The organism is Fluviicoccus sp., assembly GCF_030646115.1.
Classification (GTDB): Bacteria; Pseudomonadota; Gammaproteobacteria; order Pseudomonadales; family Moraxellaceae; genus Fluviicoccus.
Genome location: NZ_JAUSMX010000009.1, coordinates 460,379 through 517,263, shown reverse-complemented (window position 1 = coordinate 517,263; position 56,885 = coordinate 460,379). Strand labels below are relative to the sequence as shown.

Here is a 56,885-nt window from a genome sequence, read left to right as displayed (position 1 = left end):
AATCTTCGCTCTCCCAACCGGTGTTGGGTGTCAGTATCCAGCCAGTCGAAGTGCGGTCCGGGCAGCACCTCCAGTTCAGGGCTGAAAAGATGGGTCAAACGAAAGCCGTTGATGTATTTCTGCGGAATGATAAGGTGACCGGAACGCGGCGCTTGCGGCAGGACGGCGATCGGCAGGAAGGTATCCCGTGCCAGCGGGGACATTCCAAGCCGGGTATCGGTGCTGCGTGAGCCCAGCACCATGGGTGTCTCGAAGCCGCCTTCCACCGCAACATAAACCGTACTGCCCGCCTTGGGTCGATCAATCTCGATATGCGCGCCGGCGGGAATCCAGCAGCGGGCGTAGGGTGGAACGGGTCGGCCGTTGCAGCGGAAATCGGCATCCGCACCGCTGAAGACGACATGCGCGCCATCCACCAGCAGCAGGCGCGCTGGCGGCTCGATCAACTCCAGCACGGCGGCGCTTTGCGGGTTACCGACTATGCAGTTAGCAAGCCACGCGGCCAGACTGTCGTTCGCGCCGCCGGGAGAAATGCCCAGATGCGCCTGCCCGAAACGACCCAAGTCCTGAATGCTGCTGTACAGCGCCGGTTTCTCCAGGATCAGCATGACGCACCCACCGGCACAAACACGACCTGATCACCGGGCTGCAAACGGCACGGTTCTTCCGACTTTGGATCAAAGAGGATTTCCGGGCAATGACCGATCAGGTTCCAGCCGCCGGGCGTGGCCTGGGGGTAAACCGCTGTCTGCGCACCGCCGATGGCGACGCTGCCGGCAGGAACCATCACACGCGGCATCTCAAGGCGCGGGGTGGCTAGCTCGGGAGCGAGGCCGCCCAGATAGGCGAATCCGGGGGAGAAGCCGAGGAAATAGACATCATAGATGCCCTCGCTGTGAAGGCGGATGACTTCGGCTTCGGTGAGTCCGGTATGGGCGCAGACATGGGCAAGATCGGGACCGTTGTAGCGCACCGACAGCTCTATGCGGCGCGGGTTGAAGTCACGGATGTCAAGTTCGGTCAGCGTGAGCCGCACCTGCTTTTCCAGCTCCGGCAACAAGACCGTGCCCCTCAGCACTGCCAGCGGGTCCAGCAGCACCGTCAGGGTGGCGTAAGCCGGAACCAGATTGGCCACACCGGGCAACGCGGCGCGATGCAGCGCCAGCCAGGCGGCGTGCACGCAGCGATTGATGGCGATATCAATGGTATCGCCGAAGGTGATTTGCAATGCGGTCTGGCCCAACGGCATGAGGGTATAAGCATTCATGGGAGCGAAGGGTAACGCGGCTTTGCTGCCCGGCTGAACAGATATTTGCAAAAGTTTGTCAGGACAATCTGAAACGGCGGAGCAGGAATGTCATTAATCACCGTCAATCCAGCGTCTTCCTGAATCGTTTCAACCCGATGGCCAGCACCACCGTCATGAATGCCAGCAACGGCCAGATGTTGGCCCACAATTCCGGCACCGTATTCCCCTTCAGCATCACCCCCCGGATCAACCGCAGGAAGTGCGTCAGCGGCAGCATCTCACCGATCACCTGCGCCCACCCCGGCATGCCCCGGAACGGGAACATGAACCCCGTCAGCAACATGCTGGGCAGGAAGAAAAAGAAGGTCATCTGCATCGCCTGCGTCTGGTTGCGAGCCACACTGGAAATGGTGATTCCCACGGTCAGGTTGGCCAGGATGAACAGGAAGATGCAGCCCAGCAGCACCGGCAGGCTGCCTACAAACGGCACCCCGAAAATGAAATGCGCCGCCAGCAGGATCACCGTCACCTGCACATAACCAATGACGATGTATGGCGTGATCTTGCCCAGCATCACCTCCAGCGGTCGCACCGGGGTCGCCAGCAGGTTTTCCATGGTTCCCCGCTCCACTTCACGGGTAATGCCCAACGCGGTCATCATGATCATCGTCATGGTGAGGATGACGCCCATCAGCCCCGGTACGATGTTGTACTGGGTGATGCCTTCCGGATTGTAGCGGCGGTGGATGCGCACCTCGAACGGCGCCGGGGTGGCGTTCAGAGCCAGCAGCGGACCGTTCAGGTCATGGCGCAGCGCGGTGAGGCCCAGTTGCTGGATGGCGGCGATGGCGTTGCCGGTGGCGGACGGGTCGGTGGCGTCGGCTTCCAGCAAAATGGCGGGGCGTTCGCCGCGCACCACTTGGCTTTCAAACCCGGCCGGGATGGTCAGCGCAAACTGCACCTCCCCTGCCGAGAGCATGCGCCCGGCCTCCTCGTCGCCCAGATCGGTGGCGAGAATGTCGAAGTAACTACTGCTTGCCAGCGCCGATACCAGCGAACGGGTGAACGGGCCCTGCTCGTGGGCCACCACCACCGTCGGCAGATGTTTGGGGTCGCCGTTGATCGCGAAGCCGAACAGTGTCAGCTGCATGATGGGAATACCGACCATCATGGCGAAAGTCAGGCGGTCGCGGCCAAGCTGGATGAACTCCTTGATGACCACAGCCCACAGCCGTTGCCAGCTGAAACGGTCAGGACTGGCCATAATTGTCCGCCGATTGCTGCATGAGGTGGATGAAGACATCTTCCAGTTGCGGCGCAGCGGGCAGCCAGCGCAGGTCCGGGTCGTGACGGAATGAGGCGATGGCGGTTTCCAACGCCACTGCATCGCGACCGCAGACATGCAGTGCATTGCCGAAGCGGGTCACCAGATCGACGCCGGGTTGAAGCTCCAGCGTGGCGGCCAGCAGGCTGACGTCGTCACCCGTGACCCGCCAGGTATGCAAACCGGATTGCTTCACCAGTTCGGCCGGCGTGCCGGTGGCCAGCAAGCGGCCATATGCAATGTAGCCAAGACGGTGGCAACGCTCCGCCTCGTCCATGTAGTGAGTGGACACCAGCACGGTAATGCCGTCGTGGGCCAGTTGGTGGATTTCGTCCCAGAAATCACGGCGTGCCTTAGGGTCCACCCCGGCGGTGGGTTCGTCCAGCAGCAGCAGTTTTGGTTCGTGCAACATGCAAGCGGCCAAGGCCAGCCGTTGTTTCCAACCGCCGGAGAGTGAACCGGCCAGCTGCTTCTGCCGGGACACCAGATCCAGCCGTTCCAGCGCCTTGTCCACGCGCTCACGGCGCTGCGGCGTGCCATAGACGCGGGCGATAAAATCGAGGTTCTCACGGATGCTGAGGTCTTCATACAGCCCGAAACGCTGGGTCATGTAACCGACTTCACGCTTGATCATGGCCGCTTCATGCAGCACGTCATAGCCCAGCGTATGGCCACTCCCGGCATCAGGCGTCAGCAGGCCGCACATCATGCGGATGGAGGTGGTCTTGCCGGAACCGTTGGGACCGAGGAACCCGTAAATCTCTCCCCGCCGCACCTTCATGCTGAGACGGTCGACCACGGTCTTGTCGCCATAGCGCTTGGTGAGGCCTTCGACGTCAATCACCCAGTCGGTGGAGCCGCCGTTCATGGCAACACCACCTCGACCGGCTGGCCGGGACGCAGGTTTTTCGCTTGCGCAGCCACCGGCTTCGCTTCCGCCATGAATACCAGCCGCACACGGTTTTCCTTATTGTAAATCACCGGCGGCGTGAACTCGGCTTCGCGGGCGACATACGTGACGGTGGCATCCAGCGGCTTGGCGCAACCGTCGCAACGCACTTTCACTGCCTGACCCTGTGGCAGCTTCGCCATCAACGGTTCGGGGATGTAGAAACGGATCTTCATCGCCTGCGGCCCCAGCAGGCTAAGCACCGGGCTGCCCGCCGACACCCATTCACCGGGACGGTAATAGACCTGCTCCACCGAACCTGAGACCGGTGCCAGCACAGTTTTCTGCTCCAGCAGCCAGTTGCGCTGGGCCTGCTGCTCCTTCGCCACGTCCACGGCGGCCACCGCCGCTTCGCGGGTCTGGTCACGACCGGCCAGTTGCGCCGAGGCCAGCTGTGCTTTCATCTGTTCCAGTTGGGCGGCGTCGGCGTCACGGCGGGCTTTCAGTACATCTATGGTGGAGGCGGAAACAAAACCCTGGGTGTGCATGTCTTGCTGACGGCGCAACTCGGTTTCGGATGCGCGCAGGGCGGCGGCGGCGGCGCGGACATTGGCTTCGTAAACCCCCAGCTCCACCGGACGCTTGCCGGATTGCAGGTCGCGGGCTTGCGCTTCGGCCTGGCGAATGCGGGCCTGCGCTTCGGCGACGGAGAGTTTTTCGTTGTCGGTATCAAGGTGAAAGGCGATGTCTCCTGCCTTCAACGACTGACCGAGATCGGCATTGAGGCTGAGCAGACGCCCCGCTACCGACGAGGCCAGTCGCACCGGCTCGGTTTCAACATAGCCGTCGAGATGATCCTGCTGCGGCTTGGTGCAACCGACAAGCAAACCCACGGATAAAGCCACCATAATCACTGAGACTGTTTTCAAGACTGGACCTCATATCGGCCTGTATACAGGCACATGGTACAGCCTCCGGGCTAAGAACGCTTTCCACGCTTGACCTGAATATCACTCAGACCCGGTCAGACCCGCCAATGCCGGTGAACGGCGGAGCTGCGTAGAATGAATAACTGTTCACTCACTTCGGAAGTCCGGCCATGCGGAATATCTTGCGTCACACTTTAATGATGCCTTTGCTGGCCTTGCTGCCGGCGCTTTCCTTGGCCAGTGACACACTGCCGGACCGCAGCTACCAAAGCCAGCAAACCTGGCAGAAGATTCAACAATACTTGCCGCCCGGCTATCGTTTGACCGCTTCCACGCAGCCCGTGGAGAGCCGCTGGGACTGGAAGGGACATCATGTGCATATTGACCGTTTTGCCAACCCGCAAGCGGTGGCCAAGATTATCCTGCTGCACGGTGTCGGCACCAATGGCCGGCAGATGTCTTTGATTGCCGGCGGCCCGTTGTCGAAACTGGGTTATGAAGTCATTGCCCCGGACATGCCCGGATATGGCCTGACGACCGTGGCGCCCGGAGTGACCGTTCGCTATGACGACTGGGTGGCTCTGGTCGATGACCTGATCAAGGCGGAAATGGCAACGGACAACCGCCCCGTTTTCCTTTACGGGCTTAGTGCCGGAGGAATGCTGGCATGGCATGCAGCAGCACGCAACGGTCAGGTGAAGGGCATTGTCGGTATGACATTCCTGGATCAACGACGGCCTGAAGTGCGCGACGAGACGGCCCGCAACCTTTTCATGAGCCGGGTGGGCGGCCCCATGACACATTGGGTGGCAAACACTTTTATCGGCAAGATGCCCTTCCCGATGACGCTGGCCTCGAAGATGAGCACGCTGGTGAATAACCCGGATGCCCTGGCCGTCTTTCTGGACGACCCGACTTCCGCTGGTAACAAGGTTCCCCTGCGTTTTCTGGATACCTATATGAACTACCAACCGGTGATGGAACCGGAGAGTTTCACGGTATGCCCGGTGCTGCTGACCCAACCGGAAAAGGACCGCTGGACACCTCTGGCGCTGAGTGAACCGTTCCTGAATCGGCTGACCAAGGTGCCACATGAGGTGGTGATGTTGCAGAATGCCGGGCATTACCCCCTGGAGCAGCCCGGTCTGGACCAGATGGTGACTGCAATTGACCGCTTCGTAAAAGGCATTATGGCCAGAACGGTTTCCACGGACACGAAATAGAGTCGCTAAATCCTTACCGTCTAACGGTCTGCCCTCGGGAAATCGTACCTTTACATTCAATCAAGGCAAGTATTTGAAGGATATGGCTCAATTCTTGCGCGATACCGGTTTCGACCGCTAGTTTTTTGGGCGGAAAGTGTTGACAAGAGGGCCTTAGAAAAAGAAAATGTGCGCCTCTCTTGTAGAGCTCGTCGGCTATGTAGCTCAGTTGGTTAGAGCACAGCACTCATAATGCTGGGGTCACAGGTTCGAGTCCCGTCATAGCCACCAGATTCATCAAAAAAGGTCAGCATAATTGCTGGCCTTTTTTGTTTTTGGGATTCAAGTCAGTTCTTTTTCCATATAAACAGCCCTGCCCCCAAAACTGGCCAATTTTTGCCGCAACTCTTCCTCCACATTCGCCTTTTGCATAAACCCCGACTTCGCCCAATACCCCTCCGCCCCCTGCACCGCCACCAACGCCAGACCGCGCAGCCCCTTCTCCCATACCACCCGCTCCGCTTCCCCCATGAACCGCTTGCCCAATCCCAACGACCGGGCCTCCGGCAAAATGGCCATGTCATGCACATAGAGCCATTCCGCCGCCTCGGATTTTGCCACTTGCGGGGCATTCAGCGGCGGTAGTTGTCCTGCCGCTACCGGCAAAGCCACCAGATATCCCAGCGCCTGCCCGTCGCGGCGGCACAACCAATGCGTATCCGGGCTGGCTTCCAGCTTGGCGCGGAAAGCCTGAGCCGATTCATGGAAACCGTCGCCGTAGCAAACCGACTGGATGGCCAGCAACTCGGGAAGATCATTCAGGGTCAGCGGATGGATAAGTGGCATGACGTACAGATACAGAGGACAGGAAAGTGCATTTTACCTTCGACCCCAGGTAACGTCACCGGCTTGCACATATACCCAAGGGGGTATAGTATTAACCTCATCAACCCAACACGAGAGACATCATCATGATGACCATCAATGCAGGCCTGCGTATCGTTGCCGGATTTTTCGTCATGCTCAGCGTGGCGCTGGGCTACTATGTCAATCCGGCTTGGTTCCTGTTCACCGCCTTTGTCGGCGCCAACCTGTTCCAGTCCGGTTTTACCGGCTGGTGCCCCATGGTGTGGATGCTGGGCAAGCTGGGATTCAAGAAGGAATGCCCGGTTAATTAAGGAGATGACCATGAAACACCTGTCCCTCGCCCTGCTCACCCTGCCGCTGCTGGCGCAGGCCGCTCCGATCGCCACCGCCCCGGTTGAATACCGCAACGTCGAAGCCACCTGGAGCAGCCTGGGCGTGGCCGAAGCCGAGCGCCAGTCCACGATCAGCGCCCAGACCTCGGGCCGCATTGTCGCGATCAACTTCCGCGCCGGTGACCGCGTGCAGCAGGGACAGGTGATCATGCGCATCGACCCCGCCACCGCCAATCAGGATGTGGCCGGGATGCAGGCGCGCCTGAACGAGGCGCAGGTGCAGATGGACAACGCCCGCAAGCAATACGAACGCGTGCGTGACCTGCTGGCGCAGAAATACGTCAGCCAGGCACAGGTTGATAAAGCCGAAGCCGACTACAAGTCCGCGCAGGCGCAGGTCAACACCATCAAGGCCACCCTCGGCCAAAGCACCACCGCCCGCAGTTTCACCAATGTCGTAGCCCCCTATTCCGGCGTCATGTCGGCGCTGCATGTGGAGCTGGGGGAAATGGCTTCGCCCGGTAACCCGCTGGCCACCGGCTATGACCCTTCACAGCTGCGGGTCACCGCCCAGATTCCGCAAACCCAGATTGATGCCGTGCGGCGCGGCGCGAAAGCCTATGTGGAAATTCCCGGCCGACCGCAGTGGCAAGCCGCTCGCGGGGTGGTTGTGCTGCCCTCCGCTGACCCACGCAGCCACACCTCCGAAGTGAGGGTACTGCTGCCCGCTGATGTCCCCAACCTGTTGCCCGGCCAGTTCGCCCGCACCCACTTCGTCACCGGTTCCGCCCGGCGTCTGGTAGTGCCTGCCAGCGCCGTGTTGCACCGCTCCGAACTCACCGCCGTCTATGTGGTGCCGCAAGGCAAGGCCCCGCAACTGCGCCAGATCCGTGCCGGTCAAAGCCTGCCCAGCGGCCTGATGGAAGTGCTGGCCGGGGTGAAGGAAGGCGAGCAGGTCGCCCTGGACCCCATCGCAGCCACCCTGAAGCCCTGAGGAGAACCGTCCATGGGTATTTCCGGTCGCATCGCCCGCCAGTTCCTGACATCGCACCTCACCCCGCTGCTGGCGCTGATTGCCATCCTGCTCGGGGCATTTGCCGTGATGGTGACCCCGCGTGAGGAAGAGCCGCAGATCAACGTCACCATGGCGAACGTGATGATCCCCTTCCCCGGCGCCACCTCCAAGGATGTGGAAACGCTGGTAGCCACGCCCGCCGAGCAAGTGCTGTCGCAAATCCAGGGGCTGGAGCATGTCTATTCGGTGTCGCGCCCCGGCATGGCGGTGCTGACGCTGCAATTCAAGGTTGGCGTTCCCCGCACCGAGGCGCTGGTGCGCCTGCACGACACCCTGCAAGCCAACCGCGATTGGCTGAAGCCGGAACTGGGCGTGGGCGAACCGCTGGTGAAGCCCAAGGGCATTGATGACGTGCCCATCGTCAGCCTGACCTTGTGGAGCCAGGACACGGCGCTGGCCGGTTATGAACTGGAACGCATTGCCCATGCCGCCGAAGCCGAACTGAAGCGCGTGCCCGGCACCCGTGAAGTGACGACGATTGGCGGTCCCGGCCGTGAGCTGCGCATTGAACTGGACCCGGAACGCCTGCGCGCCGCCAATCTCAGCGCGCTGGAAGTGGCCGACCTGCTGCGCCGCAGCCAGGTTGCCCTGCCCGGCGGCCAACTGGTCAACGACAACAAGTTGACGGTGGTGCAGGCCAACGATTTCCTGCGCACCCGCGAAGATGTGGAAAGCCTGATCGTCGGTGTCACCGACGGCAAGCCGGTGTTCCTCTCCGAAGTGGCGACCCTGACCGACGGCCCCGCCCTGCCCAACCGCTATGTCTGGCTGGGCACAGGCAAGGCCGCCGCCACGACCGGCATCCAGGCAACCGGCGAGTTCCCGGCGGTCACTCTGGCCATCACCAAGAAATCCGGTGAAAACGCCGTCGATGTCGCCGAGCGCGTCATGCAGCGCGTCGATGAGCTGAAGAACACCGTCATTCCCGCCAACGTGCAGGTCACCATCAGCCGGAATTACGGTGAAACCGCCAACGACAAGGCGCAGAAGCTGATCCAGAAACTGATCTTCGCCACCTTCTCGGTGGTAGTGCTGGTGTTCCTGGCGCTGGGTCGACGCGAAGCCATCATCGTCGGCACGGCGGTGTTGCTGACGCTGGCCGCGACATTGTTCGCCTCGTGGGCCTGGGGCTTCACCCTCAACCGGGTGTCGCTGTTCGCCCTGATCTTCTCCATCGGCATCCTGGTTGACGACGCCATTGTCGTGGTGGAAAACATCCACCGCCGCATGGTGCTGGACAACAAGCCGATGCTTGACGTGATTCCCGAAGCCGTGGATGAAGTGGGCGGCCCCACCATCCTCGCCACCCTGACCGTGATTGCCGCGCTGCTGCCGATGGCTTTCGTCAGCGGCCTGATGGGCCCGTACATGAGCCCGATACCCATCAATGCCTCCATGGGCATGGTGCTGTCGCTGGCGATTGCCTTTGTGATTACGCCGTGGCTGTCGTTGAAGCTGCTGAAGCGCGGCCATCATTCTGCGGGTGTTCATGGTGAAGCCGCCCCGACCAAACTGGACACCTTCTTCCACAAGGTCATGTCCCCCTTCCTGCAACCGGCGACCGGCAAACGCAACCGTCACCGCCTGTATTGGGGCGTGGTGGGGCTGATCGTGCTGTCGGTGTCGCTGGCGGTGGTGAAGCTGGTGGTGCTGAAAATGCTGCCCTTCGACAACAAGTCCGAGTTCCAGGTGATGGTGGACATGCCCGCCGGTACGCCGCTGGAACAGACCGCCGCCGTCCTGCACGACATGGGCGCGTACTTGGCCACCGTACCTGAAGTGACGAACTATCAGGCCTATGCCGGAACTGCGGCGCCGATCAACTTCAACGGGCTGGTGCGCCAGTACTACCTGCGCGCCGATGCCGAACAGGGCGACCTGCAAGTCAATCTGGTGGACAAGCATCATCGTGACCGCAAAAGCCACGAGATTGCAGGTTCCGTGCGCCCTGAACTGGAAAAGATTGCCGCCGCCCACGGCGCAAAACTGAAAGTGGTGGAAGTGCCTCCCGGACCGCCGGTGATGTCGCCGCTGGTAGCCGAAATCTACGGCCCGGATGACGCGACCCGCGCCCAGGCTGCGCAAGCCGTGCGCGCCATCTTCAACAAGACCCCGGACATCGTGGCGCGTGACGATTCCCGCCGTGAAGCCGCGCCGCAACTGCGCGCGGTCATCGACCAGAACAAGGCCGTGGTGCTGGGCATCAGCCCGCAAACCGTCGCTGCCACGCTCAGTCTGGGCCTGCAAGGGCTGGACACCGCTCCCCTGCTGGCGACCGGTGCCAAGTACGAAGTTCCGATGCGCCTGACCCTGCCCGACAACCAGAAGGCCCGCCTCGACGACGTGCTGAAACTGGCGGTGAAGTCCGGCAACGGCACGCTAGTGCTGCTGTCCGACCTGGTGCAAGTCCATACGGAAACCGTCGATCAGATCCTGTACCACAAGGATTTGCTGCCGGTGGTGTACGTGGTGGGCGACATGGCGGGCGAACTGGATTCCCCGCTGTACGGCCTGTTCGCCATGCGCAACCCGCTGTCGCAGATCAAATTGCCCAATGGCGCACCGGTGAAGGAATACTTCATAAGCCAGCCGTCCGATCCTTACCGCGAAGTGGCGGTGAAGTGGGACGGCGAATGGCAGATCACCTACGAAACCTTCCGCGACATGGGCATTGCCTACGGAGTCGGCCTGATCATGATCTACCTGCTGGTGGTGGCGCAGTTCCGCTCGTACAGCGTGCCTGCCATCATCATGATGCCCATTCCGCTGACCATCATCGGCGTGATGCCGGGCCATGCCCTGCTGGGCGCGCAGTTCACCGCCACCTCGATGATCGGCATGATTGCGCTGGCGGGGATCATTGTCCGCAACTCGATCCTGCTGGTGGACTTCATCAACCTGCGGCTGGCCGATGGCGTTGCGCTGGAAAAGGCAGTGGTGGAAGCAGCGGCGACCCGCGCCAAACCGATTGTGCTGACCGGCGTGGCGGCGATGCTGGGCGCGTTCTTCATCCTGGATGATCCGATCTTCAACGGGCTGGCGATTTCGCTGATCTTCGGGATTCTGGTGTCCACGGTGCTGACGCTAGTGGTGATTCCGGTACTGTTTTATGCGCTGAAGCGGAGGCAGGAGGTTAAGGCTTGAATGGGATGACGGGGCCGATGTGGCCCTGTCGCTCTTTGCTCTGAAACCCGCTACCATTCAGGCAAAACCGGAGTCGGAGTATCCGCTGTGTCCACCGCCAAGCAAAGCCGCTTTATCAGTGAGGAAGACTATCCGGCAGGCAAACATATCCATCAAACACGTTCAAACCCGAAAGATTATTTCCACGTCTTTTACCATTCTGCGTAGAATAGTTCGCGTTTCAAAACCTCTCGATCGGGCACTTAACGCCTGTCCGGAAAACTCATAATCTGAAAAGGACTACAGCATGAAACTCCAATTTTCCTCCGCAGGGTTGACCCTGATCACCCTTTCACTGGCCGCTTGCGGCGGTGGAGGCGGTGGTGGCGGTGGATCTAGCGCCTCTTATCAAATGACAGATGGCTCTCAACAGCCTGTCGCTGTTGAAGTCAACAGCAATGTCATCAACTTCACCGGGACTCTGAATGACGTTAACGACGCCTTGGCTACGGCCATTGAACCGGCGGCAAGCTCTTCGGAAAGCGCACCCTCCTTCAGCCTCCGCGAATTGATCGGGACATTGCATCAGGACTGGCGGGCTGCCGCGCATCCCATGTCTGCACAAGCCATCAGTGTCATGGTTAGCGATACTTCCCCCTGCCCGTCCGGCGGCTCAATTTCGTCTTCCTTTGATGACCGGAATTCTAATGGTGATTGGGATGTCACGGAAGTGGGAACTGTCCAGTTCACCAACTGCACAACGCCGGATGGAGCGATTGTCAACGGCAAGCTTCAAGACGCTTTCAATGCCGAAACCGCCACCACCACCACGGATACACTGACATTTACCAATTTCAAGATCAGCAAAGGCGTTTACAGCAGTGAAGTCGTTAGTGGCTCAGCTGTCTGGACCAGCACGGAAAGCGGCTTTCCCCAGAACAACACAGCATACTCATCCGATAACTACCGCATCAATAACATGACGGTGAAATCAACCGCACCGGTGAATAACGTCAACGTGACCCGGCAATTTACTCTGAATGAAGACCTGACTCTGGTCCAGCAGTCGCCGGACTTAAGCAAAGTCACCATTACCGGCAGCGGCAGCATTGTCAGCAATAATGCCAACATCAACGGCAGTGTCACTTTCAATATCACCACTCCCATTATCAAATCTGTCAGCCAGCCACTTGCATATGGTGGTGCAATGACCGTTTCCGGTAGCGGTGGCACCGTGCTTTACATCAGTTATGCCGTTCCTGATACGGGCTCAGCAACACTGCTACTGAATCGCGACGGCCAGAATGTCGGCACGCCGAAAATCGTATCCGTTTCAACCTTACTCGGTTTTTAAGCCAAAGCCTTTGCAAGGTACTGAAGGCCGTCAATCCCTGGCGGCCTTTTTTATCCCGGTCGCAGCCATCAAACCGTTTCGACCATTCTGTCCACCTTCCCCTCTCTCACTATCCGGCTATACTCCCCCTGCATTCCACAGCACCACAACCCGGAGCCTCCCCATGTCCCAGCACCACCTCATCGTCTTCGGCGCCACCAGCTTTGTCGGCCAGATACTCACCCATTACCTCTGGCAACGTCACGGCATCGGCGGCGACGTCAGCTGGGCGCTGGCCGGCCGCTCCCTCAGCAAGCTGGAACAGGTGCGCGCCAGCCTCGGCCCGCAGGCCGCCGCCCTGCCGCTGATCGTCGCCGACGCCGCCAACGAATCCGAACTGCGCAGCCTGTGCGCGCAAACCCGCGTCATTGTCTCCACTGTCGGCCCCTATGCCCTTTACGGCTCGCCGTTGGTCAAGGTCTGCGCCGAAACCGGCACTGACTACTGCGACCTCACCGGCGAAGTGCAATGGATCGCCCGCATGATCCGCGAGCATGAAACCACCGCCCAAAAGAGCGGCGCGCGCATCGTCCATTGCTGCGGCTTCGACTCCATCCCCTCCGACCTGGGCGTGCATTTCCTGCAACAGCATGCCACGCAGCAGTTTGGCCAGCCCTGCTCCACCATCAAGCTGCGCATCAAGAACATGCGCGGCGGTGCGTCCGGCGGCACCGTCGCCAGCATGCTGAACGTGGTGCAGGAAAGCGTGAAGGACCCATCGGTGCGCAAGCTGATGTCCAACCCCTACGCGCTGTGCCCCGGCGTCCAGGGTGTGCGTCAACCCAACGTCACGCTGGCGGAATACGATGAAGACGCGCGCAGCTGGCTGGCCCCGTTCGTCATGGCGGGCATCAACACCCGCGTGGTGCATCGCTCCAATCTGGTGGGCGGCAACTACGGCGCGGATTTCCGTTACGATGAAGCCATGATGACCGGCTCCGGCTTCAAGGGCCGCGCCATCGCCACCGGCATTGGCGCTGGCCTGGCGGGCTTCCTGGCCGCCGCCGCACTGCCTCCCACCCGCTTCCTGCTGGAAAAAGTAGTGCCGCAGCCGGGTGAAGGCCCGACACCGGAAGAACAGGTAAAAGGCGGCTACGACTTCCGCTTCTTCGGCCGCACCGCTGCCGGGCAGAAGATGGTGGTCAAGGTGACCGGCGACCGCGACCCCGGTTATGGCTCCACCGCCAAGATGCTGGGCGAAGCGACAGTTTGTCTGGCGCTGGAAACCGACAAGGCGGCCGTCGGCGGTGGTTTCTGGACCCCGGCCACCGCTTTCGGCGACAAGCTGGTGAAGCGGCTGGTGGATCACGCCGGGCTGACCTTCGAGGTGCTGTAACAACCGCTGTGCCTGAATCTGGTTCCGGCTGGATTCAGGCGTGTTTCCTTCCCGCCAACATCCCATCCCCAAATCCACGAAAGCCGTTCCCGCCATTCCGCGCTATGCTGGGTGAAACCTGAAGAGAAGCACCATCATGGCCCTGCAATCCACTCTCGAATTCCTGCCGCATGAAGACCGCCCTGAAAGCCTGTTCATTGTGCTGCATGGTTTTGGCGATACGGCGGAAGGCATGCTGGGGCTGGCCGGAGCCTTGTCCGAGGCCTTTCCCAAGGCCGCCGTGCTGATTCCGCAAGGCTTCCAGCCGTCGTCCTATCCCGGTGGCCGCCAGTGGTTTCCGTTGGAAGGCATCAATGACGATACCCGGCCCGAGCGCGTGGCGGAAGTTATGCCGCTACTGGCCGACTATATCCGCGAACAGCAGGACCGCTTCGGCATTCCCAACCTGGATACGGCGCTGGTGGGCTTCTCGCAGGGAGGCATCATGGCGCTGGAATTAAGCGTGGCTCATGACGGGCTGGTGGGACGCGTGGTGGCCTTCGCCGCTCGCTTTGCTCAGCTGCCGCAACGAGCGCCGGCGCTGACCACCATTCATCTGCTGCACGGCGACGACGACGATGTGATGCCGGTGTCCCACGCCTGGGTGGCGTTCGAACAGCTGACAAAACTGAAGGGGGATGCGACGCTGGATACTGCGTCAGGGGTGGAGCATTTCCTGCATCCGGCCGTGGTGCAATGCGCCATTGACCGCCTGCAAACCACCATTCCGTTACGTACTTGGCAGCGGGCGCTGGGCTGACAATAAGGGAAGTCTCCCGCGTATTCCGAACTCAGGTTATGCTACAGGGCAACCTGTGCCAAATCATGACTCCGTTGTCAAAAGTACAGCGCCAGAGCTCCGGAAACACACCATCCCATGAACACACCAGGCAAACTCTGCCGCAAATGCGGCTATCAGCGGACCGGTCAGGAAGACGTGCCCGAAATTTTTTGCCCGCAATGCGGCCGGGTCTATGCCAAGGTCGAAGCCTCGCTCCAACCGCCTGAAATCAAACCGGCCTCACCCGAGCACACCCGCTTTCACCTCAACCGGGAACAACTTAAACGTGAAGTCCCCGCCAAGGTCAAATGGGGAATGCGTGCCGTGATTTACCCGTTCGTGATTTTGGTCGCCTTTGTGCTGATGGCGGTTGCCAGCCTTTTCAATGCCACAACCGCTGCCACAGAATGTGAAAACACTATCCGTCGGGACCATAAAGACCCTCTGGCAGACATGATGTATGCCAAAAACCGTTCTGCCTGCATGGCCGAAAAGGCAGGATTCCTGTCCCGACACCTGATGCTTCCCAACCGCGGGCTGCTTGAAGCCATGCCAAACGCCCCATGCCAATATGTCGGAGTCTGGAAGTCACAGCGTGAGAACAGCACTTATACGCTGACGCTCAAGGCGGACAGTCGCTTCTTCGCCGTACCGGTGAATGATCCGGACGGTCAGGCGGAATATATTGAAGGGGCATGGGGGGAATACGACGGAAAACTGGTGTGGTTCTATCGGGATGTCATCGAAGCTAATCCCATTGAAAATGAGAATGCCGACCGCTTCGACCTGCTTGAACAAAACGGCAGCAGAACCAACTTCAGCTACGTTGCCCCCACCGAGGGCTCTTGCTCCCGATAGCGGGCCTTGGGCGGTAACTACCCGCCCACCTCCCACTTGAAACGTTTCTGCACCCGGCCCGCTTTCTTGCCGGTGGCTTGAAGGGTCACTTCAATACTTTGCGGCACAAAACCTCCCGGCAAGGCCAGCTCGCCGGAAACCGCCTGAAAATACTGGAAACGGAATGGCTGGCTGACCCCCACCGGCTGGCCGCCCGCTCCCAGCACCCGCACCAACACTGTGCCGCCAATCTCGGTGGTATTCTGCGAAACTTGGGTCAGCAGCAAGCGAAAGCCGTATTTCCCCGACCCACGATTTGACAACCGGATATTCTCCACCGCCAGGCCGCCATTGGCTCCCTTGCCACCCAGCATCCGCTGATAGGTGACCATCTGCTCACGCAGGGCCGACAATTCATCCATCTGTCCTTTGCTGTCCTCCTGCATTTTGCGTGCGGTTTCCACCGCCAAGTCACGCTCCTGCTGCGCCAGCGACAGAGCCCGCTGCAGCTCGGCCACCGACCGCTGCCGTTGCTGGTTGTCCACCCGCATCAACTGCACTTCCGCCGGGCTGGCGCCCACGCTGTTCAGTGCCTGGTCGTGCCCCAGGTAATACCCCAGCGCGCCGCTCATCACCAACCCAAGCACAATGGCCAGCGCCCACAACGAGCGCGTGGCCGTCAGGAAACCGGCGGACGGCCGCCAGCTGGGTCGGGGGAAGCGTTGCCACATCGCCATAGCGGCGGCTCCGGGTCAGGGCAGCAGCGCAATCTGGCCAAGACCGGCGTCTTCCGCCAGACCGAACATCAGGTTCATGTTCTGGATGGCCTGACCCGCCGCGCCCTTCACCAGGTTGTCAATCACGGACAACACCACCACGGTGTCCCCGCCCTGCGGACGGTACACGGCCATACGGCAGGTGTTCGCGCCTTTCACCGAGCGGGTTTCCGGCAGCGAACCGGCAGGCATCACATCCACAAAGGGCTCCCCGGCATAGGTCTGTTCGAACAGCGCCTGCAGGTCACCGGGCTCTTTCGTCAGGCGTCCGTACAAGGTGGCGTGGATGCCGCGAATCATCGGCAGCAAGTGCGGCACAAAGGTCAGGCCGACGTGGCCGCCGGTCATGCCGTTCAGTCCCTGGGTGATTTCCGGCAGGTGACGATGCCCGGAAACGCCGTACGCGCGGAACGACTCCCCGGCTTCCGAATACAGCGTATGCACTTCCGCCTTGCGCCCGGCGCCGGAAACACCGGACTTGGCATCAGCCACCAGATGATCCACATCAATCAATCCGGCCTTCAGCAGCGGCATGAAACCCAGCTGCACGGCGGTCGGATAGCAACCGGGATTACCAATCACGCGCGCCGTGCGGATGGCGTCCCGATTCACTTCCGGCAGGCCGTACACAGCTTCTTCAAGGATGTCGGGGCAGCTGTGCGGCATGCCGTACCACTTCTCGAACTGGGCCAGATCCTTCAGGCGAAAGTCCGCGCCCAGATCAATGACTTTCACGCCGCGCTCCAGCAACTCCGGCGTTTGCTTCATGGCAACTCCGTGCGGGGTGGCGAAAAAAACCACATCACACGCGCCCAGGGTGTCCAGGCTGGGTTCGCTGAAAGCCAGGTTGACCCGTCCGCGCAGGTTGGGGAACATCTTCGACACCGGCATGCCGGACTCGCTGCGGGAAGTGATGGCCGTCAGTTCAACCCCCGGATGTTGCGCCAGCAAACGCAGCAGTTCGACCCCGGTGTAACCCGTTCCACCCACAATACCGACTTTGATCATGTCTATTCTCCAGTAACTTAAGGGAATTATCCGGCATGTTCAGGCAATGGGAAAGGCAAGGTTTTGTTAAACTAGCGGAAAGTTCAGGAAATCCTCCCCATGCTCTGGTTGAAAGCGTTGCACATCGTGGCGGTCATCTGCTGGTTTGCCGGCCTTTTTTACTTGCCCCGGCTGTTTGTCTATCACGCCATGAGCCACGACAGCATCAGCACCGACCGTTTCAAGATCATGGAACGGAAACTCTATCGCGGCATCATGTGGCCGTCGTTGGTCATGACGGTTGGTTTCGGCATCTGGATGATGGTGCTGGTGCCGGAATACCTGAAGAACGGCTGGATGCATGCCAAACTGGGGCTGGTGTTGCTGCTGGTGATTTATCACCTGGCCTGCGGCCGCTTCCTGCGCCAGTTCAAGGAGGACCGGAACACGCACAGCCACAAGTTCTACCGTGTATTCAACGAACTGCCGGTGCTGCTACTGGTGGCCATTGTGATTCTGGTAGTCGTGAAGCCTTTCTAGGGAAATATGATGAGACCTGTTGTCCTTTGTTTCAGCGGACTGGACCCTTCCGGCGGCGCGGGCCTGCAAGCCGACATTGAAGCCATTGGCGCACAAGGCGCGCATGCGGCGGTAGTCTGCACGGCGCTGACCATTCAGGACACTCGCCGGGTTTATGGCTTCCAGGCCATTGATCCCGCCTTCCTGCGTCAGCAAGCCGACAAGGTGCTGGCAGATTTGCCGGTCGCGGTGATCAAGTGCGGCATGCTGGCCAACCCGGAAGTGGTGGCCATGGTGCGCGAGGTCTGTGTGGCGCACCCGCATATTACACTGGTGCTGGACCCGGTGTTGGCCGCCAACAGCGGCGGCTCACTGGCCGACCCGCGCATGGTGACCGAACTGGCCTCCCTGTTTCCTCACGCCGCCCTGATCACACCCAATTCGCTGGAAACCCGCTGGTTGGCCGCGCGGGAAGACCTGGACGCCGCTCTGACGCACCTGCATGACCTCGGCGCAAAAGCCATTCTGCTGAAAGGCGGTCACGAACCGGGCAACATGATCCGTAACTTACTCTCGGTGGACGGCAAGACCGTGCAAACCAGCCAATGGCCGCGCCTGCCGCACGAATTCCATGGCTCCGGTTGCACACTGGCCTCCGCTATTGCCGGCGCACTGGCGCACGGGCTGGCCTTGCCGGTGGCGGTGACCCGGGCGGAAGTCTGGTTGCAATCGACGCTGACCGACGCCGACCTGCCTCATCCCGACGGCCAGGCGATTCCGAAGCGGGTGCGGAGCGATTTTGCATGAGGCTGGATCGCGGTCTTTATGTGATTACCGACAATGCGTTGGGAGAGCAGTTGCTGCCAGCCGTGGAACAGGCGCTGCTTGGCGGCGCGGTGATTGTGCAGTATCGCGACAAATCCGCTGACCCTGCCCGCCGCCTGCAGGAAGCCCGCGATTTGCTGGCGCTGTGCCGCCGCTATCAGCGGCCGATGCTGATCAATGATGATCTCGCCTTGGCGCTGGCCGTGGGTGCGGACGGCGTACATCTGGGCCGCAGCGACGGTTCGCTGGTCGCCGCCCGGCAGCAGCTTGGCGACGGGGCCATTATCGGCGCCACCTGCCACGACTCGCTGGCCTTCGCCGCTGAAGCTGCCGACGCCGGAGCCGATTATCTCGCCTTCGGCGCGATGTATCCGTCCGGCACCAAACCCAATGCCCGGCGCGCCAACCCGTCCTTGCTGGGCGAAGCCAAAAGCCGCTTCGGGTTGCCGGTAGTGGCCATTGGCGGCATTAACACCGATAATGCCCCCGAACTGATTGCCGCCGGGGCCGACAACCTCGCGGTTATAAACGATATTTTCGGACGTCCGTTTGACGAAATCCGGACTCGGGCGGCCATGTATCACGGCCTCTTTGCCTGACCCTGTATGTCGGGCTTCAGCCCGACAACAGACACCGAATTGAAACCGTTTTCGGGCTGAAGCCCGACCTGCATTGTTTGAAACAGAGAGCACACCATGAGCCGTAACCAGGAACTTTTCACCGCCGCCTGCAAACACATTCCCGGCGGCGTCAATTCCCCCGTCCGCGCCTTCAAGGGCGTCGGCGGCACCCCCATTTTCTTCGCCAAGGGCAAAGGGGCTTACCTCTGGGATGCCGACGGCAAGAAGTACATTGATTATGTCGGCTCCTGGGGCCCCATGATTCTGGGTCACGCCCACCCCGACATCATCAAGGCGGTGCAGGTGGCGGCGGAAGACGGCCTCAGCTTCGGTGCGCCCACCGAGCTGGAAATCGCCATGGCCGACAAGGTCTGCGAAATCCTGCCCTCCATGGACATGGTGCGCATGGTCAGTTCCGGCACCGAAGCCACCATGAGCGCCATCCGCCTGGCGCGTGGTTTTACCGGCCGCGACAAGCTGGTCAAGTTTGAAGGTTGCTACCACGGCCATGCCGACTCGCTGCTGGTCAAGGCCGGTTCCGGCATGCTGACACTGGGCGTTCCCACCTCGCCGGGTGTGCCCGCCGACCTTGCCAAGCACACGCTGACCCTGCCCTATAACGATCCCGATGCGCTGATGAAGCTCTTTGCCGAACTGGGTGAGGAAATTGCCTGCATCATCGTGGAGCCGGTGGCGGGCAACATGAACCTGATTGCCCCCACCCGCGAATTCCTCAACGCCATGCGCGACCTCTGCACCCGTTATGGCGCGGTGCTGATTTTTGATGAAGTGATGACGGGTTTCCGCGTCGCCTTGGGCGGCGCCCAGGCTTATTACGGCATCAAGCCCGATCTGACCACGCTGGGCAAGATCATCGGCGCGGGTTTGCCGGTGGGTGCATTCGGCGGCAAGCGTGAAATCATGGAATGCATTGCGCCGCTGGGTCCGGTGTATCAGGCCGGAACCCTGTCCGGCAACCCGCTGGCCATGAGCGCTGGTCTCACCATGCTCAACTTGATCAGCCAGCCCGGTTTCTATGAAAACCTAACTAGCCAGCTGGCTACCCTGCTCAGCGGCCTGCAGGCCCGCGCCGATGCCGCCGGGGTGCCGTTCACTACCGCTCAGGTCGGTGCCATGTTCGGCCTGTTCTTTACCGACAAGAAAGTGGTAACCAGCTACGCCGAAGCCACCACCTGCAACATCGAACACTTCAAGCAATTCTTCCATGCCATGCTGGACGAAGGCATTTACCTGGCTCCGTCCGCGTTCGAGGCCGGATTCATATCCAGCACCCACAGCGACGCCGATATCCAGGCCACGCTGGACGCCGCCGAACGGGCATTCGCCCGTGTCGCGGCTGCCTGAACGGCGCACCCAACGTGAGTTTTGCCTGGTTCAAGCGCCACACCCTGGGGACAGCCCTCCTGCTGTCCCTGCTGGTGCATCTGTCCATGATGTGGGACGGCGATCTGGCTGCGCTCACGGAAATGCTGGAACCGGACGACCCTGACCAGGTGTTGGAAAAGAAGAAGGCGAAATCAGTCCCCAAGGTCAAGCTGAACGTCAAATCCGGGGCTCGCCCGACAGGTGTTGCCGGAGCGACTCGGGTGACCTTGACGTTTGTGGAACCGCCGAAACCCGTGGCCGTTCCTCCGGTTGTGAAGCCTTTACCTACGCCGAAACCGGCTGCTCGGAAACCCGTCGCGGCTTCCAACAGCGCTCCAGGCACACCGGTATTGACGGCTGAAAACGGCCCTGCTGTTGCGCCACCGCCACCGCCACCTCCAGTCATAGCGGAAGAAACACCGGTGGTTGCCCAAGTGGACACGCCACCGGCGCCACCGGCCCCCAAGGTGGAACCGCCACCGGCCTTCCCGGCGGAATTACAGGCCAATTTCCGCGCCGCCGTCGAGGGCATCAAGGCCAATGTGCTTCAGGTTTGGCGCATGGAGGGTTACCAGTACAGCATTGAAAACAGCAGCTCATTTGTCGGCTTTAAGTTCCGCATGACCACAGAAGGGGAAATAACACCGGACGGGACTTTGAAGCCCTGGAAATACCGGTTGATGATGAACAAGAAGATTTTGCGTTTCGCTGACTTTGATTATCAAAACAATGTCTTGTCCTATGGCAAGCCGGATCGTCCGCGCTCCGTCCGTATCACCGAAAATATCTACGACCATCTCAGCATGGCCTATCAACTGGCGGTGAGTTTTACCGGCGAGCCGATGACACTTTATTTCACCACCGGCGCCAGTTTTTCGATTGTGGATTTGACACTGGCCGGAGAAGAAACCCTCAAGTTACCCGGCGGCATTCTTAAAACCCTGCATATCCAGGGCAAAAGTCGCGAAGGCACCCCTTTTGAGGTGGACATCTGGCTGGCCCCGGAGCATCGGAATTTTCCCGCCAAGATTCTGATCAAGCGCAAGGCGGAAACGCTGGAAATGAGCCTGAAAGACTTGTCGTTTGAAGGACAGATGCGCTATGGCAAGAAGGTAAAAGGAAGTCAGGAAGAAGACGAAGACAGCTCTGTCCCGGCGGAATGGATGGATCGTCCAGACTTCAAGCAGTATCAGCAGGAACAGAAAGGGTCGGGCTTGCCGGGAGAAGATGCACCCTGAGGAGCACATCTCCCGCTGCTAGCCGCTGACTCCCGCGAAGGCGGGAATCTACGGTGCGTAAAGCTAATTGTGTTTGTCGGAGGTGGATACCCGCCTTCGCGGGCATGATGAATCCGGGTATCAACTCGCCTTGCGCACAATCACGCTGCCAATCGAATACCCGGCCCCAAAGGAACAGATCACGCCCACATCGCCGCCCGCCAGATTATCGCGATGCAGGTGGAAGGCAATGATGGAACCCGCCGAACTGGTATTGGCATAACGGTCCAGAATAATCGGCGCTTCCTCAATTGTCGGGTCACGATCCAGCACACGGCGGGCAATCAGCGCATTCATGCTGCTGTTGGCCTGGTGCAGCCACATCCGCTTCAGTTGCGCCGCTTCCAGATTCAACTCACCCAGATGCCGGGTAATCTGTTCGGCCACCATCGGGCACACTTCCTTGAACACCTTGCGGCCTTCCTGGCGGAACAGCTTGTCGCGCTGGCCGACACCGCTTTCATCACAACGGTTCAGGAAACCGAAATTGTTGCGGATATTGTTGCTGAACTGGGTTTGCAGCTTGGTGCCGACAATTTCCCAAGCTTCGGGATTGGTGCAGGTATCGGCGGTTTCCAGGATCACGGCGGTGCAGACATCACCGAAAATGAAGTGACAGTCGCGGTCGCGCCATTCCAGATGGCCGGAGCAGATTTCCGGATTCACCATCAGCACGCACTTCGCCGAACCGCTGCGAATGGCATCGGCCGCCGTTTGCAGGCCGAAAGTGGCGGACGAACAAGCCACATTCATGTCAAAGGCAAAACCCTTGGCGCCAATGGCGTTCTGGATTTCGATAGACATGGCGGGATACGGACGCTGCATGTTGGAGCAGGCCACGATAATCATGTCGATATCGGCAGCGGTTTTGCCGGACTGTTCCAGCGCACCGGCAATCGCCTTGACCGCCATTTCGCATTGCATGGACGGCTCGTCATCACCGCGTTCGGCAATGAAGGGGTACATGCGCTCGGGGTCCAGGATACCGGACTTGTTGAGGACAAACCGGGACTGGATGCCCGACGCCTTTTCAATGAACTCCGGTGTCGAGCCCTTCAGGGCCTGCACTTCGCCGCGCTCAATGGCCTCGGCGTTGCGGGCATTGAACAGTTCGACATAGGCATTCAGCGATTCCACCAGCTCTTCGTTGCTGATGCTTTCACTGGGGGTGAACAATCCGGTTCCACTGATCAGGACCTTCTTCATCCATCAACTCCTCGCGGGTGGCGATTTTGGGCGGCGCCGGCGGATAAACAACCGTCCGCAGTCAGGCAGGACAGACAGCCGTGGTACGGCCGTCCGCAAAAGTGTAACAATTTGCCTCAAAGATGTCAGGCAGGCAAGGGTTTTGTCGGACAAACGGCGTGTCTAATCTCAGAGTTCCGACCACAGCTTGTCCAGGCGCTGCGCAGAAACCGGCACCGCGGTCTTCATCGGCTGGGAAAACAGGGAAATCCGGTATTCCTCCAGCAGCCAGCGATACTCCTCCACCGGCTCCAGCGTCAGACCACGCGCAATCCGGTCGGTCTTTTTCTGCTGCAAGGCCTTCCAGCGTTTCTGCATGTCCTGCGTTCCTTGGGTATCCCGCAACATATTGTTGGGCAGCCGTTGAAGACGCAAATGCACCGCCTTCAGGTAGCGGGCATATTCCTTCCAGCGAGCATTGGGCACTTCTGCCGCAAACGTGGTCGGATGCAAAGCCTCCAATTGCGCCTTGATATCCTCCACCGCCGGGGCAAAAACCGCCTGCCGCATACCCTGCAACTCCTTCTGCACTTCCCGCCATTGATGGTAGATATCGCCCAACTGCTGCACCAGCCGCGCCGCTTCAGACAACAGCTTCGGCCGCACCTTGCCCAGCCAGGCGTCATAGGCGGCGCGGGTATATGCATTTTCGGGCAGGCAGACGGTGCGAAACACCGCGTTGACCGCCTGTTCTTCCAATTGCTGCTTGTTGCCGAAGGCCGCGTAATCCAGTGTCAGGGCCGGAGTAATGTATTTCTTGATCTGTTTCAGTTCCGCAGCGCACTGGTGTTTGCACAGCCAGACCATGCCGTGATAATGCTCACGCTGCGCCTCGGCCTCGCTGCTCAGGTATTGCAGGCTGACGCCTTTCTCCCCCGCCACCAGCGCCGCATAACTGCGCGACGGCAAGCCGGCCACCTTCTTCTCCATCAGCGGAGGGATGGCTTCGGGGAACGTAATCATCAATTCGTCCGTTGCCGGCTGCACCACAACTTTCTGCCCGGCGAATTTGATCCGCAGTTCTTCCAGATCCCGGCCCGTCGCCAGTGTCTTGCCCTTTTCATCCACCACGCGCAGGTTGAAACGGCAGTAAACGGGCAGTTGCTGAAGGGCGTCCTGCCAGTCCTCGGGCGTCACGCGGATACTTTTCTGCATCAGTATCTGGCTGAGCATAGTTTCCAACGACGCCGAATGCGCCTTCCCTTCCAGCCTCTCCACCACGAACTTCACCGTGTCCGGCACCGGCACCAGTTGCCGCCGCAAGGCTTTCGGCAAGGCTTTCAACAGGGCTTCCACCTTGTCATCCAGCAATCCCGGCACCAGCCATGACAAGGTCGCCGCCGAAATCTGCGACAACACCGTATAGGGAACGCTGACCGTCACACCATCGTCCTCGGCGCTGGGGTCGAAGTGATAGCTGAGCGGCAGGCGCAGGCCGCTGATATCCAGATGGTCGGGATACTCGTCGATGGCAGGCAGGCTGTCGCCGGTCAGCAGGTCCTCCGGCTTCAGGAACAGTATTTGCGGATTCTTGCGTTCTTCATCATGCCGCCAGCCGTCAAAGGCGCGGGCGTTGGCGATAGTGGGCGGAATCAGCTTGTCGTAGAAGGCATACAGCACTTCGTCATCCACCAGCAGGTCGCGACGTCGCACCTTGTCTTCCACGCGGGTAATGTCCTCCACCAATTGCCGGTTGTGCTTGAGGAAGGCCGCCTTGAGGTTGATGTCGCCTTCCACCAGCGCGCTGCGGATGAAAATCTCCCGCGCCTCCACCGGATTGACCTTCTCGTAGCTCAGCTTGCGCTTGGGGTTGACGATCAGCCCGAACAGCGACAACTGCTCAAAAGCCATCACCCGGCCCTGTCCCTTTTCCCAGTGCGGCTCGAAGACATGGTGCTTCAGCAGGTGCTTGCCTTCCTGCTCAATCCACTCCGGTTCCACCTTGGCGACGGTGCGCAGGTAGACCTGGCTGGTTTCCACGACTTCAGAGGCCATCACCCACGGAGGCGACTTCTTGTGCAGAATGGAACCGGGGAAAATCTTCGCTTTCTGGTTGCGGGCGGCTATGAACTCGCGGTCGTCGCCCTTGTGCGCAATTTGCGCCAGCAACCCGGACAGCAGGGCGCGGTGAATGGTTTCGTAATTTGCCGGTTCGCTGTTGCGGGCCAGGTTGAACTCCTTGCAGACGATCAGCAACTGATGGTGCGTTTCCTTCCACTCGCGCATGCGCAGGTAAGAAATGAAGTGCGTCTTCGCCCATTGCCGCCGCTGGTTTTCACTCAGGTCGCCGCGCACTTCCTCGAAGGTGCGCCAGAGTTTCACATAGAACAGGAAATCGGAGTCCGGCTCACGGAACAGGGCATGCTTCTGGTCGGCCTGGGTTTGCTTCTCGGGCGGCCGCTCGCGCGGGTCCTGCACACTGATGGCGCTGACGATCATCAGCATCTCATCCAGGCAACCGTTGTGCGCCCCGGCAATGATCATCCGCGCCAGACGCGGGTCCAGCGGGAAGCGGCTGAGCTGGCGGCCGAGATTGGTCAGCTTGTGGTCGTCATCCAGCGCACCCAGTTCTTCCAGCACCCGCACGCCGTCATTGATGAAGCGGCTGTCCGGCGGTTCCACAAAGGGAAAGTTGCTGATATCACCCAGACCCAGCGCATGCATTTGCAGGATGACCGACGCAAGGTGGGTGCGGCGGATTTCCGGCTCGGTGAACTCCGGGCGACCCAGGAAGTCTTCTTCACTGTAAAGACGGATACAGATACCGGGCGCAATTCGGCCGCAACGGCCTTTACGCTGATTGGCTGCCGCCTGCGACACCGCTTCAATCGGCAGCCGTTGCACCCGTGAACGGTAGGAATAGCGGCTGATACGGGCGAAACCGGGATCAATCACGTAGTAGATGTTCGGCACCGTCAGCGAGGTTTCCGCAACATTGGTGGCGATGACAATACGGCGACCCTTGCCGCTGGGGTGGAAAATTTTCTGCTGCTCGGCCAGCGACAAGCGGGCGTACAACGGCAAAATCTCCGTGTGTTGCGGACCGTACTTGCGCAGGGTTTCCGCCAGCTCGCGGATTTCGCGCTCGGTGCTGGCGAAAATCAGGATATCGCCCTGCCCCGGCCTCCCGGAACGACGGCCATGTTCCACGCACTCATCTACCGCCGCCAGCACGGCGCGCGGCAAGGCATCTTCCAGTTGCTCGAAGCTTTCGTCCTCATCGGAGGCCACGGCTTCAGTGGTTATGGGGCGGTACAGCAATTCCACCGGAAAGGTGCGGCCTTCGACATTGATGATCGGTGCGTTGTTGAAGTGGCGGCTGAAACGTTCCACGTCAAGCGTCGCGGAGGTAATCACCACTTTCAGGTCGGGACGCTTGTCCATCAGTTGCCGCAGGTAGCCCAGCAGGAAGTCGATATTGAGGCTGCGCTCGTGCGCTTCGTCGATGATCAGGGTGTCATAGGCATTGAGGTAGCTGTCGCCTGTCAGTTCGGCCAGCAGGATGCCGTCGGTCATCAGCTTGACGTAGCCGTTGGCGTTGATGGCCTCGCTGAAACGCACCTTGAAACCGACCACTTCACCCAGCGGGCTGCCCAGTTCTTCGGCTATACGTGCAGCCACGCTGCGGGCGGCCAGGCGGCGCGGTTGGGTATGGCCGATGTAACCGGTGCGGCCGCGTCCGGCCAGCAGGCAGAGCTTGGGCAGCTGCGTGGTTTTACCGGAACCGGTTTCACCGGCGACCACCACTACCTGATGGTTGCGGATGGCCTCGATGATGTCGGCGGCGCGGCTACTGACCGGGAGGTCGTCGTTGAGACGGATTTCCGGCAGGCTGGCGATGCGTTTGGCGACGTGGGCCTGGGATTGTTCGATCTGGCTTTGCAGCTGGGCGGCGGCTTCGTCGCGCTTTTCAGGGGCGATGCCGCGCAGGCGCTGCCAACGGGCGATCAGGCGCGGGCGGTCGGCAACGAGGCAGGTGTCGATGGCGGCGAAGAAGGCGGCCTTGTGCATGGGGTCGGGTCGGGGCTGGAAATTTGGTGGGGTAGTTTAGCGGAAAAAACAGCTTCTGCCCCACGTCCTGCAACCACGCCACCCTCAGATGAAATAATAGACAACCACATCACCGCGCTCGGCGGCCTTCATGAAAAATTCTCGCATTTCAAGATAGGCAGCCGCTACTTCTTCAAATTCATGAGAATGACGATAAATGTCACCCTTGGAGACGGCTTCTTTATAACAATCGGAATCAAACCGCTTTCTCAAATGCTCTACGGTAAAAGTCTTCAAAACGGCTGCGGCATAACCCACGCTATCTGCATCCAGTAGCTGACAAAAATCCGGGCCATTCTCCAAAGGTTCCCCCTCTAACACACAATCGGGGTTGTCGCAGATTTCGCCTTCTTCATCCAATATCTGAAATTCATCATCGTCAAAATGGGTCTCACCCATCGCATCCAACAGAAAAAACAGGATATTCCACGCATACTCCGGGCAAAAATTACCGGTTTGAATTTCGTCTATCAAATCATGGAAGTCATCCAGATCCACCTCTTCCAACTGCTCAACGGTGCTTTCAGGGCAAGCATAGAACTGCATTGATTGTCCCATCTCCATCTCCTTGTAGTTTTATAACAATGACGGGGCTTTCGTTGCCCCTGTGCATATCTAGGCGCGGCTCAATCATCTTACATGCCGCATGGCTATTCAATCTCTGGTCTTCACATCCAGCAACTCAATTTCAAACACCAGATCCGAGTTTGGCTTGATCAAAGGCCCCATCTGCCGCGCTCCGTACGCCAGATGCGACGGCACCATCAGCTTGCGCTTGCCGCCCACCTTCATCCCCATCATGCCCTGATCCCAACCCTGAATCACCCGCCCGGTGCCGATCACGCACTGGAACGGCTGCCCGCGATCCACCGAGGAATCGAACTTCGTCCCGTCCAGCAGCCAGCCGGTGTAATGCGCCGTGATCAACGCGCCCTTCACGCATTCCTTGCCTTCACCCACCACAATATCGGTTACACCCAGTTCATTGCTCATGTTGCGTATTCCCATCATCAATTTGGCGACGCCCGAATTTACCCGGATAACTTCCGTTACTGATCCCGGATTGTTATCTTACCCGAGGTTTTCTCCTTCTTTCCCGAGCCATCATGAACTTTCAGTCCCTTTCCGACGCCGACATCCTCACCATCGCCAACCCGATCATGGACAACCTGATGGAGGCCTCAACCCGCATCGACCACGCCGCCCATGTCCGCGATTTCACCGATCGCATCAAAGCCATCGTCACGCCAGAACACCTGGATTATGTCTGCCGCCAATATCAGGCCGAAAAAGGCTTTTTTGCCGGACGCGAGCCGGTCGCCGTGTTCAAGCGCCCCGACTCCGCCGCGATTGTCTGGCGGCAAAGCTTCACCAAAGCCCAAGGTGATTTTGTGGCGGAAATGGTGCTGGTCTGTCGTGACGGGCGGTATCAGGTTGATCATGTGATGGTGTTCTAAACTGTCATACCCGTTTATTTTTCAGGGCTATTATTGTACCCTTCCGCCCCTCTTTCCCCCATTTCTCAGGCGCACACCATGTCCGACCTCCCCCATTGCCCCAAATGCAACTCCGAATATACCTATGAAGACGGCGGCATGGTCATCTGCTCGGAATGCGCCCATGAATGGACTAAGGGTGCGGCGGCTGAAGCCGGTGACGATGCCCGCATCATCAAGGATGCCAACGGCAACCTGTTGCAGGACGGTGATTCCGTCACCGTGATCAAGGACCTCAAGGTCAAGGGCACCTCGCTGGTGGTCAAGGTGGGCACCAAGGTCAAGAATATCCGTCTGGTGGATGGCGACCACGACATCGATTGCAAGATTGACGGCATTGGTCCCATGAAATTGAAGTCCGAGTTCGTCAAGAAGGCCTGAGTCCTGCCTCCCGGCCGCGCATCCCTGCGGCCGGGATCATTTATTCCCCCAACAGTTCCCCCACCGGCTTCAACCCCTCCACATGATCACAAATCACCTTGATTGACATCAGGATCGGCAAGCCCAGCAACAGCCCCCAGAAGCCCCATAACCATCCCCAGCCGAGCATCCCCACAAAAACAGCCACCGGATTCATGCGGCTGGCGCGACTGGTCAGCCATGGAAACAGGATGTATCCCTCAATCCCGTGAATCAGCAGTGATACTCCGCCCACCAGCAAGGCCATGTTCAGCGAGTCAAATTGCAGGAACCCCAACAACGCCGAGCCCACCGTCACCACCAGCATGCCAATGTACGGCACGAAGTCCAGAATCCCGGCAATCAGTCCCAGAACCGCCGCATGCTCAAGCCCGATCCAGCGAAATGCCAGCCAGGTCGCGACTCCCACCATGACACTGGTCAGTACCTGCACCACCAGATACCGTTGGATCTGCCTCGTAATTTCATCCAGAACCTGCACCGTGATTTTACGCCGGCTGAACGTGGGGCCAGCAATTTTCACGATTTTACGCCGGAACCTGTCTCCGGAGGTCAACAGGAAATAGGTCGTGAAGCAGACTATCAATGCCTGCCCGACCATGGCGAAGAGGCTGAGGGTGCCACTCCAGAAATAGTTGCTGATATTGAATTTGGCATGTTCTATCTGGACCCTAGTCACGCCTTTTCCTGCGGGAATGGAAGTCCCGGCTTCTTCGGTCGCCTGCTCAATCTGTTTGGCGGCCTTTTGCAGCATCTCCATGGGTCCGACGCTGCTGTCGCGATCACGCTGCAAGGAAACCCGCACTTTCTGAGCCGCCGCCGGTAACGCGCCGATCAAGTCAGCGGCATCATCACTCAGGGAATAAACCGTCATGCCAGTACCGCCAATCAGCCCCAAAAGCACCAGGGCTGAGGCCAGGGCGCGGGGGATTCGCCAATGAACCATCCGGTCCACCAACGGCGACAAAGTGTAACTGCACATCAGCGCCAGAAAAACCGGGATCAGGAATTCCCCGGCCCAGTGGAGGGCATACAAGACTGCCAGCACTGCCAACACCGCCAGCGAGACACTGCGGATACCTACGGGTACATCCATGACCACCGGAGGAGTTTCCAACGATGCCTCCGGTTCAATGATGTCCTGCCCATCAAGGGATGTGTTCATGACGACGGCCTTTGTAAGTGAACCGTCATCATAGAGTCTGCGGGGATTGGCCGGGAGAATGACTTGAGAGCTTATTGTTGCTTGAACTCCGTCAGCATACAGCCATCCTTAAAGATCACCCTCATCATCGGCCGGTTTGGCCTGACCTTGTTGTGACTGCTGTTGCCGGCGCTGCATCATAATGCCCTGTGCCCGCTGCTTTCCCTCCGAAACCTTGGTCTGGCACTCCGGTGACAGCTCGCTCTTGTGCTGCACCAGACAGGCGCGCATGCGACCCTGACCAGGTTGTGTGCCGGTGCAGAATTTCTGGATATCCGCCTTGCATGGCCCGTTCTTCACCGATTGCGCCGCTGCAGTTATCGTTTCACGGCATTGCGGAGAAACCTTGGCGCGGTTCATGGCCAGACAGGTTGCCATGCGTCCCTGACCCGGCAACACACCGGGGCACAGCTTCACGATATCTTCCCGGCAAGGCCCCTTGCCATAAGCCGGTGAGTCCGGGGTGGCTGCCTCTTCGGCTGCGGCTCCGCCGGACAACAACACAACCAGTAATCCCATAACAATCTTGTTCATGACGACCCTCTTGCTTATGTTTTTGTGTCAACCGAGTTTCCATCGCCATCAGGCGACAATCAACCCTTAACCACAAAATTAACAGGGATTAACGTTGGAATCTCTGCAGGGGCTGAATTTGCTGCAAGGGTCGCAGCCGCTGCTTCTGGATTTCCTGACGCAAGGCGCGTAAACGCTCCACCCGCTCCATGAGCCTGGCCTTCAACTCGGGCTTGATGGCTTCGAGCTTTTCATCCAGACGCGGACGGTTTTCCAGAAAACGGGGAATGGCGGCCAGCAATCTGGGCCGATCGCGAAAAGGGGCAAACCCGGCAAACCCCGGCTTCACTTCCACCGTCTCACCTTCCGCCTCAATCATCGTCCCGCCCTCATGCACCCGGTCATACGTCCCGGCCGGTGTTTCTTCAGTGGCTTCGGCCTCCGGCACGAATACGGGCTCATGATCCGTACCGCGAATACCAATGGAAGCGGTCGGAGTTTTCACCTTGTAATGCGCGGGATTGGTCTGGCCAATCCACCCGGTTACCGCCCGGAATGACCCCTGCAACAGACTGAACACGCTGCTGTCATCGTCCTTGTTCGCCGCGCGGTAGGTATCAATCACCAGACGGGTATTGGCGCGAACGGCCAGATAGGCATCGTCCACCATCCTGATATGCACCTGCCCGGTTTTACCGGTGACCAGCGTTTCGCCTTCGCTGACCTTGTCCCCCATACGCAGGGCATGACCGCTACCGGTGCTGTCCAGCACGGACACTTCACCTTCAATCTGGGTCACCGTCCCTGCCTTCAGACCGGCCCAAACACCGCCAGACCCCAAACCACACACCAGCATCAACGCATATGCCGCTGTTCTCATGTCCTGCACTCCCCAAAGAAAAAGCCTGTCCGGAGACAGGCTTCATTTCAAACCTTAACCACGCTGCAATCAACCCTTGTCGCGCAATTCGCGACGCAGGATCTTGCCCACCGGGGTCTTCGGCAAATCGGTCTTGAAGACGATGGACCGCGGCACCTTGTAACCGGTCAGGTTGTTCTTCAGGTGAATCATCAGCTCTTCCTCACTGAGGGAGGCATCCTTCTTCACCACAAACAAACGCACCGACTCGCCGGACTTGGAGTCAGGCACGCCCACGCAGGCGCACTCCAGAACCCCGGCATGCTGCACGGCGACTTCTTCAATCTCGTTGGGATAGACGTTGAAGCCGGACACCAGAATCATGTCCTTCTTGCGGTCGACGATACGGATATAGCCGTCAGGCTGCACCAATGCCACGTCACCGGTCTTCAACCAGCCGTCCGAAGTAACCGTTTCGGCGGTGGCTTCCGGACGCTGCCAGTAACCCTTCATCACCTGCGGACCACGGGCCCACAGCTCACCGGCCTCACCCAACGGCATGTCTTCGCCGTCGTCATTGACGATACGCACTTCGGTATTGGGCACCGGTACGCCAATGGTGCCGATCTGGATGGCGGTCGGCGGGTTAATGGTGATCACCGGCGAAGACTCGGTCATGCCATAGCCTTCGCAAACCTTGCTGCCGGTCAGCTTTTCCCAGTCATTGGCCACCGCCGTCTGCATGGCCATGCCGCCGGCAATGGTCACCTTCAGCTTGCTGAAGTTCAGCTTGCGGAATTCCGGGTTGTTCATCAAGGCCACGAACAAGGTGTTCAGACCCATCATGGCAGTGAAGTCCCAGGATTGCAGCTCTTTCACGAAGCCGGGAATGTCACGCGGATTGGTGATCAGCACGGTATGCATGCCCAGCACCATGCCAATGCAAGAAACCCCGAAGGCAAAGATGTGGTACAGCGGCAGCGGGCAGATCATCACTTCACGGCCCGGCTGCAAGGCCGTACTGAGGAAAGCGTGGGTCTGCATCATGTTCGAGGTAATGGTGCGATGCGTCAGCATGGCTCCCTTGGAAACACCGGTGGTGCCGCCGGTATATTGCAGGCAGGCAATATCATCGGGCTTGGCGGTGTATTCCTTCAGCTTGTGAGGATTGGCGCGAATCAGGCGGGTGAAGGGGATGGCGGTGGGCAGGTCATAGTCCGGCACCATTTTCTTCACATACTTCACGACATTATTGACAATCAGTCGCTTCAACGGCGGCATCATGTCGCCCACTTCGGTCATGATCAGGTAGCGAATGCCGGTTTGCGGCAGCACTTCTTCCACCATGTGGCCGAAGTTGGCCAGCGCAACCAGCGCCTTGCAACCGGCGTCCTTGAACTGGTGCTGCATTTCGCGGGCGGTGTACAGCGGGTTGGTGTTCACCACCACCAGCCCGGCACGCAAAATACCAAAAACCACTACCGGATACTGGAGCACATTAGGCATCTGCACCGCCACGCGGTCGCCCGGTTGCAGGTCGGTATTCTGCTGGAACCAGGTCGCCACGGCGGCGCTGTACTTGTCCAGTTCGGCAAACGTCAGGGTGCGGCCCATGTTCGAGAACGCCGGTTTGTTGGCGTACTTGCGGCATGCATCCTTGAACAGATGCATGATCGTGGGATACACCTCGGTGTTGATCTCACGGGCGAGGCCTTGGGGGTACTTGTCTTTCCAGAAATCCGGTTGTTCCATCAGGAGGCTCCTGTTTCAGTTATTGGTCCAGAATCCACTGCTCGGCCCGCTGCCGCAACCCGGGGTCGGACGGCAAGGCCAGCGCACAATTCTCAAAGGGAGCGGCCTGCAGATGAACCTCAAATGGCAACAGTTCATCGCGGCGGAATGCGTGGATGCAAAGATTACCACCTACCGGATAGCTGGCAATCACTTTTTCCAATTGAGAACTAACTTTCAGGCCGTCCACGGCAATAATCAGGTCACCGGCCGAAAGACCGGCGGCATCGGCGGCTCCGCCCCGCCAAACATTCTGCAGCAGGAAGCCGCCTTCGGAGGCCTGCCCCCGCACTCCCAAACTGGCATATACCTGACCATTGGCGCCGGAATCCGCTCTCAGGTTCAAGCTGATACCCTGCTTTTCCAGTAACGATTTCAAGGGTAGCTCAGCAGTTCCGTGCAGCCAGTCCGTCCACTCGGAGCTCCAGACCCGGCCGGAAAGTCTCTCCACCAGCCGCTGCACCGTGTCCGGCTCTACCCCTATGCCGGGCTTGCCGTGCTCCTGCCACAAAAGCCGCATCACATCATCCAGGCGCAACGTATTGTTGGAATCTTGGCGCAGGGTCAGATCAATGCACAAGGCTACCAGCGAACCTTTGATGTAATAGCTGACCACGCTGTTCGGGGTGTTTTCGTCCGGCTTGTAGTATTTGGTCCAGGCGTCAAAACTGGATTCCGTCACCGACTGCACGTGACGACCGGGCGTCTTCAGGTAACGGCTGATCTGTTGTCCCAGCATATCGAGATAATCCTGGGAGGAAATTACCCCGGAGCGCGCCAGGATCAAGTCGTCATAATAGGAAGTGAAGCCCTCAAACACCCACAGTAACGGCGTGTAGTTCTCCCGTTCCAGATCTGGCTGCATCAATACCGCCGGCTTGATGCGTTTCACCAGCCAGGCATGAAAATATTCATGGCTGCAGAGGCCCAGGAATGTCCGGTATTTGTCCGAGGGGCGCTCGGGCTCGGTGGATAACGGCAAATCATCCCGCGAGCACATCAGGCTGGTTGAATTGCCATGCTCCAGACCTCCGTAGCCATTGCCTGTGACCATGACCTGGAACAGGTAGCCGGCAAACGGCGCCGGGTCATGCCAGAAACGGATACAGGTTTCGCAGATCTTCGCCAAATCCCGGGCCAGCCGGGCTTTGTCGGCGCGTTGGCGGCCGGTCAGCACCATGCGGTGCGGCATGGCGTCTGCGGCAAACTCCAGTTCATCAAAGGTTCCCATTTCCACCGGTGCGTCCAGCAGGGACGCGTAATCGGGGGCTTCGTACTCTCCAAAACCACTGGCAAGCGTCGCGCGCGGCGTCAGGCCCGTCGCTACTTTCCAGCCTTCCACGCCTTCGGGGCATTGAATATCCAGCGTTACAGGCATCTGTTCCTGCCCGGCAACCGCCAAAAACAGGCAGGGGCCGTTGAAATAACCGTGAAATTGGTCCAGATGCGCCCCGCGCACGGACAAATCCCAGGCATAAACTTCATACTCAACCCGGATATCACCGGCGTGCGGCTCAACCATCCATTGATTTTTCCCGACCTTGTTGACATCTAATAACAAGCCTTGCGCGGTCCGGGCGCTTAAACTCACAATATGCCGCGCGAAATCGCGAATCATATAGCTGCCGACGATCCAGTTCGGTAACCACAACAGTTGCCCCTGCGGGTGCGGATGGTGTACATGCAGGGTTATCTGAAAGAAATGACTGGCCGGGTGTCGGGCCATGACCGTGTAATGGCAGGCTGCATGCATGGTGGGCTTATCCGCTTGAAGAAAATATCCAGGATCACAGACTAATGAAAAACCCCCATCTTAGCCAAGAGCCCGCCCTGCTTTATCTTCCGGCGCCTGACGGACACCGCATTCCCCTGCGCCACTGGCCAGTGTCCAGCCCGCGCGCCATCATCCACATTGTACATGGCATGGCGGAACACAGCGGCCTCTATGAAGATATGGCACAATTGCTGAACCGGAACGGCTTTACCGTCATTGCCCACGACCATCGCTGCCATGCGCTGTCCGTTGCAGACAACAAACTCCAGGGCAATGTCGACCGCCTGCAAAACTGGCCCAATGTGTTGCAGGACATGTTGCTGATCAATAACTGGGTGCGCGCCACCTACAGCAGTGTCCCCTACGCCATTCTGGCCCACAGCATGGGGTCCTTTGTCAGTCAGTGGTTTGCCCAGAACCACCCTGACCGGGTGGCAGCACTGATGCTGTCCGGTTCTGATTACGTGGCCCCATGGTTTTCCGGTATCGCTGCCCGCATCGCCTGTATCGAAACATTGAGAGGCGGAAAGAATGGCCGTAGCAACCTGATTCATAATCTGGCCTTCGGCAAATTCGGCAAAGCGTTCAAGAACGCCCGCACCGATTTCGACTGGTTGTCGCGCGATCCCGTCTACGTAGATCAGTATGTTGCTGATGACCAATGCGGTTACCGCATGGCAAACTCCTACTGGCGTGACCTGCTCAACACCCTTTCCGATATCTACACTAACGCTAACATGAAGCGTGTTGCCAAGGGGCTGCCTCTTTATATTTTCTCCGGCGACAAGGACCCCGTCGGCCAGATGGGCAAGGGTGTCAAACAGTTGGCGGACCGCCATATCAAGGCCGGTCGGGCGCAGGTCACTTTCAAGCTGTATCCCGATGCGCGTCATTGTTCACTCTATGAAACCAACGCCTCTGAAGTGCGCCAGGACCTGCTCGCGTGGCTGACGGCGCGCTTTCCCGCCTGATTCCCCCTCTCACCGTCGCTTTCCTGTACAAAGCAGTACTCAGGAAAGCTGCGGATGCAGTATTATGTCGGCCTCTTTCAAACCGGCCTGTGGCCCTCAAGGTAATATCATGCAAATTGCCCAGAACAGCGTAGTCGCGATCGCCTACACCCTGACCGACGACAACGGTACCGTCATTGACACTTCCGCCGGTGGCGAGCCTCTGGTTTACCTGCATGGCGCGCGCAACATCATCCCCGGCCTGGAAAATGCTTTGGCCGGCAAGGCCATTGGCGACAAGCTGCAAGTGACCATTGCCCCGGTTGACGGCTATGGCGAATACGATGCCCAGATGGTGCAATCCGTTCCCCGCCAGATGTTTGCCGGTGTGGACAACATTGAAGTTGGCATGCAGTTCCAGGCCCAAACCGACCATGGCATCCAGGTGGTGACCATTGCTGCGGTTGAAGGTGATGAAGTGACGGTTGACGGCAACCACCCGCTGGCCGGCGTGCAACTGAACTTTGACGTGGAAGTGATGTCGATCCGCGCCGCCACCGAAGAAGAACTGGCCCATGGCCATGTGCACGGTCCGGACGGTCATCATCATCACTGATTGATGAAAAAGTCCCAATAAAAAGGGCGACCATGTGGTCGCCCTTTTTATTGCCTATTGACGGATCAATAGTGGTAAGCGGCGCTCAGGCCGACAACCAGAGGATCCACTTTCAGCGTACCAATTTTGTTACCATCCAACTTCAGATCGCTGCTAATCTTAATGTATCGAACATCAAGAGCAACCCCCCACGGACTGTTAGGCAAACGGTATTCTAGACCGGCGGTTGCAGCCAAACCAATACTGTCGCTACCAGTCAACTTGTTGCTTGCTGTCGCCGCTTTACCAGTCGCCGTCAACTCCTCACCGAACACCAAAGTGTAATTCAAGCCAATGCCAACATAAGGTGAAAAGGTAGCCTCTGGACTGAACAGATATTTCGCTGTAAACGTCGGAGGCAGATGTTTGAATGAAGCAACTTTACCTGCACCCGGCACTTCGACATCGTGCTCGAACGGGATTGCAAGCAGTACCTCACCAACCAAATTGGGGGAGAACTTATATTCAATCGAAGGAGTGAGCCCCAGTTCCTTGCTGACATTCATATCAAACCCGGCGATAACGTCGCTATTCTTTGGCTTGATCTGACTCGCACCAACCTTGACCGTCCAAGGAGACTCACCGGCTGCAGCTACACCGGAAAAACCAGCAACCAAACCCATAGCCAACATCAAAGGTAATGCACGCATGAACATCTCCGACTTCTAGTAAAAACTGTAACTTCTGGTTTCAATATATGCCTAAATGATGCTTATTACCATACTTTTTGTAAGCATATGAAGCGTAAGTGTATAAAAAACGATCATATCTTGGTGTTTTCTGGAAACCGATGAACTTATCTGACTCACTCAGCCTTGCCTGTCATCAAATTTGCACAATTATAGTGCAAAAAAAACGGGCCTGATAAATCGGCCCGTTTTGTGGTTTACGTCTGGAGCGAAATTACTTCCAGCCGGTCACCTCGGCAATCGCCTTGCCCAGCTCAGCCGGGTTGCGCACCGTCTTCACGCCCGCCTCTTCCAGCGCCGCAAACTTCTCGGCTGCCGTACCCTTGCCGCCTGAGATGATCGCGCCCGCATGGCCCATGCGCTTGCCCGCCGGAGCAGTCACACCGGCGATGTAGGACACCACCGGCTTCGTCACATTGGCCTTGATGAAAGCCGCCGCTTCTTCTTCAGCCGAACCGCCGATTTCACCCACCATGATGATGGCTTCGGTTTGCGGGTCGTTCTGGAACAGCGCCAGCGCGTCAATGAAGGTCATACCGGGAATCGGGTCACCGCCGATACCGATACAGGTCGACTGACCAAAGCCCAGGTCGGTGGTCTGCTTGACCGCTTCATAAGTCAGCGTGCCGGAACGGGACACGATGCCCACTTTACCGGGCAGGTGGATGTGACCAGGCATAATGCCGATCTTGCACTGACCGGGTGTAATGACGCCGGGGCAGTTAGGACCAACCATGCGCACACCGCCCTTGCGGACGATGTATTCCTTCACGTAAAGCATGTCGATGGTCGGCACGCCTTCGGTAATGCAGACCACCAGCTTGATGCCGGCATCGACGGCTTCAAGAATGGCGTCCTTGCACAGCGAGGCCGGAACATAAATCACGGTCGCTTCTGCGCCGGTCTTTTCCACAGCTTCACGCACGGTGTCGAACACCGGCAGGCCGAGGTGGGTAGTGCCGCCCTTACCGGGGGTCACGCCGCCAACCATCTGGGTGCCGTAGGCAATGGCCTGTTCGGTATGCAGGGTGCCCTGGGAGCCGGTGATGCCCTGGCAGATCACCTTGGTGTTTTTGTCAATCAATACGCTCATGGAATCGCCCCTTAAACCTGTTTGACCACCAGCTCGCCCGCTTCATTCAGCGAGGCGGCCGGGATGATGTTCAGACCGCTGTCGCGCAGCTTCTGCGCGCCCAGTTCGGCATTGTTGCCTTCCAGACGGACCACGACCGGCACCTTCACACCCACTTCCTGAACCGCGCCGATGATGCCTTCGGCAATCATGTCGCAGCGCACGATGCCGCCGAAGATGTTGACCAGAACGGCCTGCACGGCGGAGTCGGAAAGGATGATCTTGAAGGCTTCAGTGACGCGTTCTTTCGTTGCGCCGCCGCCGACATCGAGGAAGTTGGCCGGTTGGCCGCCCTTCAGCTTGATGATGTCCATGGTGGCCATCGCCAGACCGGCACCGTTCACCATGCAGCCGATGTTGCCTTCGAGGGCGACATAGTTCAGGTCCCACTCGACAGCACGACGTTCACGGTCGTCAATCTGGCTGGGATCATCCATGGCCTTCAGCTTGGGTTGGCGGTACAAAGCGTTGGAGTCCACAACCAGCTTGGCATCGAGGCAGTGCAGGTTGCCTTCCTTGGTGATGACCAGCGGGTTGACTTCGATCATCGCCAAGTCGCACTCAACGAACATCTTCGCCAGACCGAGGTAAATCTTGACGAACTGCTTGATCTGAGTGGCATTCAGGCCAAGCTTGCCGCCGATTTCACGGCCTTGGTAGGCTTGTGCACCGATCAGCGGGTCAACAGTGACCTTGAAAATCTTCTCGGGGGTTTCGTGGGCAACGGTTTCAATTTCAACGCCGCCTTCAGTGGATGCCATGAAAACGATGCTGCGTGTAGCGCGATCCACCACCGCACCCAGGTACAGTTCCTTGGCGATGTCGGTGCAGGTTTCCACCAGAATCTTGGTGACGGGTTGACCACGGCTGTCCGTTTGATACGTCACCAGACGGGTGCCCAGCTTGTCGCGGGCGAATTGTTCCACTTCATCCAGAGTCTTGACCAGCTTCACGCCGCCAGCCTTGCCACGACCACCGGCATGCACCTGGGCCTTGACCACCCAGACATCACCGCCAATCTGGGCAGCGGCCTGGCGGGCCTCTTCGGGGGTCGAAGCGGCAAAACCGCGGGACACGGGGAGTCCGTATTCAGCAAACAGTTGCTTCCCCTGATACTCATGTAGATTCATTTTTCACCTTCTGAAGAAGTGTTTCGAGCCGGTACGCTCGTGTCACCAACAAAAAGCGCGGGTTCACCGCGCTTCGTTATTTACTTGCGTTTACGCTGGATGGCGTGAATGGCGCGCCCGTCCACCGACAACGCGGCTTCATGCACCACCTCCGACAAGGTCGGGTGGGCGAATGTCATCAGTTGCAGATCTTCGATACTGGAGGCGAACTCCAGCGCAATCATGCCCTGATGGATGATATCCCCGGCGTTGGGGCCGATCACGGTCATGCCCAGCAGGCGGTCGGACTTGTTGTCAGCGACAAACTTGACCAGCCCCTGGGTGTCATTGGCAGCCAGCGCGCGGCCGTTCACCTGGAAGGGGAACATGCCGGTCTTGACGTCAATTTCTTCCGCCTTGGCCGTGTCTTCCGACTTGCCGACCCAAGCGATTTCCGGATGCGTGTAGATCACACCGATAATGGTGTCATAGTTGATTTGGGCGTAATGGCCGGCGATCAGTTCCGCCACCATCATGCCCTCCTCCATGGCCTTGTGCGCCAGCATCGGACCGCGCACCAGATCACCAATGGCCCAAACGCCTTCGACAGAGGTCCGGCATTGGTTGTCCACCACCACGAAGCCGCGCGGGTCGACCTCGACACCGGTTCCATCCGCCAGCAGGTTGCGGCTGACCGGACGACGGCCGACAGCCACAATCAGCTTGTCGAACTCGGCTGTCTTGTCGCCGTCCTTGTCTTGATAGGAGACCGTCACCACACCGTTCGCCACGCTGGAACCGGTCACCTTGGCGCCAAGCTTGATGTTCAGGCCCTGCTTGGTCAAAATCTTGAACGCTTCCTTGCTGCAGATCTTGTCCAGCATCGGCAGGAAGGTATCCAGCGCTTCAAGCACAGTCACTTCGGCACCCAGACGTCCCCAAACGGAGCCTAGTTCCAGACCGATAACCCCCGCGCCAATAACCCCCAGACGCTTCGGTACAGAGTTGAAGGCCAGCGCACCGGTGGAGTCGACAACAATGTCGTCCAACAGCGGCGCAACGGGGATATTGATCGGTTCGGAACCCGCCGCCAGGATGACCGCCTTGGTCGCCTGGACAACCTCAATAGCGCCATCAAACGCCACAAATTCGACCTGCTTGCCCGGCAGCAGCTTGCCCGTGCCTTGCAGCCAGTCAATGCCATTGCCCTTGAGCAATTGCGCCACGCCACCGGTCAACTGGTTGACCACCTGGTCCTTGCGGGCCTGCATGGTGCCGATGTCAATGGTGACGTCGCCGGTGCTGATGCCGTGAACCGCCAGGCTGTGCTTGGTGTCATGGTAACGGTGCGAGGAGTCCAGCAATGCCTTGGAGGGAATGCAACCCACATTCAGGCAGGTGCCGCCCAGCGAGGGCTTGCCGTTATGAATACGCTTTTCGATACAGGCCACTTTCAGGCCCAGTTGCGCGGCGCGGATGGCGGACTCATAGCCGCCGGGGCCGCCGCCAATGACGACTACATCATATTGACGTGACATATAACTTAATCCCGTTCATAAACCTTCACCCCCCTTGAAAAGGGGGGCCAGGGGGGTTTTACAAATCCAGCAATAACAGTGCCGGATCTTCCACCAGTTCCTTGATCGTCACCAGGAAGCTGACCGCTTCCTTACCGTCGATCAGGCGGTGGTCATAGGACAGCGCCAGATACATCATCGGCAGGATCACCACCTGACCGTTGACGGCCATCGGGCGCTCCTGGATCTTGTGCATACCCAGAATAGCCGTTTGTGGCGGGTTCAGCAGCGGCGTCGAGAGCAGCGATCCGAATACACCACCATTCGAAATGGTGAAGGTGCCGCCGGTGATGTCTTCCAGACTCAGCTTGCCTTCTTTAGCCTTCTTGCCGTAATCGATAATGTTCTTTTCAATTTCAGCCAGATTCATGCGCTCGGCGTCACGAACCACGGGAACCACCAGACCGCGATCGGAGGACACCGCCACGCCAATATCATGATAGCCGTGATAAACGATATCACCACCATCAATGGAAGCGTTGACGGCCGGGAAACGCTTCAGCGCTTCAACCGCCGCCTTCACGAAGAAGGACATGAAGCCCAGACGGATACCGTGACGCTTCTCGAAACGCTCGCCGTAGCCCTTGCGCATTTCCATGATCGGCTTCATGTTGACTTCGTTGAACGTAGTCAGCATGGCGGTCTGCTGGCTGGCTTGCAGCAGGCGCTCGGCAACCTTGGCGCGCAGGCGGGTCATCGGCACGCGCTTTTCGATGCGCTCGCCGACAGCCGTGCTGATCGCGATCGACGGAGCGGCGGCCGGAGCCGGCACGGGCGTGGAAGCGGCGGCGGACAAATGCGCCAGCACATCTTCCTTGGTGATACGCCCGCCACGACCGGAGCCGCTGACCTGGGACGGATCCACCTGATTCTCGGCTACCGCCTTGCGCACAGCCGGAGCCAGGTCCGCCGGAACCGGAGCGGCAACCGCTGCGGAAGAAGCAACCGACTCCGTGGGGGCCGCGACACTGGTCGGTGTCGAAGCGGCGGCACTACCCGCGCTGGTGTCAAATAAGGCCAGTGTTTCCTGGCTGAGCACGGTGTCACCTTCAGCCTTGGTGATGCTGGTGAGCACGCCATCAGCAGGCGCGACCACTTCCAGCACCACTTTGTCGGTTTCGATATCAACCAGAACTTCATCGCGGGTTACAGGCTCACCCACTTTCTTGTGCCAGGTCGCCACAGTACCGTCAGCCACGGATTCCGGGAAAACGGGCGCCTTGATTTCAATTGCCATGTTCGTTATTCCTTGTTCTTACAAGTGGGTGTTGAGATTGAAGGCATCGTGCAACAGCGCGGTTTGCTGGGCCGAATGCAGATAGGCGGACCCGCAGGCGGGCGCGGCGGAAGCCGGACGTCCCACATAGCGAATCTCCAGTTCCGGCCTCCAGGCCGCCGAAACACGTTGGAAGCGGTGGCGCGTGCTGTACCAGGCTCCCTGGTTCATCGGCTCTTCCTGGCACCAGACCACATGGTCAATATTGGTATAGGGGCTCAGGACTTCAATCAGCTTCTTTTCCGGGAAAGGATACAGCTGCTCAATGCGGATGATCGCCACATCGTAGCGACCGGTTTCGCGACGCTTCTCCAGCAAGTCGTAGTAGACCTTGCCGCCGCACAATATGATTCGGGTAACGTTGACCGGATCCAGGGCTTCCACTTCGGGAATCACGGTCTGGAAACCGCCTGTAGACAAATCCGCGAGGCTGGAAACCGCCATCTTGTGACGCAACAGGCTCTTCGGCGTCATCACGATCAGAGGCTTGCGCAACGGGCGCACCGCCTGACGGCGCAACAGATGGAAAATCTGCGCCGGGGTGGTGGGCGTGCAGACCTGCATGTTGTGCTCGGCGCACAGTTGCAGGAAACGCTCCAGTCGTGCCGACGAATGTTCCGGGCCCTGCCCCTCAAAACCGTGAGGCAGCAACATGGTCAGACCGCAGATACGCTCCCACTTGGTTTCACCCGAACAGATGAACTGGTCGATCACGACCTGGGCGCCGTTGGCGAAGTCACCAAACTGCGCTTCCCAGATCACCAGCGACTTGGGAATCGTGGTGGCATAGCCGTACTCAAATGCCAGCACAGCCTCTTCCGACAACAACGAATCGAAAATGGCAAAGCGCTGCTGGGTCGGGCTCAGATGCTGCAGAGGCGCGTAAGTGCTGTCGTCCTTCTGGTTGTGCAGGATGGCATGACGATGCGAGAAAGTGCCGCGTCCGACATCCTGACCGGTCAGGCGGACCACGAAATCATCTTCCAGCAACGAGGCGTAAGCCAGAACTTCGGCGGCGCCCCAGTTCAGGTCGCTTGCACCCTGAAACATCTGGGCACGATCTTCCATTACCTTCTGTACCTGCCGCTGCAGCACAAATCCTTCCGGTATCTGTAACTGCTTCATACCCAGCTCGGTAAGTCGGGACAGGGGCAATCCGGTTTCCCAGTCATCAATCACCTGATGCCCCAGATAAGGACGCCAGTCGACGAACAATTCGGTATTCGGCTGGCGCACCAGCGCCCTGGCGACATGCCGCCCCTCTTCCAGAGCTGAACGGTAGTCTTCGACCATTTCATCAGCTTCGGCGCGGGTCATGACGCCTGCCAAGACCAGTTGATCCGAGTACAGGGAGCGCGTGGTAGGCAGCTTGCCGATCACTTGATACATGAGGGGTTGGGTGCCGGACGGCTCATCAGCTTCGTTGTGACCGCGACGTCGATAGCAGATCAGGTCAATGACCACATCCTTCTTGAACTGCATCCGGTAATCCAGCGCCACCTGCGTAATGAAGAATACGGCTTCGGGATCATCGCCATTGACGTGGAAAATGGGCGCTTGCACCATCTTGGCAATGTCGGTGCAATATTCGGTCGAACGGGCGTCATCACGGAAACTGGTTGTAAAACCGACCTGGTTGTTGATGATGATGTGCATGGTGCCGCCCGTCTTGTAACCGCGGGTCTGCGACATCTGGAAGGTTTCCATTACCACACCCTGACCGGCAAAGGCGGCATCGCCGTGCACGATCACCGGCAACACCAGCTTGCCTTCGGTATCCTTGCGGCGCATCTGGCGGGCGCGGACCGAGCCCTCGACCACCGGTGAAACGATTTCCAAGTGAGATGGATTAAACGCCAGCGCCAGGTGCAGTTCACCGGCGGGCGTCATCACATTCGAGGAGTATCCCTGATGGTATTTGACATCACCGGAACCCTGCTTGTTGAAGGTCTTGCCCTCAAACTCGTCAAACAGGTCACCGGGGTTCTTGCCCAGGATGTTGACCAGTAGATTGAGACGGCCGCGATGGGCCATGCCAATGACGATTTCCTTGGCGCCCTTGCCGCCGGAACGCTGGATGATCTCATCGACCAGAGGAATGAAGCTTTCACCACCCTCCAGACCAAAGCGCTTGGCGCCAACATATTTATTGCCAAGAAATTTTTCGAGGCCTTCGGCGGCAGTCAGGCGTTCCAGAATATGCTTGCGGGTTTCGATCGTGAATTTGGGATTACCGCGCACGCTTTCCAGCCGTTGCTGAATCCAGCGCTTTTCGGCGGTATCGACAATGTGCATGTATTCTGTGCCAATGGAGCCGCAATAGGTGGCCTCCATGGCCGCGACCATCTCACCCAGCGTGGCTTCGGTCTTGTTGATGGCTAGATTGCCGGTCTGGAAGACCGTATTGAAATCAGAACGGGACAAGCCGTGCGCAGAAAGTTCAAGATCGGGAACCGCCTCGCGCTGCATCAGGCCCAGAGGGTCCAGTTTCGCTTTCTGGTGACCGCGGTTACGGTAAGCCGCAATCAGTTGCAGCACCCCGACCTGACGTTTTTCATGTTCGGTCGAAACACTGCTGACCTGCATCGGCTGGACACGGGAACTGTTTCGTCCCAATAACAGGAATTGTTCACGCACATTCTTGTGCGGCATGTCCTGTTCAAGGCCGTTAACACGGGGAAGCTTCTCGAAATAAGCGAGCCAATCATCCGGGACAGACTGGGGAGAGAGCAAATACTGCTCGTAAAGATCTTCTACATAGGCTGCATTTTCAGCCGAGAGCTGGGACAGCCCCCACTGCTGCAGCATGTTTCCATTTTGCATGGTTTCAAATCCTCGCTTTCCGTTCGGAAGCGACCTATGAATGACACGCAGGCAACTGGGTAAGCTGCCTGCAACCATCGTCACCGCCGGTGTATTGCGGCAAACTGACTGTTTGTGCGGGGCTTGGTTGACCTGGTTAAGGCAAACAGCCGCCATGCAGCCATTGAACACGTCTTCGCATTCTGTCTGCTACCAGCATTGGGAGAGACTAAGCAAAAAAGCCGGGGAAATAAAGCGGTAAATGTGGGCTATTTCCCTAGGAAATAGCACTGCCGTCGTTGGCAGGAAAGAGGATGTAACCTTGATAATTATAATGAATTTAACGGAACGAAACCAGCCATTTACGGCCAAAGCACTTAATCCGGCCTCGTGAAGCCGCCGGGATGCATCCCTGCTCCCGGCATATTCCGCACATTTAACGCTTTTTCTTGTCCTGCTCCTTGGCCTCCAGGCGAATGGCCAGTATCTTCGGCTGCCCTTGACGCAGGATCACCATCGGCACAGCCTTGTCGACAGGCAGCTTCCGCGCCAGGGCGATGAACTCCTTGGAGTCCTTGACTGATTGCCCGTTCAGCTTCTGGATAATGTCACCGGGACGTACACCGGCATCAGCCGCCACACCGTCAGCAACCTGAATCACGGCCACTCCGCCTTCCAGTTTCAACTGAGCCTTTTCCTGCTCGGTCAGGCTGCGAATATTGATTTGCAGGCTGGAAATATCCGGTTCGGAACCTGAGGACTCAGTCTCTTCATCCGTGGGCAGGCTGGCCACCTCAAAGGTCAGGGTTTGCACCTTGCCATCCCTCAGCACGGTCAGCGGTGTTTTCTTGCCGACTTTGGCACGACCGATCATCTGCGGCAACTCGGAAGACAGGCCTATATCATGGCCATCAAAGGCGGTAATGACATCCCCTTCCTTCAACCCGGCTTTTTCGGCAGGAGTCTCAGGTATCACCTTGGCCACCAGCGCACCTGCAGGCTTGGGCAAGCCAAAGGCCTCGGCCAGATTACGGTCGATATCCTGCACCACGACCCCCAGATACCCACGAGACACCTTGCCACCGGCCTTCAATTGATCCGCGACTTCCATGGCCACATCAATGGGAATGGCGAAGGCCAGCCCCATGTAACCACCCGACCGGCTGTAGATTTGTGAATTGATCCCGATCACCTCGCCATCGGCATTGAATAACGGTCCACCGGAGTTGCCCGGGTTGATGGCGACATCGGTCTGGATGAAGGGAACATAAGACTCGTTCGGCAACGCCCGGGATTTGGCGCTGACAATACCGGCGGTCGCTGAGTAGTCAAAACCGAAAGGCGAGCCGATGGCCAGCACCGGTTGACCGACTTTCAATTTGTCCGGATTGCCGATCTTCACCCAAGGCAAGTCATCGGCCTTGATCTTGAGCAAGGCGACATCGGTGCGCTCATCGGTGCCGATCACTTCGGCCTCCAGCTCCCGCCGGTCATTCAGGCGGATCACGACCTTGTCCGAGTCGGCCACGACATGATTATTCGTCAGGACATAACCGTCTTTTGAAATAATGAATCCCGAGCCGAAGGACTGGCGATCCCGCTGTTGCGGCATGCCGAACTCGTCTCCGAAGAACTTCTTGAAGATATCGGGGACTTGCTGTTGCTGGGTCCGGTTCTTGCCGGAGTTGCTCTTGGCGGTGGCGCTGATGTTGACCACGGTCTTGGCGTTCTGCTCAACCAGTTCGGAAAAGTCGACCACGGCGGTCGCGGCCCAGGAGGCCTGGACTCCGATAGCGCAGACAACCCCGACCAACCAGCGACGCGTGACGGAATGCATGCTTGGCATGTGAAAAACTCTCCCCTTGTAAAGAAAAAACGCCAGTCATACTGCCCCGAGGGCTACTGGTCGTAATCAAAAAATGACGTGTCAACGGTATTCAGTCCGGCCTTGCTTCGCCATGGCGCTTTTGTTACGACACGCCTTTTTTGATAACAATCGGTAAATATTTGTCGGGAGGCTGTTTATGCGACCAGGCATATGCCAGTAATAATCCGCTGACCAGACCCGCCATTGCTCCTATCACGGCCCCCAGTTCCCCGCCCAGGATTTGCCCCGCCATGCCGCAGACAGCCAGCAAAAGCAGCGGCATGCCATATAAAAGAAGCATTCCCTGCCACAGCACGCCGGACGGCACACCCACAACAACCGAGTCGCCTGCCTTCAGCTCCAGCCCGTTACTGGCGGCCAGAATGACCGCAGACCGGCGGGCTGAGGTGGCCAGGACGCCGCTGCCACAGGACTGTTCACCCTGGCATCCGCCGCAGGCGCTCTGGCGCACCGTGGCCACCCGAACCCGTCCGGCCGACTCCAGTGACACAACCCTAGCCGTTTCTTCAAGCATGGCATTGACCCCGATAATGTCGATTATTGTAAGGACATTGTCCCGCTGTGCGCTATGACCAAGCATCTGCTTGCCCTATACTCAGCGCACGTCAACTTCATGACACGACACTGACAAGTCCATGAACCCATTCGAATACGATGTACTGATCGTCGGCAGTGGCGCCGCCGGTCTGACGCTGGCCCTGAAACTGCCTGACTCCCTGCGGGTTGCCGTGCTGTCCAAGGCCGCGCTGACCGAGGCCAGCACCTATTATGCCCAAGGCGGCGTGGCTGCCGTCCTCGATGAAACCGACTCCACCGACAGCCATGTGCAGGATACCCTGATTGCCGGAGCGGGTCTGTGTCATCCGGATGCGGTGGCGTTCACGGTCGAGAACGGCCCGGACGCCATCCGCTGGCTGGTCGACCAAGGCGTCCGTTTTACGCTGGATGAGGCCGACCAGTTGCACCTGACCCGCGAAGGCGGCCACTCCCACCGGCGCATCATCCATGCCGCCGATGCAACCGGCTACGCCATTTCAACAACACTGGTGAGCCGGGTCAAGGAATCGCGTCATGTCGCCCTGCTGGAAAACCGGGTCGCCGTCGATGTCATCACCACCGCCAAACTGGGTCAGACCGGCCCGAACCGGGTGGTGGGGGCTTATGTTCTGAACAAGACCAGCGGGCGAGTCGAAACCCTGCGCGCCCGGTTTGTGATACTGGCCTGTGGCGGCGCCAGCAAAGCCTATCTTTATACCAGCAACCCTGATATCGCCACCGGCGACGGCATTGCCATGGCCTGGCGCGCCGGTTGCCGGGTGGGTAATCTGGAGTTCAACCAGTTTCACCCCACCTGCCTGTTTCACCCTGAGGCCCGTTCCTTCCTGATTACGGAAGCCATGCGCGGTGAAGGCGCCTACCTGCGCTTGCCGGACGGTGAACGCTTCATGCCGCGTTTTGACGCCCGCGCCGAACTGGCGCCGCGCGACATCGTGGCCCGCGCCATTGACTATGAAATGAAACGGCTGGGTATTCGCTGCGTATATCTGGACATCACCCACAAGCCTGCCGATTTTGTCATCCAGCACTTCCCGACGCTGTATGAGCGCCTGAAGGAATTCGGCATCGACATTACAACGGACCTGATTCCGGTGGTGCCCGCCGCCCACTACACCTGTGGCGGCGTCGTGGTTAACCTGCAAGGCCAGACGGACGTGCAGAACCTCTATGCCATCGGCGAAACCTCCTTCACCGGACTGCATGGCGCCAACCGCATGGCCAGTAACTCATTGCTGGAATGCTTCGTGTTCGCCATGTCGGCGGCCCAGGACATTGAATCCAAGATGGGCAGCACCCCGCCTTCGCCGGATTGCCCGGCCTGGGACGAATCGCTGGTGCGTGACCCGGACGAAGACGTTGTGATTTTGCATAACTGGGAGGAGATGCGGCGTTTCATGTGGGACTACGTTGGTATCGTCCGCACCAACAAACGCCTGGAGCGCGCCCTGCATCGCGCCGAGCTGCTGAAGAGCGAAATCCAGGAGTATTACAGCAACTACCGGATTTCCGGCAACTTGCTGGAGCTGCGCAATCTGGTGCTGGTGGGCGAGCTGATTATCCGCTCGGCATTGGCACGGCATGAGTCGCGCGGCCTGCATTATACGCTGGACTATCCCGACATGAATCCGGTGGTCAAGGACACCATCCTCTCCCCGCCCTTGTTTACCGTGGATCAGCCGGTCGTCGCCTAGCAGCTAGGCCCCGGCCAGCAGCCTGACTTTCAATCGCCGGAAGTCCTCCTTGGGGAGGGAGTCCGGCAGCAGCACCAGCTCATCCGACCATTCAATATCGGTGGCGCGAAACTTCAGCACTACCAGCCAACGCCAGACAGCCGACCTGACCCACTGCACCCGCACCCGCTGGCCATTCGCCAGCACCAGGGATGCCTGATCGCCAATCCAGGTCAGCTCTCGCACCGATTGCCCCGGCGGTCGCAACCAACGACGCCACGCCAGCCAGGCGCTGAAGGCCAGTGTCACCGATCCGAAAATCCGCACCCTCACCGGCAATACCGCCAGCCAGACTCCTGCCAGCGCCACCAGATACAAACCGCCCAGCATCAACAACTGCATCCTTGACGGCTGCAAACGGCTATTGAGGTCCCACACGCTCATGCAGCACCTTCAGGATATGGACCAGATCTGGATCGGCCGGAACGTCATAGCCCATCACCCAGGACAGCAGGTCGGGATCTTCACAGGTCATCAGCTTGAAAACCATCTGCTGCTCGTTCTCGGGCAATTGCAGATAGTGATCGCGCATGAACGGCTCAAAATAGATGTCCAGTTCCTTGAGGCCGCGCCGGGCGTGCCAGAACAGTTTGCGTTCGGCGGTGGTGAGTTCACGCATCGTCATTCACTTCCTTCAATTGATTGATTATTCTAACCGTATTGCTTGCAATTGCCTGCCCTGCCCCCATTTTTCAGTTGTCTTGACCCCATTTTTTTCGAGGTTCTTCCCATGTCAGCCATCTGGTCCTCCCTTTCGGTACAGGAAAACGTGACTAACGGGGCGGCGGTCATGCTGGTTCCGCTGCCGGGAGAGTCGGTCCTGACTGTCACCGGTCCGGACAGTGAAAAGTTCCTGCAAGGTCAAACCTCAACCGATTTTCGCGAGGTCACGCCGACTACCTCACGTCTTGGCTGCTATTGCAACCTCAAGGGCCGCGCCACCGTCAGCTTTCGCGCCGTGTTGTGGCAAGACAGTTACCATCTATCGGTGGACACTGAACTGCTGTCCTTGGCCAAAAATACTCTTCAGAAATACATCATTTTCTCGAAAGCCCAATTGGCGACGCCCGACATTGCCGTCTTCGGCATTCTGGGCAGCGAAGCCCCCGCTTTCATCCGGCAACATTTTGGAGTTTGCCCGGAGGAAAGTGATGCCGTTGCCAACACCGGTGAAGTCGCTCTGGTCAGGCTGCCCGGCTCCAACCGGTTCCTGGTGCTCGCCAAGCCCGAAAAACTGCCTGAACTTTGGGAAAAACTGACGGCAACCGCCCCGGTCGGCTCCACCAATGACTGGCGGCTGGCGCAAATCCGCGCCGGTGAAAGCCAGGTGCTGGCGGCCGGCAGCGAGCAATTCCAGCCGCAGGAATTGAACCTTCAGGCCCTGAATGGTGTCAGCTACAACAAGGGCTGCTATACAGGACAGGAAATCGTGGCGCGCCTGTACTTCCGGGGCAAACTCAAGCAATGGGTACACCGTTTTGCCTTAGCGGCGGATGCGCTGCCCGCCATCAACACCCCGCTCGTCACGGATGCCGGACAAACGGTGGGGCATGTGGTGATGGCCGCCCATGCAGAGCGGGGTCAGGTAGAGCTTCTGGCCGTGGCGCGGCATGATGCGCTTTCCGGTCTGCATCTGCCGGAAAACCCGTCAGAGCTGCACGTACTGGATCTGCCTTATGTGGTGGAGCCGCGCGAATAACTACGCCGTCGCGGGCAGGCCTGAATGCTACTTGATGGCGATTCCCTGGATAATGGCGCTGCCCAATCGCATCATTTTCGGATGCTCATAACGGCGGATACGATGGAAATGGAGACCCGCTTGCTTGAAGGTTGCCGCCGTATCCCGGTTCAGGTGGCAGCCGCAACCCAGCACCTTCCAGGCGGGTGTCAGGCGATCCTGCCACTTCGCCACCCCGGCATCCGGTGAGCGGACGTGCTCCAGGAAAATCACCTGCCCGCCCGGCTTCAGCACCCTCCTCGCCTCCTGCAATGCTTTCAGGGGATCGGGAATGGTACACAGCACGAGACACATCAATACTGTATCGAAACTTTCGTCCGGAAAGTCCAGCGCCTGCGCATCACCTGCCGCCAGGATCAAGGGCGCGGGCAGCTTCAAGGTCGCGGCCGTGCTTCCGGCCCGCTCCAGCATCCCGGCATCCGGCTCAATTCCGACGATCTCCGTAACCTGAGCCGGATAATGCGCCAGATTGGCGCCGGTGCCGATACCGATTTCCAGTACCCGGCCATAGGCTTCGGCAATCACTTCCTTGCGCTGCGGCCAGAACGGCCGGGTGGCGATATCCAGAACATGCGGGAAAATGTGGTCTGCGTAAAATGACATGGCTTAGCTCCGCCAGTTTTCCAGATTCACCAAAGGATGTTCACCGGTCCATGGCGCCTGATAATGTCCGTCAAGCCAGGCTTCGGATACTTCTCCCAAGCTAGCAGGGGTCCAGACTGGTTGCTGATCCTTGTCCACCAGCAAGGCGCGAACGCCTTCTATGAAATCCGGATGACGGGCGCACTGCACCGACAGGATCAGCTCCTGCCGGAAAATGTCCGCCAACGAGAGTTGCTGCCCGCTCAGCCATTGCCGGTAGATCAACGCCGCACTGGTCGGAGAACCTGCCTTGAGACTGCGCGCCGCCTTGTCCAGCCACGCATTTTCATGAGGAGCCGTCAGGGCTGCATAGAGCTCCGACAGATTGTCCGCCGACACCCGTTTCGCCACCTCGTCACCCGCTGCCACCAGTTGCCCGATGGGCAAGGACTCGGGAGGAAAATTATCCAGCAACGCCGAAACCTGTCCGTTATGCCGGGCGCGGTCAGCATCCCATGCCAGCGATGCCAACGCCTGTAAAACATCCTGTCGGCGACCGGATGCCGACAGATGATTGGCAAAGCCAGTCGCCAGTGCATCGGCGGCATTGATGTTGGCGCCGGTCAAGCCGAGGAACAGGCCGATACGCCCCATACGCCCCAAAAACCAGGAACCGCCGACATCCGGATAGAGGCCGATGGCGATCTCGGGCATGGCCAGTCTCGACGTTTCCGTCACCACACGATGAGAGGCCCCGCACAACAAGCCAATGCCGCCACCCATGACTATGCCGGTACCCCAGACAATAAACGACTTGGGGTAATCGTGAATCAGGAAATCGAGCCGGTATTCGTCGGAAAACAAATCCATGGCGGTCGGATCATCCACGCCATGGGCGCGCACGGCGACACAGATGGACTTGACGTCGCCACCGGCACAAAACGCCTTCTCACCGGAAGCGTGCAAGAATACTGCGACCACCCGTTCATCTAGCGCCCAGCCGCATAACTGTGCATACAACAAGCGAATGATGGGAACATTCAGCGAATTCAGTGTTTTCTCGCTGTTGATCCGGGCAACGCCAATGACACGGCCACCGGCTGCAGGCAGCTCCTCAAAAACGACCAGGTTTTCTTGGCTCATGAGGGAAGCGCCCAGTCGATTGGTGTTTGTCCGTGCTTCTCCAGCCAAGCATTCGCTTGAGAGAAGTGGCGGCATCCAAAAAACCCACCACGATTGGCCGCCATCGGCGACGGGTGTGTAGCCTTCAGCACCAGATGTTTATCGGCATCGATCATTTGTCCCTTGCGCTGGGCATAGCTGCCCCACAGCAGGAAGACAAGATTCTCACACTGATCGTTAAGCACCTTGACCACTTCGTCGGTAAATTGCTCCCAGCCCCGCCCCTGATGGGAGGCGGCGTTTCCCGCCTGAACCGTAAGCACACTGTTCAGCAGCAACACGCCCTGCTCCGCCCAGTGGGTCAACTCCCCATGCGGCGCGGGAGGAATACCGAGGTCCATTTGAATTTCACGAAAGACATTCTGCAACGAGGGTGGCGGCCTGACGCCTTTTCTCACCGAAAAACACAAACCATGTGCCTGACCGGGGCCATGGTAAGGGTCCTGACCCAAAATCACGACTTTGACCATCGACAACGGAGTAGTGTTCAAGGCATTAAAGTATTCTGCAGGCGGCGGAAAGATGACCTTGCCTTCGCGGCGCTCATCGGCCAGAAACTGACGCAATACGGTCATGTAAGGTGCAAGGAAGGCATGCGCCAAGGGCTGCTTCCACTCCTCAACCAGTTGTACGCGGGACAGGATTTCCTGCTGCTCGGGGGTAAAAGACGTCATATCCATTCAATAACGGTTCCGTGAACGGCGTCCGCAGCACGAACGCACGGCATTGGCAGATTCAGATTTTGCAGATGGCGCGCACCTGATACATCAGCAACCGCTTCATGGCTTCGCGATCCAGGCTGTCCAGCGGCTTCAGCAAGCCCTCAACCTCCAGTTGCTTGATGGTCATCAGGATCAGGCGCGCGGCGCTGGCCGGCTGCTCCACGCCGATAAACGACAACATTTGGGTTGCGTCACGCAAGACCGCCTGACTGTAGTCCAGACCCAGGGCATGAAGGCGTTCATCCTGCAGGATGGCATACCAGAAGGATTGCTCAACCATCAGTCGCTCGCGATGGTTGGTGAGGCGGTCAACAATGTCATCAATGGCGCGACTGACCGCAAAATCAATGATCATGGGCAGTTGTGCACGGATATCCGTACCGGAATAGAGGGGAAAGGTGACAAACAGCCATTCCCTGACTTTTACCCAGAACGGGTTGACCACGTTTTCCATGACATCGCGGGCGTAGAGCGTCAGCGCATCCGCCAGCAGGTCATGGATATCCTTGAAATAATAGGTGGTGGCGGACAGCGGAACATCCGCCTCCAGGGCTACGGCCCGGTGGCGCACCCCCCTGACCCCGTCCCTGACCATGACCCTCAGGGCTGCCTGTAAAATAGCCACCCGGCGCTGTTCACTGCTTTCACGCGCAGGTTTACGACCATGATAGGCGGTTTTAGCGCCCCGGTTTACTGGATTGGCAGACATGTCTTTCCGGCTTTGCACAAGAGAAAGAAAGGTGACGGAATCCGTCTGTAAAAGCCAGCACACACAGACACCTTGACGGTTCTTGAATAAATGCGGCTAACTCTCTAATATGGCTGAAAATATAACATATTCGCCGGAGCGCGACATGAAAAACTGGCTGTTACTGAGTGCAATGCTGCTGGCCAATTCTGTCCTGGCGGCTGATTTACCGGCCCAGGGCAAAAGCATGGCTTCCGTCCTGAAGCAATTCGGCGCTCCCGTTCAGAAGACGGGTCCGGTGGGCAGGCCCCCCATCACCCGCTGGGTCTACAATGACTTTACCGTTGTTTTTGAATACAAGCATGTAGTGCACAGCATGACCGTCAAACATGAGGGCGCTGCTCCAGCGTCCACTACTGCTCCGGCAAGCACCTCCGGCAAAGGCGAAGCCTCCCTTAGCGTGGAAGTGAAGTAAGGCCTTGGAAATCCTGGGTCACCGCGGTGCGCGTGGCGAGGCTCCGGAAAATACCTTGAGTGGTTTCCGGCACCTTCGTGATCTGGGTATCCGTGCGGTGGAGTTCGACATCCAGGTAGCCGGTGATGGCGAACTGATGGTTATCCATGATGACCGTGTGGATCGAACGACTGCCGCTACTGGCCGTCTTCGTGAGTTTACAGTGACGCAGTTGAACCGGATGGATGCCTGTCAGCACCGTCGCTTTCTGTCTGCTGATGGTCTTGAATATGACTGGCCTTGTCACGATGGCATCCCTTCTCTTCGGGATGTTCTGGCCCTGCTTGCAGACTTCAGCCATCTGCAACTCGAAGTCAAAGCACAATCGCCTGAAGATGTTGCACAAGTCATCCAGCGGCTTCCGGAATTATGGCAGCCCTTTGGCCATCACGCCGTCACCACCTCTTTTAACTCCCGATACCTTCAGGGTATCCGCGAGGCCGCTCCGGAAATTCCGCGAGGCCTGCTGGTGGAGAGCGATTTCCGGGGCGATCTGGTGCAGCATGCTGTCGATCTGGGCTGCATTTCCATCGGACCGCACTTTTCCTTGTGCACGGCCGAACTGGTCGCCGACGCACACCAAGCCGGATTGACTGTTTCCACCTGGACCGTCAACGAAGCGGATGACATGCTTCGATTACGTGACTTGGGTGTAGACAGCATCATCACGGATTACCCGCAAAAAGCCCTGCAGGTTCTGGCCTGAACGTCAGGGTTTCCAGGTTTTCACTGCGGTTTCAGGAGCGGCTCTCAATTCTTCCCCGGTTTCGGCCTGTTCACATTTGGCAGTGTCCCCACCGCAAACCGGGCACTCCTTGTCACCGGTAAACCGGTTCAGACCTCCGCAGGTGCCTTTCAAGGGCTCCCGCTTACCCAGCCATACCCCGATAGCCATTAACCCGATCATCAATAAAATGACGATCAGTGACACCAGAAACAACATCATGGCTTGTTACCTTGTAAAAATGCCTTGAAGGACGGGGTAAACGCTTCGTCAAATCCCGTGGGCGTTTTGAACAGGTAATAAGCCGGAATACCCGCATTGCGGGCTACTTGAATGCCTTCCTCCGGTCCCAACACATTCAGTGCGGTCGCCCAGGCATCGGCCAGCGCCGCCTGCTCATCCGGAAGCACCACTGACACTGAGATACCTTTGTGGGTTATGGGACGGCCGGTTCGGGGATCAACGGTATGCGAAAACCGCACCCCGTCGATTTCATTGTAATTGCGATACGAGCCGGAGGTAGAAACAGAAACACGCCCGTCCAGCGTCAAGCGTTGTTGCGGAAAGCCGCTGCCATCCGGTTTCTCGATTGCGATTTGCCATCCCGCACCGGACATCTTTCGACCTCTGACCTGAATCGTTCCCGCTACGGAAACCATATAGTCTTTGATGACGTATTTATCCAGAACCCGCACCAGCGCATCCACACCCATCCCCTCGCCCAGGGACGAAAGATCAACCTGAATATCCGCTTTCCGGATCAGGGAGAAGGTTTCCGGCTCCACGACCAGATACTGCCAGCCCACCCGCTGCCGGGCGGAGTCAATTTCTCCCGCTTGGGGCATATGCTTGGGAACGGACTGCGGCCCAAAGCCCCAGAGGTTGACCAAGGGCCCCACCGTAACATCATAAACGCCTTGTGTCGCCTGGCTGACCTGACGCGCCGTCAAGACTGCCTGAAACAGCGTGGGGCTGGCAACAAATGGCAGCCCCTGTTTTGTGGCATTGAAACGCATCAACTCCGTGTCAGGCTGATACGTGGAAAGCACCTTGTTCAGACTATCCAGCGTCTGTTGCAGTTCAGCATGCAGTGCTGTCTGGCTCACCCCTTGAGGCACTCGGCTCACCTTCACCTGCCAAGGCATACTGTAAAATGCCAGACCGGTAAACGTCACCGGTTCCGGGGCCTGTGAAGAGCAGGAGGACAGAAAACCAGTCATCAGCAACAGCAAAGTGAAGCAACGCCCCCAC

The 56,885-nt window shown here is 58.7% G+C and carries 54 protein-coding genes and 1 tRNA gene (1 of these 55 cut by a window edge); 22 read left to right on the top strand and 33 right to left on the bottom strand.

The window, feature by feature from the left end:
* The 5 genes from Q7T36_RS08130 to Q7T36_RS08110 all read right to left on the bottom strand — a co-directional run.
* Positions 1-608: the 5' portion of a biotin-dependent carboxyltransferase family protein gene (locus Q7T36_RS08130; RefSeq protein ID WP_304846320.1), read on the bottom strand. 331 nt of this gene lie to the left of the window's left edge; the window shows 608 of its 939 coding nt (coding positions 1-608); its start codon is at positions 606-608; its stop codon lies beyond the left edge, outside the window.
* Positions 602-1,267, bottom strand: a complete 666-nt coding sequence (pxpB, locus tag Q7T36_RS08125) for a 5-oxoprolinase subunit PxpB (RefSeq protein ID WP_304846317.1) — start codon at positions 1,265-1,267, stop codon at positions 602-604. The genes Q7T36_RS08130 and pxpB overlap by 7 nt, the downstream gene beginning before the upstream one ends.
* Before the next feature lie 103 nt (positions 1,268-1,370).
* Entirely contained in the window at positions 1,371-2,513 is a 1,143-nt protein-coding gene (locus tag Q7T36_RS08120; protein WP_304846313.1) for an ABC transporter permease, read from the bottom strand.
* The gene (locus Q7T36_RS08115) at positions 2,500-3,441 is read right to left on the bottom strand and encodes an ABC transporter ATP-binding protein (protein WP_304846311.1); all 942 of its coding nucleotides are present in this window, start codon (positions 3,439-3,441) and stop codon (positions 2,500-2,502) included. The genes Q7T36_RS08120 and Q7T36_RS08115 overlap by 14 nt, the downstream gene beginning before the upstream one ends.
* Positions 3,438-4,391 (bottom strand): HlyD family secretion protein, encoded by a 954-nt coding sequence (locus tag Q7T36_RS08110; RefSeq protein ID WP_304846309.1) that lies wholly within the window; start codon positions 4,389-4,391, stop codon positions 3,438-3,440. The genes Q7T36_RS08115 and Q7T36_RS08110 overlap by 4 nt, the downstream gene beginning before the upstream one ends.
* A gap of 170 nt (positions 4,392-4,561) precedes the next feature.
* Here Q7T36_RS08110 and Q7T36_RS08105 point away from each other — a divergent pair, with 170 nt between their 5' ends.
* Together Q7T36_RS08105 and Q7T36_RS08100 are read left to right on the top strand one after the other, a co-directional pair.
* Positions 4,562-5,614, top strand: a complete 1,053-nt coding sequence (locus Q7T36_RS08105) for an alpha/beta hydrolase (RefSeq protein WP_304846307.1) — start codon at positions 4,562-4,564, stop codon at positions 5,612-5,614.
* Between the two features lie 193 nt (positions 5,615-5,807).
* Positions 5,808-5,884, top strand: a tRNA-Met gene (locus Q7T36_RS08100).
* A gap of 51 nt (positions 5,885-5,935) precedes the next feature.
* On the opposite strand, the gene Q7T36_RS08095 is transcribed toward Q7T36_RS08100, so the two are convergent.
* The gene (locus Q7T36_RS08095) at positions 5,936-6,439 is read right to left on the bottom strand and encodes a GNAT family N-acetyltransferase (RefSeq protein ID WP_304846305.1); all 504 of its coding nucleotides are present in this window, start codon (positions 6,437-6,439) and stop codon (positions 5,936-5,938) included.
* 125 nt (positions 6,440-6,564) lie between these two features.
* Between Q7T36_RS08095 and Q7T36_RS08090 the strand changes: the two genes are divergently transcribed.
* The 7 genes from Q7T36_RS08090 (at position 6,565) to Q7T36_RS08060 (ending at position 15,397) form a co-directional block, all read left to right on the top strand.
* Entirely contained in the window at positions 6,565-6,771 is a 207-nt protein-coding gene (locus tag Q7T36_RS08090) for a DUF2892 domain-containing protein (RefSeq protein ID WP_304846301.1), read from the top strand.
* A 10-nt stretch (positions 6,772-6,781) separates the two neighbouring features.
* The gene (locus Q7T36_RS08085) at positions 6,782-7,786 is read left to right on the top strand and encodes an efflux RND transporter periplasmic adaptor subunit (RefSeq protein ID WP_304846298.1); all 1,005 of its coding nucleotides are present in this window, start codon (positions 6,782-6,784) and stop codon (positions 7,784-7,786) included.
* A gap of 12 nt (positions 7,787-7,798) precedes the next feature.
* Positions 7,799-11,011, top strand: a complete 3,213-nt coding sequence (locus Q7T36_RS08080; RefSeq protein WP_304846295.1) for an efflux RND transporter permease subunit — start codon at positions 7,799-7,801, stop codon at positions 11,009-11,011.
* Between the two features lie 286 nt (positions 11,012-11,297).
* Positions 11,298-12,344 carry a hypothetical protein gene (locus Q7T36_RS08075; protein WP_304846292.1) on the top strand — a complete coding sequence of 349 codons (1,047 nt, stop codon included), beginning with the start codon at positions 11,298-11,300 and terminating at the stop codon, positions 12,342-12,344.
* Between the two features lie 163 nt (positions 12,345-12,507).
* Positions 12,508-13,719, top strand: coding sequence for a trans-acting enoyl reductase family protein (locus Q7T36_RS08070; protein ID WP_304846289.1), 1,212 nt, complete (start codon positions 12,508-12,510; stop codon positions 13,717-13,719).
* A 136-nt stretch (positions 13,720-13,855) separates the two neighbouring features.
* Positions 13,856-14,518, top strand: coding sequence for an esterase (gene ypfH / locus Q7T36_RS08065; RefSeq protein ID WP_304846286.1), 663 nt, complete (start codon positions 13,856-13,858; stop codon positions 14,516-14,518).
* A 336-nt stretch (positions 14,519-14,854) separates the two neighbouring features.
* Positions 14,855-15,397 carry a hypothetical protein gene (locus Q7T36_RS08060; protein ID WP_304846283.1) on the top strand — a complete coding sequence of 181 codons (543 nt, stop codon included), beginning with the start codon at positions 14,855-14,857 and terminating at the stop codon, positions 15,395-15,397.
* 17 nt (positions 15,398-15,414) lie between these two features.
* Here Q7T36_RS08060 and Q7T36_RS08055 read toward each other — a convergent pair whose 3' ends face one another.
* Complete coding sequence (locus Q7T36_RS08055) at positions 15,415-16,113, bottom strand: DUF6776 family protein (protein ID WP_304846279.1); 699 nt, start codon at positions 16,111-16,113, stop codon at positions 15,415-15,417.
* A 15-nt stretch (positions 16,114-16,128) separates the two neighbouring features.
* Positions 16,129-17,160 carry an N-acetyl-gamma-glutamyl-phosphate reductase gene (gene argC, locus Q7T36_RS08050; protein ID WP_304846276.1) on the bottom strand — a complete coding sequence of 344 codons (1,032 nt, stop codon included), beginning with the start codon at positions 17,158-17,160 and terminating at the stop codon, positions 16,129-16,131.
* 99 nt (positions 17,161-17,259) lie between these two features.
* On the opposite strand from argC, the gene hemJ reads away from it, so the two are divergent.
* The 5 genes from hemJ to Q7T36_RS08025 all read left to right on the top strand — a co-directional run bounded on the left by hemJ (position 17,260) and on the right by Q7T36_RS08025 (position 21,727).
* A complete protein-coding gene (gene hemJ, locus Q7T36_RS08045; RefSeq protein WP_304846273.1) occupies positions 17,260-17,679 on the top strand; it encodes a protoporphyrinogen oxidase HemJ in 420 nt (139 codons plus the stop codon).
* 9 nt (positions 17,680-17,688) lie between these two features.
* Positions 17,689-18,465: a hydroxymethylpyrimidine/phosphomethylpyrimidine kinase gene (locus Q7T36_RS08040; RefSeq protein ID WP_304846270.1), complete on the top strand. Its 777-nt coding sequence runs from the start codon at positions 17,689-17,691 to the stop codon at positions 18,463-18,465.
* Complete coding sequence (gene thiE, locus Q7T36_RS08035; RefSeq protein WP_304846267.1) at positions 18,462-19,082, top strand: thiamine phosphate synthase; 621 nt, start codon at positions 18,462-18,464, stop codon at positions 19,080-19,082. Before Q7T36_RS08040 ends, thiE begins: the two co-directional genes overlap by 4 nt.
* A 96-nt stretch (positions 19,083-19,178) precedes the next feature.
* The gene (gene hemL, locus Q7T36_RS08030; protein WP_304846264.1) at positions 19,179-20,468 is read left to right on the top strand and encodes a glutamate-1-semialdehyde 2,1-aminomutase; all 1,290 of its coding nucleotides are present in this window, start codon (positions 19,179-19,181) and stop codon (positions 20,466-20,468) included.
* Between the two features lie 14 nt (positions 20,469-20,482).
* Entirely contained in the window at positions 20,483-21,727 is a 1,245-nt protein-coding gene (locus Q7T36_RS08025; protein WP_304846261.1) for a DUF3108 domain-containing protein, read from the top strand.
* 120 nt (positions 21,728-21,847) lie between these two features.
* Here Q7T36_RS08025 and Q7T36_RS08020 read toward each other — a convergent pair whose 3' ends face one another.
* The 4 genes from Q7T36_RS08020 to Q7T36_RS08005 all read right to left on the bottom strand — a co-directional run bounded on the left by Q7T36_RS08020 (position 21,848) and on the right by Q7T36_RS08005 (position 28,054).
* Positions 21,848-22,972 (bottom strand): beta-ketoacyl-ACP synthase III, encoded by a 1,125-nt coding sequence (locus Q7T36_RS08020; protein WP_304846258.1) that lies wholly within the window; start codon positions 22,970-22,972, stop codon positions 21,848-21,850.
* Between the two features lie 168 nt (positions 22,973-23,140).
* Positions 23,141-27,022: an ATP-dependent RNA helicase HrpA gene (hrpA, locus tag Q7T36_RS08015; RefSeq protein ID WP_304846255.1), complete on the bottom strand. Its 3,882-nt coding sequence runs from the start codon at positions 27,020-27,022 to the stop codon at positions 23,141-23,143.
* Between the two features lie 84 nt (positions 27,023-27,106).
* On the bottom strand, positions 27,107-27,619 hold the full coding sequence (locus tag Q7T36_RS08010; RefSeq protein ID WP_304846252.1) for a DUF1877 family protein: 513 nt from the start codon (positions 27,617-27,619) through the stop codon (positions 27,107-27,109).
* A 96-nt stretch (positions 27,620-27,715) separates the two neighbouring features.
* Positions 27,716-28,054, bottom strand: a complete 339-nt coding sequence (locus tag Q7T36_RS08005) for an FKBP-type peptidyl-prolyl cis-trans isomerase (protein WP_304846249.1) — start codon at positions 28,052-28,054, stop codon at positions 27,716-27,718.
* A gap of 113 nt (positions 28,055-28,167) precedes the next feature.
* On the opposite strand from Q7T36_RS08005, the gene Q7T36_RS08000 reads away from it, so the two are divergent.
* Both Q7T36_RS08000 and Q7T36_RS07995 read left to right on the top strand, forming a co-directional pair.
* Entirely contained in the window at positions 28,168-28,518 is a 351-nt protein-coding gene (locus tag Q7T36_RS08000) for a hypothetical protein (RefSeq protein ID WP_304846246.1), read from the top strand.
* Between the two features lie 78 nt (positions 28,519-28,596).
* On the top strand, positions 28,597-28,938 hold the full coding sequence (locus Q7T36_RS07995) for a zinc ribbon domain-containing protein YjdM (RefSeq protein WP_304846243.1): 342 nt from the start codon (positions 28,597-28,599) through the stop codon (positions 28,936-28,938).
* A gap of 40 nt (positions 28,939-28,978) precedes the next feature.
* On the opposite strand, the gene Q7T36_RS07990 is transcribed toward Q7T36_RS07995, so the two are convergent.
* The 5 genes from Q7T36_RS07990 to Q7T36_RS07970 all read right to left on the bottom strand — a co-directional run bounded on the left by Q7T36_RS07990 (position 28,979) and on the right by Q7T36_RS07970 (position 35,097).
* Entirely contained in the window at positions 28,979-30,142 is a 1,164-nt protein-coding gene (locus Q7T36_RS07990) for an AI-2E family transporter (RefSeq protein ID WP_304846240.1), read from the bottom strand.
* Between the two features lie 108 nt (positions 30,143-30,250).
* Positions 30,251-30,715 (bottom strand): cysteine rich repeat-containing protein, encoded by a 465-nt coding sequence (locus Q7T36_RS07985; RefSeq protein ID WP_304846237.1) that lies wholly within the window; start codon positions 30,713-30,715, stop codon positions 30,251-30,253.
* 88 nt (positions 30,716-30,803) lie between these two features.
* Complete coding sequence (locus Q7T36_RS07980; protein ID WP_304846233.1) at positions 30,804-31,574, bottom strand: FecR domain-containing protein; 771 nt, start codon at positions 31,572-31,574, stop codon at positions 30,804-30,806.
* A 69-nt stretch (positions 31,575-31,643) separates the two neighbouring features.
* Positions 31,644-33,305, bottom strand: a complete 1,662-nt coding sequence (locus tag Q7T36_RS07975; RefSeq protein ID WP_304846230.1) for an AMP-binding protein — start codon at positions 33,303-33,305, stop codon at positions 31,644-31,646.
* A gap of 19 nt (positions 33,306-33,324) precedes the next feature.
* Entirely contained in the window at positions 33,325-35,097 is a 1,773-nt protein-coding gene (locus Q7T36_RS07970) for a M61 family metallopeptidase (protein WP_304846227.1), read from the bottom strand.
* A gap of 44 nt (positions 35,098-35,141) precedes the next feature.
* Here Q7T36_RS07970 and Q7T36_RS07965 point away from each other — a divergent pair, with 44 nt between their 5' ends.
* Positions 35,142-36,089 carry an alpha/beta fold hydrolase gene (locus tag Q7T36_RS07965; protein WP_304846224.1) on the top strand — a complete coding sequence of 316 codons (948 nt, stop codon included), beginning with the start codon at positions 35,142-35,144 and terminating at the stop codon, positions 36,087-36,089.
* Positions 36,090-36,195: 106 nt separating this feature from the next.
* Entirely contained in the window at positions 36,196-36,684 is a 489-nt protein-coding gene (slyD, locus tag Q7T36_RS07960; RefSeq protein ID WP_304846603.1) for a peptidylprolyl isomerase, read from the top strand.
* A 65-nt stretch (positions 36,685-36,749) separates the two neighbouring features.
* On the opposite strand, the gene Q7T36_RS07955 is transcribed toward slyD, so the two are convergent.
* The 8 genes from Q7T36_RS07955 to Q7T36_RS07920 all read right to left on the bottom strand — a co-directional run bounded on the left by Q7T36_RS07955 (position 36,750) and on the right by Q7T36_RS07920 (position 47,710).
* On the bottom strand, positions 36,750-37,373 hold the full coding sequence (locus Q7T36_RS07955) for an OmpW family protein (protein ID WP_304846222.1): 624 nt from the start codon (positions 37,371-37,373) through the stop codon (positions 36,750-36,752).
* Positions 37,374-37,626: 253 nt separating this feature from the next.
* A complete protein-coding gene (sucD, locus tag Q7T36_RS07950) occupies positions 37,627-38,505 on the bottom strand; it encodes a succinate--CoA ligase subunit alpha (protein ID WP_304846219.1) in 879 nt (292 codons plus the stop codon).
* An 11-nt stretch (positions 38,506-38,516) separates the two neighbouring features.
* On the bottom strand, positions 38,517-39,674 hold the full coding sequence (sucC, locus tag Q7T36_RS07945; protein ID WP_304846216.1) for an ADP-forming succinate--CoA ligase subunit beta: 1,158 nt from the start codon (positions 39,672-39,674) through the stop codon (positions 38,517-38,519).
* An 80-nt stretch (positions 39,675-39,754) separates the two neighbouring features.
* On the bottom strand, positions 39,755-41,191 hold the full coding sequence (lpdA, locus tag Q7T36_RS07940) for a dihydrolipoyl dehydrogenase (protein WP_304846213.1): 1,437 nt from the start codon (positions 41,189-41,191) through the stop codon (positions 39,755-39,757).
* Between the two features lie 58 nt (positions 41,192-41,249).
* A complete protein-coding gene (gene odhB, locus Q7T36_RS07935) occupies positions 41,250-42,467 on the bottom strand; it encodes a 2-oxoglutarate dehydrogenase complex dihydrolipoyllysine-residue succinyltransferase (protein ID WP_304846210.1) in 1,218 nt (405 codons plus the stop codon).
* Positions 42,468-42,485: 18 nt separating this feature from the next.
* Positions 42,486-45,314, bottom strand: a complete 2,829-nt coding sequence (locus Q7T36_RS07930) for a 2-oxoglutarate dehydrogenase E1 component (protein ID WP_304846600.1) — start codon at positions 45,312-45,314, stop codon at positions 42,486-42,488.
* A 430-nt stretch (positions 45,315-45,744) separates the two neighbouring features.
* Positions 45,745-47,154 carry a DegQ family serine endoprotease gene (locus Q7T36_RS07925; RefSeq protein ID WP_304846207.1) on the bottom strand — a complete coding sequence of 470 codons (1,410 nt, stop codon included), beginning with the start codon at positions 47,152-47,154 and terminating at the stop codon, positions 45,745-45,747.
* Positions 47,155-47,278: 124 nt separating this feature from the next.
* Entirely contained in the window at positions 47,279-47,710 is a 432-nt protein-coding gene (locus Q7T36_RS07920) for a SoxR reducing system RseC family protein (protein WP_304846204.1), read from the bottom strand.
* Positions 47,711-47,831: 121 nt separating this feature from the next.
* Between Q7T36_RS07920 and nadB the strand changes: the two genes are divergently transcribed.
* Entirely contained in the window at positions 47,832-49,445 is a 1,614-nt protein-coding gene (nadB, locus tag Q7T36_RS07915; RefSeq protein ID WP_304846201.1) for an L-aspartate oxidase, read from the top strand.
* Positions 49,446-49,448: 3 nt separating this feature from the next.
* On the opposite strand, the gene Q7T36_RS07910 is transcribed toward nadB, so the two are convergent.
* Both Q7T36_RS07910 and Q7T36_RS07905 read right to left on the bottom strand, forming a co-directional pair.
* On the bottom strand, positions 49,449-49,868 hold the full coding sequence (locus Q7T36_RS07910; RefSeq protein WP_304846198.1) for a protein YgfX: 420 nt from the start codon (positions 49,866-49,868) through the stop codon (positions 49,449-49,451).
* Positions 49,846-50,103 carry a succinate dehydrogenase assembly factor 2 gene (locus Q7T36_RS07905; protein ID WP_304846195.1) on the bottom strand — a complete coding sequence of 86 codons (258 nt, stop codon included), beginning with the start codon at positions 50,101-50,103 and terminating at the stop codon, positions 49,846-49,848. The genes Q7T36_RS07910 and Q7T36_RS07905 overlap by 23 nt, the downstream gene beginning before the upstream one ends.
* Before the next feature lie 111 nt (positions 50,104-50,214).
* Here Q7T36_RS07905 and Q7T36_RS07900 point away from each other — a divergent pair, with 111 nt between their 5' ends.
* Positions 50,215-51,183, top strand: coding sequence for a folate-binding protein YgfZ (locus Q7T36_RS07900; protein WP_304846192.1), 969 nt, complete (start codon positions 50,215-50,217; stop codon positions 51,181-51,183).
* A 27-nt stretch (positions 51,184-51,210) separates the two neighbouring features.
* Here Q7T36_RS07900 and Q7T36_RS07895 read toward each other — a convergent pair whose 3' ends face one another.
* The 4 genes from Q7T36_RS07895 to Q7T36_RS07880 all read right to left on the bottom strand — a co-directional run bounded on the left by Q7T36_RS07895 (position 51,211) and on the right by Q7T36_RS07880 (position 54,417).
* Positions 51,211-51,825: a class I SAM-dependent methyltransferase gene (locus tag Q7T36_RS07895; RefSeq protein ID WP_304846189.1), complete on the bottom strand. Its 615-nt coding sequence runs from the start codon at positions 51,823-51,825 to the stop codon at positions 51,211-51,213.
* A 3-nt stretch (positions 51,826-51,828) separates the two neighbouring features.
* Positions 51,829-52,947: an enoyl-CoA hydratase/isomerase family protein gene (locus Q7T36_RS07890; RefSeq protein ID WP_304846186.1), complete on the bottom strand. Its 1,119-nt coding sequence runs from the start codon at positions 52,945-52,947 to the stop codon at positions 51,829-51,831.
* Positions 52,944-53,660 (bottom strand): uracil-DNA glycosylase, encoded by a 717-nt coding sequence (gene ung / locus Q7T36_RS07885; protein ID WP_304846597.1) that lies wholly within the window; start codon positions 53,658-53,660, stop codon positions 52,944-52,946. The genes Q7T36_RS07890 and ung overlap by 4 nt, the downstream gene beginning before the upstream one ends.
* A 61-nt stretch (positions 53,661-53,721) precedes the next feature.
* Entirely contained in the window at positions 53,722-54,417 is a 696-nt protein-coding gene (locus tag Q7T36_RS07880) for a TetR/AcrR family transcriptional regulator (RefSeq protein WP_304846183.1), read from the bottom strand.
* 145 nt (positions 54,418-54,562) lie between these two features.
* Between Q7T36_RS07880 and Q7T36_RS07875 the strand changes: the two genes are divergently transcribed.
* Together Q7T36_RS07875 and Q7T36_RS07870 are read left to right on the top strand one after the other, a co-directional pair.
* Entirely contained in the window at positions 54,563-54,871 is a 309-nt protein-coding gene (locus tag Q7T36_RS07875) for a hypothetical protein (RefSeq protein ID WP_304846180.1), read from the top strand.
* 4 nt (positions 54,872-54,875) lie between these two features.
* Positions 54,876-55,616, top strand: a complete 741-nt coding sequence (locus Q7T36_RS07870) for a glycerophosphodiester phosphodiesterase (protein ID WP_304846177.1) — start codon at positions 54,876-54,878, stop codon at positions 55,614-55,616.
* 3 nt (positions 55,617-55,619) lie between these two features.
* Here Q7T36_RS07870 and nqrM read toward each other — a convergent pair whose 3' ends face one another.
* A complete protein-coding gene (gene nqrM, locus Q7T36_RS07865) occupies positions 55,620-55,856 on the bottom strand; it encodes a (Na+)-NQR maturation NqrM (protein ID WP_304846174.1) in 237 nt (78 codons plus the stop codon).
* Complete coding sequence (locus Q7T36_RS07860; RefSeq protein WP_304846171.1) at positions 55,853-56,854, bottom strand: FAD:protein FMN transferase; 1,002 nt, start codon at positions 56,852-56,854, stop codon at positions 55,853-55,855. The genes nqrM and Q7T36_RS07860 overlap by 4 nt, the downstream gene beginning before the upstream one ends.
* Positions 56,855-56,885: the final 31 nt, after the last annotated feature.

Bases quoted from the DNA above. Each gene is read 5' to 3' on its own strand.
- Q7T36_RS07910 (WP_304846198.1), bottom strand. From the start codon at position 49,868: ATGAGCGTGTGGGACCTCAATAGCCGTTTGCAGCCGTCAAGGATGCAG.
- hrpA (WP_304846255.1), bottom strand. From the start codon at position 27,022: ATGCACAAGGCCGCCTTCTTCGCCGCCATCGACACCTGCCTCGTTGCC.
- Q7T36_RS07965 (WP_304846224.1), top strand. From the start codon at position 35,142: ATGAAAAACCCCCATCTTAGCCAAGAGCCCGCCCTGCTTTATCTTCCG.
- Q7T36_RS08055 (WP_304846279.1), bottom strand. From the start codon at position 16,113: ATGGCGATGTGGCAACGCTTCCCCCGACCCAGCTGGCGGCCGTCCGCC.
- Q7T36_RS07925 (WP_304846207.1), bottom strand. From the start codon at position 47,154: ATGCCAAGCATGCATTCCGTCACGCGTCGCTGGTTGGTCGGGGTTGTC.
- sucD (WP_304846219.1), bottom strand. From the start codon at position 38,505: ATGAGCGTATTGATTGACAAAAACACCAAGGTGATCTGCCAGGGCATC.
- Q7T36_RS07970 (WP_304846227.1), bottom strand. From the start codon at position 35,097: ATGCATGCAGCCTGCCATTACACGGTCATGGCCCGACACCCGGCCAGT.
- nqrM (WP_304846174.1), bottom strand. From the start codon at position 55,856: ATGATGTTGTTTCTGGTGTCACTGATCGTCATTTTATTGATGATCGGG.
- Q7T36_RS07930 (WP_304846600.1), bottom strand. From the start codon at position 45,314: ATGCTGCAGCAGTGGGGGCTGTCCCAGCTCTCGGCTGAAAATGCAGCC.
- ung (WP_304846597.1), bottom strand. From the start codon at position 53,660: ATGACGTCTTTTACCCCCGAGCAGCAGGAAATCCTGTCCCGCGTACAA.
- Q7T36_RS07860 (WP_304846171.1), bottom strand. From the start codon at position 56,854: ATGACTGGTTTTCTGTCCTCCTGCTCTTCACAGGCCCCGGAACCGGTG.
- Q7T36_RS08070 (WP_304846289.1), top strand. From the start codon at position 12,508: ATGTCCCAGCACCACCTCATCGTCTTCGGCGCCACCAGCTTTGTCGGC.
- Q7T36_RS08075 (WP_304846292.1), top strand. From the start codon at position 11,298: ATGAAACTCCAATTTTCCTCCGCAGGGTTGACCCTGATCACCCTTTCA.
- Q7T36_RS07905 (WP_304846195.1), bottom strand. From the start codon at position 50,103: ATGCGTGAACTCACCACCGCCGAACGCAAACTGTTCTGGCACGCCCGG.
- Q7T36_RS08080 (WP_304846295.1), top strand. From the start codon at position 7,799: ATGGGTATTTCCGGTCGCATCGCCCGCCAGTTCCTGACATCGCACCTC.
- Q7T36_RS08105 (WP_304846307.1), top strand. From the start codon at position 4,562: ATGCGGAATATCTTGCGTCACACTTTAATGATGCCTTTGCTGGCCTTG.
- Q7T36_RS08060 (WP_304846283.1), top strand. From the start codon at position 14,855: ATGCGTGCCGTGATTTACCCGTTCGTGATTTTGGTCGCCTTTGTGCTG.
- lpdA (WP_304846213.1), bottom strand. From the start codon at position 41,191: ATGTCACGTCAATATGATGTAGTCGTCATTGGCGGCGGCCCCGGCGGC.
- Q7T36_RS08085 (WP_304846298.1), top strand. From the start codon at position 6,782: ATGAAACACCTGTCCCTCGCCCTGCTCACCCTGCCGCTGCTGGCGCAG.
- hemL (WP_304846264.1), top strand. From the start codon at position 19,179: ATGAGCCGTAACCAGGAACTTTTCACCGCCGCCTGCAAACACATTCCC.
- odhB (WP_304846210.1), bottom strand. From the start codon at position 42,467: ATGGCAATTGAAATCAAGGCGCCCGTTTTCCCGGAATCCGTGGCTGAC.
- ypfH (WP_304846286.1), top strand. From the start codon at position 13,856: ATGGCCCTGCAATCCACTCTCGAATTCCTGCCGCATGAAGACCGCCCT.
- Q7T36_RS08090 (WP_304846301.1), top strand. From the start codon at position 6,565: ATGATGACCATCAATGCAGGCCTGCGTATCGTTGCCGGATTTTTCGTC.
- Q7T36_RS08010 (WP_304846252.1), bottom strand. From the start codon at position 27,619: ATGGGACAATCAATGCAGTTCTATGCTTGCCCTGAAAGCACCGTTGAG.
- argC (WP_304846276.1), bottom strand. From the start codon at position 17,160: ATGATCAAAGTCGGTATTGTGGGTGGAACGGGTTACACCGGGGTCGAA.
- Q7T36_RS07980 (WP_304846233.1), bottom strand. From the start codon at position 31,574: ATGAGAACAGCGGCATATGCGTTGATGCTGGTGTGTGGTTTGGGGTCT.
- Q7T36_RS07985 (WP_304846237.1), bottom strand. From the start codon at position 30,715: ATGAACAAGATTGTTATGGGATTACTGGTTGTGTTGTTGTCCGGCGGA.
- Q7T36_RS08005 (WP_304846249.1), bottom strand. From the start codon at position 28,054: ATGAGCAATGAACTGGGTGTAACCGATATTGTGGTGGGTGAAGGCAAG.
- pxpB (WP_304846317.1), bottom strand. From the start codon at position 1,267: ATGAATGCTTATACCCTCATGCCGTTGGGCCAGACCGCATTGCAAATC.
- Q7T36_RS08115 (WP_304846311.1), bottom strand. From the start codon at position 3,441: ATGAACGGCGGCTCCACCGACTGGGTGATTGACGTCGAAGGCCTCACC.
- hemJ (WP_304846273.1), top strand. From the start codon at position 17,260: ATGCTCTGGTTGAAAGCGTTGCACATCGTGGCGGTCATCTGCTGGTTT.
- Q7T36_RS07875 (WP_304846180.1), top strand. From the start codon at position 54,563: ATGAAAAACTGGCTGTTACTGAGTGCAATGCTGCTGGCCAATTCTGTC.
- sucC (WP_304846216.1), bottom strand. From the start codon at position 39,674: ATGAATCTACATGAGTATCAGGGGAAGCAACTGTTTGCTGAATACGGA.
- Q7T36_RS08120 (WP_304846313.1), bottom strand. From the start codon at position 2,513: ATGGCCAGTCCTGACCGTTTCAGCTGGCAACGGCTGTGGGCTGTGGTC.
- Q7T36_RS07880 (WP_304846183.1), bottom strand. From the start codon at position 54,417: ATGTCTGCCAATCCAGTAAACCGGGGCGCTAAAACCGCCTATCATGGT.
- Q7T36_RS07955 (WP_304846222.1), bottom strand. From the start codon at position 37,373: ATGCGTGCATTACCTTTGATGTTGGCTATGGGTTTGGTTGCTGGTTTT.
- Q7T36_RS08095 (WP_304846305.1), bottom strand. From the start codon at position 6,439: ATGCCACTTATCCATCCGCTGACCCTGAATGATCTTCCCGAGTTGCTG.
- Q7T36_RS07975 (WP_304846230.1), bottom strand. From the start codon at position 33,305: ATGGAACAACCGGATTTCTGGAAAGACAAGTACCCCCAAGGCCTCGCC.
- Q7T36_RS07995 (WP_304846243.1), top strand. From the start codon at position 28,597: ATGTCCGACCTCCCCCATTGCCCCAAATGCAACTCCGAATATACCTAT.
- thiE (WP_304846267.1), top strand. From the start codon at position 18,462: ATGAGGCTGGATCGCGGTCTTTATGTGATTACCGACAATGCGTTGGGA.
- Q7T36_RS07920 (WP_304846204.1), bottom strand. From the start codon at position 47,710: ATGCTTGAAGAAACGGCTAGGGTTGTGTCACTGGAGTCGGCCGGACGG.
- Q7T36_RS07990 (WP_304846240.1), bottom strand. From the start codon at position 30,142: ATGAACACATCCCTTGATGGGCAGGACATCATTGAACCGGAGGCATCG.
- Q7T36_RS07895 (WP_304846189.1), bottom strand. From the start codon at position 51,825: ATGTCATTTTACGCAGACCACATTTTCCCGCATGTTCTGGATATCGCC.
- Q7T36_RS08000 (WP_304846246.1), top strand. From the start codon at position 28,168: ATGAACTTTCAGTCCCTTTCCGACGCCGACATCCTCACCATCGCCAAC.
- nadB (WP_304846201.1), top strand. From the start codon at position 47,832: ATGAACCCATTCGAATACGATGTACTGATCGTCGGCAGTGGCGCCGCC.
- Q7T36_RS07900 (WP_304846192.1), top strand. From the start codon at position 50,215: ATGTCAGCCATCTGGTCCTCCCTTTCGGTACAGGAAAACGTGACTAAC.
- Q7T36_RS07890 (WP_304846186.1), bottom strand. From the start codon at position 52,947: ATGAGCCAAGAAAACCTGGTCGTTTTTGAGGAGCTGCCTGCAGCCGGT.
- Q7T36_RS08040 (WP_304846270.1), top strand. From the start codon at position 17,689: ATGAGACCTGTTGTCCTTTGTTTCAGCGGACTGGACCCTTCCGGCGGC.
- Q7T36_RS08020 (WP_304846258.1), bottom strand. From the start codon at position 22,972: ATGAAGAAGGTCCTGATCAGTGGAACCGGATTGTTCACCCCCAGTGAA.